The sequence below is a fragment of the Marinobacter manganoxydans MnI7-9 genome (genome assembly GCF_000235625.1).
Classification (GTDB): domain Bacteria; phylum Pseudomonadota; class Gammaproteobacteria; order Pseudomonadales; family Oleiphilaceae; genus Marinobacter; species Marinobacter manganoxydans.
Genome location: NZ_AGTR01000034.1, coordinates 115,343 through 161,054 on the forward strand (window position 1 = coordinate 115,343; position 45,712 = coordinate 161,054).

38 protein-coding genes (1 of these 38 only partly in view) are annotated in these 45,712 nt (G+C 59.4%); 6 read left to right on the top strand and 32 right to left on the bottom strand.

The window, feature by feature from the left end; genetic code table 11:
• Window positions 1-586: the 5' end (the start) of a succinylglutamate desuccinylase/aspartoacylase family protein gene (locus tag KYE_RS09410; RefSeq protein ID WP_008172714.1), read on the bottom strand. 818 nt of this gene lie to the left of the window's left edge; only the first 586 of its 1,404 coding nucleotides appear in the window; the start codon lies at window positions 584-586; its stop codon lies off the left edge, out of view.
• Between the two features lie 191 nt (window positions 587-777).
• Entirely contained in the window at window positions 778-2,415 is a 1,638-nt protein-coding gene (locus KYE_RS09415; protein WP_008172715.1) for an MBL fold metallo-hydrolase, read from the bottom strand.
• Between the two features lie 292 nt (window positions 2,416-2,707).
• On the opposite strand from KYE_RS09415, the gene KYE_RS09420 reads away from it, so the two are divergent.
• On the top strand, window positions 2,708-3,133 hold the full coding sequence (locus KYE_RS09420; RefSeq protein ID WP_008172718.1) for a thioesterase family protein: 426 nt from the start codon (window positions 2,708-2,710) through the stop codon (window positions 3,131-3,133).
• On the opposite strand, the gene KYE_RS09425 is transcribed toward KYE_RS09420, so the two are convergent.
• The 5 genes from KYE_RS09425 to KYE_RS09445 all read right to left on the bottom strand — a co-directional run bounded on the left by KYE_RS09425 (window position 3,119) and on the right by KYE_RS09445 (window position 9,054).
• A complete protein-coding gene (locus KYE_RS09425) occupies window positions 3,119-4,456 on the bottom strand; it encodes an MATE family efflux transporter (protein ID WP_039881972.1) in 1,338 nt (445 codons plus the stop codon). The genes KYE_RS09420 and KYE_RS09425 overlap by 15 nt on opposite strands.
• A 228-nt stretch (window positions 4,457-4,684) precedes the next feature.
• Window positions 4,685-5,182 (bottom strand): thiol peroxidase, encoded by a 498-nt coding sequence (tpx, locus tag KYE_RS09430; RefSeq protein WP_008172722.1) that lies wholly within the window; start codon window positions 5,180-5,182, stop codon window positions 4,685-4,687.
• Between the two features lie 239 nt (window positions 5,183-5,421).
• Window positions 5,422-6,642, bottom strand: a complete 1,221-nt coding sequence (locus KYE_RS09435; RefSeq protein ID WP_008172725.1) for a Bcr/CflA family multidrug efflux MFS transporter — start codon at window positions 6,640-6,642, stop codon at window positions 5,422-5,424.
• A gap of 243 nt (window positions 6,643-6,885) precedes the next feature.
• Window positions 6,886-7,797, bottom strand: a complete 912-nt coding sequence (locus tag KYE_RS09440; protein ID WP_008172727.1) for a LysR family transcriptional regulator — start codon at window positions 7,795-7,797, stop codon at window positions 6,886-6,888.
• 33 nt (window positions 7,798-7,830) lie between these two features.
• On the bottom strand, window positions 7,831-9,054 hold the full coding sequence (locus KYE_RS09445) for an alpha/beta hydrolase (RefSeq protein WP_008172730.1): 1,224 nt from the start codon (window positions 9,052-9,054) through the stop codon (window positions 7,831-7,833).
• A 133-nt stretch (window positions 9,055-9,187) separates the two neighbouring features.
• Here KYE_RS09445 and KYE_RS09450 point away from each other — a divergent pair, with 133 nt between their 5' ends.
• Window positions 9,188-9,859, top strand: a complete 672-nt coding sequence (locus tag KYE_RS09450) for a haloacid dehalogenase type II (protein WP_008172732.1) — start codon at window positions 9,188-9,190, stop codon at window positions 9,857-9,859.
• Window positions 9,860-10,007: 148 nt separating this feature from the next.
• Here the strand turns inward: KYE_RS09450 and KYE_RS09455 are convergent, their stop codons facing one another.
• A complete protein-coding gene (locus KYE_RS09455; RefSeq protein ID WP_039881962.1) occupies window positions 10,008-11,159 on the bottom strand; it encodes an alpha/beta fold hydrolase in 1,152 nt (383 codons plus the stop codon).
• Window positions 11,160-11,384: 225 nt separating this feature from the next.
• Between KYE_RS09455 and KYE_RS09460 the strand changes: the two genes are divergently transcribed.
• Entirely contained in the window at window positions 11,385-12,278 is an 894-nt protein-coding gene (locus KYE_RS09460; protein WP_039881963.1) for an acyltransferase, read from the top strand.
• Between the two features lie 10 nt (window positions 12,279-12,288).
• On the opposite strand, the gene KYE_RS09465 is transcribed toward KYE_RS09460, so the two are convergent.
• From KYE_RS09465 to folE, 12 genes are all read right to left on the bottom strand, one after another.
• Window positions 12,289-12,492, bottom strand: a complete 204-nt coding sequence (locus KYE_RS09465; protein ID WP_008172739.1) for a hypothetical protein — start codon at window positions 12,490-12,492, stop codon at window positions 12,289-12,291.
• Between the two features lie 61 nt (window positions 12,493-12,553).
• A complete protein-coding gene (locus KYE_RS09470) occupies window positions 12,554-14,539 on the bottom strand; it encodes a ribonuclease R family protein (protein ID WP_008172740.1) in 1,986 nt (661 codons plus the stop codon).
• Between the two features lie 73 nt (window positions 14,540-14,612).
• Window positions 14,613-16,331, bottom strand: coding sequence for a diguanylate cyclase (locus KYE_RS09475; RefSeq protein WP_008172742.1), 1,719 nt, complete (start codon window positions 16,329-16,331; stop codon window positions 14,613-14,615).
• Window positions 16,332-16,487: 156 nt separating this feature from the next.
• A complete protein-coding gene (locus KYE_RS09480; protein WP_008172744.1) occupies window positions 16,488-16,937 on the bottom strand; it encodes a DUF411 domain-containing protein in 450 nt (149 codons plus the stop codon).
• A gap of 126 nt (window positions 16,938-17,063) precedes the next feature.
• Window positions 17,064-19,685 (bottom strand): heavy metal translocating P-type ATPase, encoded by a 2,622-nt coding sequence (locus KYE_RS09485; RefSeq protein WP_008172750.1) that lies wholly within the window; start codon window positions 19,683-19,685, stop codon window positions 17,064-17,066.
• 6 nt (window positions 19,686-19,691) lie between these two features.
• Entirely contained in the window at window positions 19,692-20,096 is a 405-nt protein-coding gene (locus tag KYE_RS09490) for a MerR family transcriptional regulator (RefSeq protein ID WP_008172751.1), read from the bottom strand.
• A gap of 101 nt (window positions 20,097-20,197) precedes the next feature.
• The gene (locus KYE_RS09495) at window positions 20,198-20,509 is read right to left on the bottom strand and encodes a hypothetical protein (RefSeq protein WP_008172753.1); all 312 of its coding nucleotides are present in this window, start codon (window positions 20,507-20,509) and stop codon (window positions 20,198-20,200) included.
• 50 nt (window positions 20,510-20,559) lie between these two features.
• A complete protein-coding gene (locus KYE_RS09500) occupies window positions 20,560-22,827 on the bottom strand; it encodes an EAL domain-containing protein (protein ID WP_008172754.1) in 2,268 nt (755 codons plus the stop codon).
• A gap of 55 nt (window positions 22,828-22,882) precedes the next feature.
• Window positions 22,883-24,199 (bottom strand): HD-GYP domain-containing protein, encoded by a 1,317-nt coding sequence (locus KYE_RS09505; protein ID WP_050898293.1) that lies wholly within the window; start codon window positions 24,197-24,199, stop codon window positions 22,883-22,885.
• Window positions 24,200-24,305: 106 nt separating this feature from the next.
• On the bottom strand, window positions 24,306-24,743 hold the full coding sequence (locus KYE_RS09510; protein WP_008172756.1) for a CoA-binding protein: 438 nt from the start codon (window positions 24,741-24,743) through the stop codon (window positions 24,306-24,308).
• A 23-nt stretch (window positions 24,744-24,766) separates the two neighbouring features.
• A complete protein-coding gene (folX, locus tag KYE_RS09515; RefSeq protein WP_008172757.1) occupies window positions 24,767-25,141 on the bottom strand; it encodes a dihydroneopterin triphosphate 2'-epimerase in 375 nt (124 codons plus the stop codon).
• A 24-nt stretch (window positions 25,142-25,165) separates the two neighbouring features.
• On the bottom strand, window positions 25,166-25,735 hold the full coding sequence (folE, locus tag KYE_RS09520; protein ID WP_008172758.1) for a GTP cyclohydrolase I FolE: 570 nt from the start codon (window positions 25,733-25,735) through the stop codon (window positions 25,166-25,168).
• Window positions 25,736-25,931: 196 nt separating this feature from the next.
• Between folE and KYE_RS09525 the strand changes: the two genes are divergently transcribed.
• On the top strand, window positions 25,932-26,852 hold the full coding sequence (locus tag KYE_RS09525; RefSeq protein WP_008172759.1) for an alpha/beta fold hydrolase: 921 nt from the start codon (window positions 25,932-25,934) through the stop codon (window positions 26,850-26,852).
• Window positions 26,853-26,871: 19 nt separating this feature from the next.
• Here KYE_RS09525 and KYE_RS09530 read toward each other — a convergent pair whose 3' ends face one another.
• On the bottom strand, window positions 26,872-27,939 hold the full coding sequence (locus KYE_RS09530; protein WP_008172761.1) for a GGDEF domain-containing protein: 1,068 nt from the start codon (window positions 27,937-27,939) through the stop codon (window positions 26,872-26,874).
• Window positions 27,940-28,134: 195 nt separating this feature from the next.
• Here KYE_RS09530 and KYE_RS09535 point away from each other — a divergent pair, with 195 nt between their 5' ends.
• On the top strand, window positions 28,135-29,217 hold the full coding sequence (locus tag KYE_RS09535) for a patatin-like phospholipase family protein (RefSeq protein WP_008172762.1): 1,083 nt from the start codon (window positions 28,135-28,137) through the stop codon (window positions 29,215-29,217).
• 63 nt (window positions 29,218-29,280) lie between these two features.
• Window positions 29,281-29,529 carry a CDGSH iron-sulfur domain-containing protein gene (locus KYE_RS09540; protein WP_008172764.1) on the top strand — a complete coding sequence of 83 codons (249 nt, stop codon included), beginning with the start codon at window positions 29,281-29,283 and terminating at the stop codon, window positions 29,527-29,529.
• Here the strand turns inward: KYE_RS09540 and KYE_RS09545 are convergent.
• The 11 genes from KYE_RS09545 to KYE_RS09595 all read right to left on the bottom strand — a co-directional run.
• Window positions 29,511-30,533 carry a PAS domain-containing protein gene (locus KYE_RS09545; protein ID WP_008172765.1) on the bottom strand — a complete coding sequence of 341 codons (1,023 nt, stop codon included), beginning with the start codon at window positions 30,531-30,533 and terminating at the stop codon, window positions 29,511-29,513. The genes KYE_RS09540 and KYE_RS09545 overlap by 19 nt on opposite strands.
• Before the next feature lie 91 nt (window positions 30,534-30,624).
• The gene (gene znuB / locus KYE_RS09550; protein WP_008172766.1) at window positions 30,625-31,437 is read right to left on the bottom strand and encodes a zinc ABC transporter permease subunit ZnuB; all 813 of its coding nucleotides are present in this window, start codon (window positions 31,435-31,437) and stop codon (window positions 30,625-30,627) included.
• Window positions 31,424-32,191: a zinc ABC transporter ATP-binding protein ZnuC gene (gene znuC, locus KYE_RS09555; protein ID WP_008172767.1), complete on the bottom strand. Its 768-nt coding sequence runs from the start codon at window positions 32,189-32,191 to the stop codon at window positions 31,424-31,426. Before znuC ends, znuB begins: the two co-directional genes overlap by 14 nt.
• Window positions 32,184-32,675, bottom strand: a complete 492-nt coding sequence (locus KYE_RS09560) for a Fur family transcriptional regulator (RefSeq protein WP_008172768.1) — start codon at window positions 32,673-32,675, stop codon at window positions 32,184-32,186. The genes znuC and KYE_RS09560 overlap by 8 nt, the downstream gene beginning before the upstream one ends.
• Before the next feature lie 73 nt (window positions 32,676-32,748).
• Window positions 32,749-33,210: a chemotaxis protein CheW gene (locus KYE_RS09565; protein ID WP_008172769.1), complete on the bottom strand. Its 462-nt coding sequence runs from the start codon at window positions 33,208-33,210 to the stop codon at window positions 32,749-32,751.
• Window positions 33,211-33,221: 11 nt separating this feature from the next.
• Window positions 33,222-34,274, bottom strand: coding sequence for a chemotaxis protein CheB (locus tag KYE_RS09570; protein ID WP_008172770.1), 1,053 nt, complete (start codon window positions 34,272-34,274; stop codon window positions 33,222-33,224).
• Window positions 34,274-41,809 carry an Hpt domain-containing protein gene (locus tag KYE_RS09575; RefSeq protein WP_008172772.1) on the bottom strand — a complete coding sequence of 2,512 codons (7,536 nt, stop codon included), beginning with the start codon at window positions 41,807-41,809 and terminating at the stop codon, window positions 34,274-34,276. The genes KYE_RS09570 and KYE_RS09575 overlap by 1 nt, the downstream gene beginning before the upstream one ends.
• Before the next feature lie 11 nt (window positions 41,810-41,820).
• Window positions 41,821-42,720, bottom strand: a complete 900-nt coding sequence (locus KYE_RS09580) for a CheR family methyltransferase (RefSeq protein ID WP_039881965.1) — start codon at window positions 42,718-42,720, stop codon at window positions 41,821-41,823.
• Between the two features lie 27 nt (window positions 42,721-42,747).
• Window positions 42,748-44,823: a methyl-accepting chemotaxis protein gene (locus KYE_RS09585; RefSeq protein WP_039881966.1), complete on the bottom strand. Its 2,076-nt coding sequence runs from the start codon at window positions 44,821-44,823 to the stop codon at window positions 42,748-42,750.
• A gap of 91 nt (window positions 44,824-44,914) precedes the next feature.
• On the bottom strand, window positions 44,915-45,460 hold the full coding sequence (locus KYE_RS09590) for a chemotaxis protein CheW (protein ID WP_008172777.1): 546 nt from the start codon (window positions 45,458-45,460) through the stop codon (window positions 44,915-44,917).
• 20 nt (window positions 45,461-45,480) lie between these two features.
• Window positions 45,481-45,712: response regulator (locus KYE_RS09595; RefSeq protein WP_008172778.1), on the bottom strand; the 232-nt coding region annotated here is incomplete at its 5' end.

Genomic DNA, 45,712 nt, shown 5'->3' on the forward strand with positions numbered 1-45,712 from the left:
GCGTCGGGCCGGCGTTGATGCCGTTGACCACCAGAACCGGGGTTGTCTGGGACAGCCCGGCAATCTGAATGCCGGGGGTCCAGGCCAGGCGGGTAGACGTGCCGGGCAGGACATCATTGTCCAGCAGCGTGAAGACCTCGCCTTCGCGAATCTCGGGCTCCGGCTCCGGCTCCGGCTCCGGCTCGGGTTCGGCCACCGCTTCGGTTGCCATGACCTCGGATTCTGCGGCATCTGCATCGGTATCTCCGGGCGCTGAAACCTGTGCCTCCGGTGGCGGCGCAACCTGCTTGAGATCGATGTTCGGGGCTACCTTGCGGGAACCGGCCGAGGGCGTATCGATACCGGCTCCGCCCTGTGGGACTGCCGGCTGACGGGCTGTATTGTTCTTCCCTTTGGTCTGCAGAGGGGCCGAATGCTCAACGTCCTCGACGCTCTCGTCCTCGGCCAGTTCCGCGATCAGCACTTCGGATTTTTTGCTGGCCTTTGCCGAATCGGTTTCGGCCAGAACAGGTGCCGACAGCCAGGGTATGACCAGGCCAATCAGCAGGATCCGGGGGGACGGTTTTTGAAGCCGCTCAAACAGCATATTTCCTCACGGTTCGTCAGTGTGCGCTCAAGGATAGAGTGCCTCTGGCGGTCATGAATACTGCTGTGACAAAGGTTTAATGCCACTTTCATGAAATCCGGGCAAGTTATAACGAAAACAGTTATACGCCGGAAAAGTGATTAAAAATATGGGTGTTTTGCGAAATCCCGTGTGCTTTCGTTACTCCCGCGTTAGCTGTCGTGTACGACATGCCACAGATCGTCCTCCCGGAACGCCCTGTGCTCCGCCTCCAGCTTCAGTAAATGCGCCAGGGCTGACCGTGCCGCAAGGCCGTGGATGGCGGCCGGAACATCGTCATAGGCTTTTGCGGTAAGAGCTTTCAGGTCTACAGGAGCCAGGGCTTCCAGCGCGCGGGCCACCTTGTGCTCACGGGACAGACGGTGGGTGATCAGGAAATCGATCACCGCTTCGGGATGCCCCATCAGAAAGCCGTGTGCTGGCGCAATGTAGCGAATGGATTCGGCCAGCAACTCGTAGAGCGACTCGATGTAGGCCTTCATGTCGCCGTCCGGCGGATTAATGACCACCGTTGAGCCCTGCATGATGTGGTCACCGGAAAACAGCAGCTTCTGGTCGACCAGCAGAAAACACAGATGGTTCGAGGCATGACCCGGGGTATGAAGCACCTTCAGGAGCCCGGCTTCGGTCACAATCAGATCACCGTGCTCCGGTTCATCATCGGCCCGGAAGGTCTGGTCCTGGCCGGCACCCGGGGGCGCCGGCCAACCGAACACCCGGCAACCGGTGCGCTCTTTCAGGGCCGCAACCGCCGGCGAATGATCCTGGTGCGTGTGGGTAACCACAACCTGATCAATCACCCCACCGGTCACCTCCAGAATTCGCTCGATATGGGACTCGTTGGCGGGGCCGGGGTCGATCACCGTGAAGCGTTCATGGCCCAGAATGTAAGTGTTGGTCCCTGGCCCGGTCATCATCCCCGGGTTGGGCGCCGTCAGCCGGGTGACACGGGCCGCGACCTCAACCGCCTCTCCGGGATTAATCTCCGCCCGGGTCGAGCCTTCACCTTCCGGATCCAGCTTCGCGGCCTCATCATAGGCCGGCGCTCCCGGCTCCAGCGTCACCGGCTTACCCTTTTTGACCGCCGGCCAGGGCTGGTTGGGGTAGGGCTCGGGCGGGTTGGCGTGGGCATAGCGCATCAGCGCATCGGTGGTCTCGAACCCGTTCAGCACCCGCAACGTCCGAATCGTTGGCAACCCCAGCAACCGCTGGCCGTTCCGATGATCCTCAAGGGCCTGTTCCGGGCGGATCCAGACATGATCGATGGTTTCGATACCGTCGTGCCCGGCCAATTGACCTTCCGGAGCGGGCGTCACGAAAAACCGTGTATCGAAACGCCTCGGCGGCCCCGGCGGCGTAATCCAGTGGCCGAGATAGGCAAGCCTGTCCAGCGGAAGCGCCAAGCCGTGCTTTTTGCACAGACTGGCCAGAGACAGATCGCCGTCGAACACCGACCTCCGATCCGCATGGGCCGGATGATCCCCGGATATCGGGTTGCCCTGTTTATCCACCGCAACCAGAACCCCGGACTCCTCAAAACACTCCCGAACCGCCGCCAACATATAGTCCGCGCCGCCTTCATCGACACTCATGGTCTGACTGATCTCGGCGTCTCCGGGCCCGATAATATGGTCCTGCCCGTGAGTTTCGTTTTCCTCGACTCGCCCGCCAGGGAATACAAAATAGCCGGGCATAAACACGGCGTCCCAGGTGCGTTGCAGCAGCAGGACTTCAAGGCCTTCGGCTGTATCTCGAACCAGAACCAAGGTGGCAGCAGGGCGAATATCCATAAAACTCCATCTTCAAATATTTATTGTCAGTGCGCGGGAGTGATACGAACGATGGCAGGGAAGGGCTTTCCAAAACTGTCTGTCGCCAGGGATGGCGACAGTCAAGCGTCACATGGACGTGCCGCAAGGAGCGTGTTTTGGAAAGCCCTTCCCTGCCGTCGCTCCACCAAAACCATCGGCGCGGAGGTCTCATAGCAAGATAACCGATTTGGGACTGGGCGTCTTGAGATGAACACTAAAGTCGAACAGCGTATGATTTGCCCCAAGATACCCAGTGAAAACAGGAACCCCCGTGGCCCGAATCAAACTCTCCTTCCCGGACGACGTCTTCTGCTTCGAAACCAGAATGCCCGTCAGAATCACCGACATCAACGGCGCCAACCACCTCGGCAACGACGCCCTGATCTCGATGCTCTCCGAAGCCCGGGCCCAGTTCCTGGTCAGTTACGGTATCCAGGAAGCGAGCAAAGACGGCACCGGCATTATCGTTACCGACCTGGCCACCATGTACCAGTCGGAATCCTTCTTCCCGGAAATGCTGCGTTTTGAAGTGGGTCTGATGGACTTCAACAAGTATGGCGGGGATTTCGTGTTCCGGGTCACCAAGGCCGAGAGCGGCCAGCCGGTGGCACTGGCCAAATACGGATTCGTCTTCTTCAACTACCACCGCAAGGAAGTGGTGCCGGTACCCGAGAGCTTCCGCTCACGCTTTGCCTGAGGCGAGCTCCGCCTTCAAACGCGTCATGCCGGCCCGGTAGAAGCTGTAAGCCATGGCGCCGGCGAACAGATTGCCCACCAGCGCACCACTCATAAGGCCATAGACCCCGTTGATCTGGCTACCGATCCAGAGCAGGGGCAGGAAACACAGGAACAGGCGCAGGGTGGAGACCAGCAGGGCCCGCATCGCCAGGCCGAGGGCATTGCACACCGACACCATCAGCATGCATACGCCCAGACCGCTGTAGCTGAGCGGTACCCGCACCAGATAGCCGGCCAGAACCTCCTGCACATCACTGTCGCTGGAGAACAGCTCAGACACCAACCCGGAAGCGACCACCCAGGTCAGGCCAATGGCCAGTTGCCAGACCACCACAAACCGGACCGCAAGACGTACCAGTTTACGAATCTGCTCGATATCGCCGGCACCCAGCATGCGGCCAATCATCGGCGGCATCGACATGGTCAGGGCCAACACCACCACAATGGAGAAAAATTCCAGGCGGGTACCCAGACCCCAGGCGGCGACGGCGGCGGAGCCAAAGCCGGCCACGAGGGCCGTCGCCAGCATGGCCGAGACAGCCGGCATCAGCTGGCTCACCATGGCGGGGGCCATAATGCCGTTGAGCTGTTTCAGGGCGTTCCACAGGGCAAGCTCGCGCAGGTCGAACCGGATCCAGCGGCGTTTGAGAAGTTTCGGATAGATCACCAGACAGCCGATTCCGAACGAGGTAATGGTCGCCCAGGCGGCGCCGGGTAGTCCCCAGCCGAAAACAAAGATGTAGAGCGGGTCCAGGGCGATGTTGGTCAGACTCGTGGCCACCATCATGTACCCGGGCAATTTGGTATCGCCGTGGGAGCGGCACACGCTGTAGCCGAAGTACAGGAAGGCTCCGGTCCAGGCGGCCATCAGCCAGGGAACCCAGTACTGCCGGATCAGCGGCAGAAGTGAGTCTTCCGCGCCAAGGGCGGTCATGATGGGCCCCTGCAGAAACCAAAGCGCCACGCAGATGACAAAAACGAGGCTGCCGCCAACGGTAATGATCAGGCCGCCCAGCCGGAAGGCGCGCAGTTCATCGCCGGCACCCAGGGTGCGGGATACGATCGCTGTGGTGGCGATCCCCAGACCCACCTGAAGGCCGATGATCAGTTGCTGCATCGGCAAGGTGAAACCCAGGGCTGCCAGCGGATCACGACCCAGCTGACCCACGAAGGCACTGTCGGCCAGCTGGAAGGTCATCAGGGACAGCACCCCGAAGAGCATGGGCCAGGTCATGCTGTAGAGCTGGCGGGCCAGGGATGGGTTTTGGGTGGTGGTCTGCACGGGGTGTTGTGGGCCTTCGGTTAGGATTCGGGCTTTGGGCGGGGATTCTAACAGGTTCTGGTTTTGGAGCATGCAGTCGGCTGGGGGCGGGCTTCTGAAACACGCTGTGAATACATCCCTGTACGCTCGGCTCCGCCATCCATGGCTCCGCACGGTTTCAGAAGCCCGCCCCCATCCAACTGCCCCGAAAACCGGTGATATGTCCGGCGCTCAGGGCGATAAGAAGCGTTACAGCACCTTCAGCGCCGCATCGTAATCCGGCTCATCCTTGATCTCATCAACCAGCTGGCTGTGGATGACCTTGTCGTTCTCATCCAGTACGACCACCGCCCTGGCGCAGAGACCGGCGAGGGGGCCATCCTGAATGGCAACGCCGTAGTCCTGCTGGAAGCTGTAGTTCCGGAAGGTGGAGAGGGTTTCGACGTTTTTCAGGCCTTCGGCGCCGCAGAACCGGGCGGCGGCGAAAGGCAGGTCGGCGGAGACGACCAGGACCACGGTGTTGTCCAGGCTGCCAGCCTTTTCGTTGAATTTCCGGGTGGAGGCGGCGCAGACGCCGGTGTCGATGCTGGGGATGATGTTCAGGATTTTGCGTTTGCCGGCCCAGTTGTCGAGTTTGACTTCTTCCAGCCCGCTGTTGGTGAGGGTAAAGGGAGGCGCGTTGTCGCCTGTCTCGGGAAATTTGCCGCTCAGTTCAATGGGATTGCCGTCCAGATTAACGCTGCTCATGGTATTTGCTCCTCGGTGTCTGGTTTAGAGTCTTACGTACTCTGTGTAGACCACTTTGGATGATTTTGCCTGTTCGCTTTGGCGGTTGGGCTGATGCGGGAGGGCTTTTCAAAACACGCTCCTTGCGGCACGTCCCTGTGACGCTTGGCTGTCGCCATCCATGGCGACAGACAGTTTTGGAAAGCCCTCCCGCATCAGCCTCCTAGCATCAGAGTCTTTTCCCCTGAGGCCATTAGACTTCAATTACTGGTTATTGATTGTGGTTCGAAACCTTTCGCAGGATAACGTTGAACCAGCACCAGATAACAGGCCATCGCGAGTGCTGCGCAGGCGGCAATGATCAAGGCCATGACCAGTGAGGTGCCATCGTGCAGGTGGCCGACCAGCATGCCGGCAATAGCGGCGACGGCCATCTGGGTGAAGCCGAACAGGGCCGAGGCGGAGCCGGCCATGGTGGGGAAGTTCGCCAGGGCGCCGGCCATGGTCTGGGGCAGGACCATCCCGGTGCCGATCATGAACAGGGCCTGAGGCAAAATGACGGCCCAGACGTTGAACACTTCACTCAGTGCCAGCACGGCCATCAGGCTGCCGCCAGCCACGGCAATGATCAGGCCGCGTACAAGGATCTGGTCCGGCACCAGGCGACGGCCGAGACGGACGGCGGTCAGGTTGCCAACAATGTAGCCGGCCACCATGCAGGCAAAGTACAGACCGAACTGTTCTGTCGGCACTTCCAGGAAATCAATCAGCACGAACGAAGAGCCCGACAGGAAGGCGAACAGGCCGGAGAAAATCAGGGCATTGGTCAGGGTGTAGCCCAGGAAGCTGATGTCTTTCGCAATTGTGCGGTAGTTCCGCAGCAGGCTGCCGATTTTCAGGGACTGGCGATGCTCCGGACGCATGGGCTCGGGAATACCAAAGGCAACCACCACGGCCATCACCAGGGCGTAGCCACCCAGAGCCAGGAATACCGAAGCCCAACCCAGGCTGGCCGTCAACAGGCCACCGATGGTCGGCGCGACCGCCGGAGCCAGGGCCATGATACTGGCCAGGATAGCCAGGATTTTGGCGGCTTCGCGGGGCGTATAGATATCCCGAATGGCCGCCCGACCCAGAACCGGCCCGGCAGAACCGCCAAGGGCCTGCAGGAAACGGAACAGAATCAGTGTTTCGATGTTCGTCGCCAGTGCGCAGCCAATACTGGCAATGGCAAAAAGCACGAAACCACCAATCATGATCGGTTTGCGACCAAAACGGTCCGCCAACGGACCGCAAACCAGCTGAGCAATGGCAAAGCCGACCATATACAGACTCAGCGTCAGCTGAACCTGATCGGTACCGGTGCCAAAGTCTGAACCAATCTGAGGCAGTGCCGGCAGATACATGTCCGTTGCCAGCGGCCCAAGGGCCACAGCGGCGGCAAGAAGTATCGTTGTCCAGACACTGGTCAAAGTCAGCATGTGTTTCCTAATGCGTTTTCAGAGAGTTACCGAAAGAGTAACGACAGGTCAGGTTGGGAAAGGCTTTCCAAAACTGTAGAGGGCCAAGGATGGCCCGAAACAAGCGCACATGGATGTGCTCGTAGCGTGTTTTGGAAAGCCTTTCCCAACCTGGCCGACCGCCGAGTAATGGCAGTCTAGGTGAGAGGAGGTAAGAAGATAACGCCAGCAAAGCTCATACAACCTATGAGCAAAACTAATTGATTAACTTTTAAGACCGTTGAGGGTAGCGGCAACGGCATTCACCTGGTTGCGCAGCCACTTGTGGGCGGGATCGTTCTGATTGCGGCGGTGCCACAGCATTAGCAGGGTAAAGGGTTTGAAATCAAAAGGTAGCGGAACCCAGGCGAAGTCCCGGAGTAAGTGTTTGCTCATGCCCTCCGGGGCCGTAGCAAGCATATCTGTTCCGCGGAGGAACTCCGGTAGGCCGGAGAAGTTGGAGACCGTCACCACATTGCGACGAACCAGACCACGGGTGTCCATGGCGGTTTCCACAGTCGGTTTTTCGCCGGTGGCGAACAACAGGGCAATGTGGTCTGCCTTAAGGTATTCCGGCAGATCCGCTGGCGGTTTCCGGTGTTCAGGATCATAGAACACCACCATGCGATCGGCCATCAGGCCCCGCTGCATAATGTCCGTCGCCTCCGGCGCGTGGGGAGAAATCACCAGATCACAGACATCCTTCCGCAAAAGGTCTGCCCGAGGAATGCCAGATGGAATCACCTGAAGGCTGATGCCCGGAGCTTCCTGCCGCAACGTTCGCACCAGGCCCGGCAAAAGCAGGTCCCGCTGGTAGTCATTGGCAGCAATCGTGAAGGTGAACTCTGCCGTGGCGGGACTGAACGGCGGGCCCGAGGACAGCGACTGCAGGTCATCCAAAATCTGGCGGATATGGGGCCCGGCCTGAAGTGCGTAGCGGGTTGGCACAATGCCGCGCCCGGACTTCACGAACAGGGGGTCGCCCAGGGCCTGGCGCAGACGTTCCAGCGTGTGACTCACCGCAGACTGGGTAACGCCCAGCCTGACTGCCGCGCGGGACACGCTGCCTTCATCAAGCACCGCCAGAAAGGTGCTGAGGGCCCGGAAATCCAGGTTGAATGTATCAATCGGGTTCATGAATGGCAGTGTAACCCGATGCCTGCGGTGGCGCTACGGCGCCTCGCCTGATTCGTTTGCCTGAATGAATGTTCCAACAGCCTCTGCCAGATCGTCGAACCAGGGGTTGTAAGTCAGCCGGCTGGTATACACCGGACGCTCCGTGTCGTGCCAGGCACTGAACCAGAGATCTTCCTCCGGCAACTGCCGGCAACCCTCCAGAGAGATGTTATTCGGTTCCAGGCATCGCTGCAGTGGCGCGCCCAGGCCGTAGAGTTCGTTGTCTGGCGCAATCAGCAGGGACTGATGAGAGAATTCCAGGATATTGGCATCAGGCAGATAACTGCTCAGGAAACGGATGCGCTCATCGGCCTGAGCGACCGGCCAGGGTTTACGGGTATCCCGAAAGATCATCATGGCATTCCCGGGATTGCTAAACCGCTCCCGGAATTGCGTGACCAGATACTCGAGATTGATCACCGAGTCGGCCTCCGTGGCGGCCAGGAACAAAGGCATATCGAGGCTTTCCTTCTGGATTATCCGGCTTTGCGCCGCCGATATAACGTCGCCGATCTGACTGCCGGCGTTGAAGGAAAACGACTCGTACTTCACCGGATTAAGTTCGGGCTCCTTCTCTACAAAATCAGCAAACACGTCGGCGATGGGCGCCAGCCAGAGGTAGTCCCGCAAACCGTTAAGCTGCCAGGCCGGTGCAACCGCAATCAGACCCGCCGGTCGAGGACCGGTCTCTGAAAGCGCGTAATCTGTGGCCAGTGCCCCGCCCAGAGAAAAACCGCCAATAAACGCCCGATCCACGTCCTGCGACAGGGCAATGAAGTGATTGCGCACCTGATCGCGCCAGACGTCGGCGCTGGCCGTCACCATATCCCCGGGCCGGGTGCCGTGCCCCTGCAGCAACAGGGTCCGGACTTCAACGCACTGATCCGCCAGGTAACGGGCCAGATCCCGGAACACAAAGGGCGAATCGCTCAGACCGTGAACCAATAGGATCCCGGCACGATCCCCGGAGCTGCAACCTGCCGCCGGTGCCAGCCGGTACGGCAGGTTCCACTGCACCTGCTGTTCCCGCTCAAACCCGTCCACCGGCACCAGATTGGTATCGACATAGGCTTCGACAGATTCCAGGTAGCGGTCGAAGTCGGTCACCGGTTCGGCGCCCAGGGTTGATGGCCCGGGCCTGTAGAGTTGAGTGCTGGTGGCGCAGGCGGCAGTGGCGGCCAGCACCAGTAAAACAATCAAAGTCCTGAGGATAGTCATAGCCGGCGTGTGGGTTTCGCTCCTTTGGTCATTACTGTCGTCATCGCTGACTGTGTTGAGTGATCGTTCAAATCTCGATACTGTGACTGCAGTATACGACCCCGAACCCCCTTCCGGATGAGGAGCCCCACCGATGACCATGACCCTCGCTTTCGACGTTTACGGAACCCTGGTTGACCCCATGGGCATGTCCCGCCTGCTGGCGGAAGACGCTGGTGACAGGGCAGAGGGCGTAGCCGCGTTGTGGCGGGAGAAACAGCTGGAATTCTCGTTCCGCAAGGGCCTGATGAAAGTCTACGAAGATTTCGGTGTCTGCACCCGCCAAGCTCTGCGCTACGCCATGGCAACCCACAAACTGACCCTGTCCGAAGAACGCGAAAACGCCCTGATGGCGGCTTACCTGTCTTTGCCCGCGTTCGAGGACGCGTTGCCGGCGTTAAAGAGTCTCAGAGGCGAGTACCCGCTGTTCGCATTCTCCAATGGTGGTTATCCAGCACTGGAGAAAGTGCTCGGGCACAACGACTTGCTCGACCAATTTGAAGGCCTGGTATCGGTAGACGATATCAAGAGTTTCAAACCTGATCCTGCCGTTTACACCTATGCCCGGCGCGCAACCGGTTCCTGGGAAAAACCCCTGTGTCTTGTGTCCAGTAACGCCTGGGATGTGATTGGTGCACGAGCTGCAGGATTACTCGCAATCTGGGTACAGAGGGATCCGAACAAGGTATTTGAAGACTGGGGGATTCAACCCTCAGCAGTGATCAACAGCCTTTCAGAACTGCAGGAAACACTGAAAAACCTCTGAAGTAAGAGGAGGCAGGTGTCGGGGAGGGCTTTCCAAAACTGTCTGTCGCCATGGATGGCGACAGTCAAGCGTCACATGGACGTGCCGCAAGGAGCGTGTTTTGGAAAGCCCTCCCCGACACCTGCCGGCAAACTCCAAACTCAAAAACTCAGTCCGACCGAAAAGCGAGCCAATCCGCCAACTCCAGCCAACTCTGACGAGGCGCCTTACTCCCCGCAAGAATGCCCATATGACCACCCGGCACAACCCGGAACGTCTTGTCCGTAGAGCTCACATGATCCATCACCCGCTTGGCCGCACCCGGCGTCACCAGCGTATCGTCGCCCCCGGCGATGGCCAGTAAGTTGGCACTCACATTATCCAGCCTGGCAACATCTTCACCGATCTGGATCTCACCTTTTGACAGCTGATTGTCGATCCAGACCCTCACCACCGTGTCCTGAATGATCCCGCCGGGGTAGGCCACCATACGGTCCAGAAACGCCGACGTGGTGGCGTGGTTGGTGACAAACTCCCGGTCACCCAGACGGATGATCAGTTCCCAGTAACTCATCACGCTGGCAATCGGATTGGTCAGCTTGAACCCGATGGTATTGGCCCAGCCGGGGGTATGAAACCAGTGAGGTTTCACATCGTGAAGGCGGAACCCGGTGCGTTTCCGCACAAACCCGGCCACATCCGCCATGCGCTGATTCACAAGCCCCAGGATCCCCGACGCATGACTGTCGATCGGCGAGCCCAGCACAATGGCGTTGCGCACGTGCTGATCGTTGCTGAGCGCGGAATAGAACAGCGTGAACATGCCACCCATACTCCAGCCATGCAGCGACAACTCCTGTTCACCGCTATGCTCCCGAACCCGGTTCAGGTAGGCCGGCAGCAACTCGGCCACATAGGTATGCAGGTTGTAGTGACTGTGTTCCCGCGTGGGCATGCCCCAGTCGATCAGATACACCTCAAATCCCTTGGCACGCAGAAACCGAACCAGACTGCGCTGGGGAAACAGATCGTAGATCAGCATATTCACCGCCAGGGGCGGCACGATCACAATCGGTGTCTTATGGGCCGTGCGCTCAACCGCAATGGTCTCGCCTTCCAGCTCGATGAAATCCTCGGCCAGTGGTGGGTAGTAACGCAGGCTGACCAGACCATCGGTATACAGGGTTTCAAACGGCGTCTGCCCGGCCTGCACCAGACTGGCGGCCCGGAACACCCGGTCGAAAGCGTTGCCGGCATAAAGGGCCGTTTGCCGGGTAACGCCTGCCGCCCGGTCAGCGGCGGATTTGAAGAGATTGGGCATGGGAATGTCCATGGAGAATTTGACGCTCACTATACGGATTACCGAACTTCTACTGTCCCGTCTCGCAGGCCAGACATCGAGATTATCCATGGTGAGGCGCAAATCACCATGGCAGAAGTGTCCAAACCGGTGGGCAAACCGGTCACTTCAGGCCACTGCCCAATGCGGTCTGTGGTTGCTATCATTAGCCCCTATTTGGAAACAATAACCAGAAACAGGACCGCCATGCTCAGCTTTCTCCCTGCCCCCGTCATCGGTGTACTCAATTCTATCCTGTTGGGAATCAACACCCTGTTCTGGTGCATCCTGCTCTACATCCCGGCCATTCTCAAACTCATCATCCCCATCCAGGGCTTCCGGGTCCTGTGTACTCGGGTCATCATCTGGATCGCGGAAGCCTGGGTTGCCTGCAACACCGGCTGGATGAAGCTGACCCATGGTACAAAATGGGATGTGAAAGGCGCCGAAAACCTCCAGCGGGAAAGCTGGTACCTGGTGCTGGCCAATCACCAGAGCTGGGTGGATATCTTCGCCATGCAGCGGGTGTTCAACCATCGGGCGCCGTTCCTCAAGTTCTTCCTAAAGCAGCAGCTGATCTGGGTGCCGGTGATCGGCCTCGCGTGGTGGGGCCTGGATTTCCCGTTTATGAAGCGCTACACCCGGGAATACCTGATCAAACATCCGGAGAAGCGGGGCGAGGATCTTCGGTCAACCCGCAGGGCCTGTGAGAAGTTCCGGTACACCCCGGTGAGTGTGATGAACTTTGTCGAAGGCACCCGGTTTACCCAGGCCAAACACGACAAACAGAAGTCGGCCTACAAGCACCTGCTGACGCCCAAGGCTGGCGGTGCCGCCTTCGTGCTCGACGCCATGGGCGATTCGATCCAGACCCTGGTGGACGTGACCATCGCCTATCCGGACGGAGCACCCACCTTCTGGGAGTTTATCTGTGGCCGGGTCAAGGAAGTCAAAATGGAAATCCACACCGTTGATATCCCGGAGCATCTGAAAGGCCGGGACTACTCAACGGATGCAGAGCACCGCCGGAACGTGAAAAACTGGCTGGGGGATCAGTGGCAGGCGAAGGATGAACGGCTGGAGCGGATGCTGGCCCGGTAATTACCGGGCATCAGCTGTCGGAGTCGTCTTCCACTTCATCCGGGTGTTCCTGCTTGTAGCGCTCCCACTCTTCCCAGTCGTGGGGCGTCCCCGCATGGGGCCGGCGCAGGTGCTTGGCGTGCTCCATGGCGTTGTGGCGCAGGCTGTGGTCCCGCTCTTCCTCTTCCTTGTCAAAACCGTACTTTTTCAGAAATTCGTCAGGGCTGATGGGCATGGCGCACCTCCATCAAAGGAATATGTCCTTGTAAGTACGATGCGCCTGCCCGTGTGGTTTTTCAACCGTCGTCGGAGCCGGTCCCGGTCGGGATCTCCTGTGCTTCCACCAGCTTGAAATTGATCTGCCTGCGCTCTTCGTCCACGCCTGCAAAGCTTACCGTTACCGGCTGCTCCAGCTGGAAGATTCGGCCGTTCTTGTTGTGGATCAGGCGAAGAGTAACGGGGTCAAAGCTGTATTTGCCATCCAGATCCTTGCAGCTGACGAACCCTTCCAATCCGTTGGCATCCAGCCGTACAAAGAAACCGGCGGGCACCGTGCGGCTGATCACACCGCTCATGGGTTCTTCGCCGAGTGTTTTGGCAAAGTCACTCTTGAGCCAGGCTTCCAGACTGTTTGCCGCCTGGCGGGCACGGATCTGGGCTGCTTGCAGAGCCTCCAGCTGATCCTCGCTCAAGGCCTTCATGGGGGTATCCCACAGTGCCGATTTGATCAGCCGGTGGACATAGAAGTCCGAGAACTTGCGCAGTGGCGAAGTAAACGTGGTGTAGGCGTCCAGGCCCATACCCTGGTGAGGCGCGGGCTTGAAGCTCAGCTCGGCCCGGGCCAGCTGGCGGGACAGTATGGCTTTTACCGGTACTTCGGCTTCCAGGGCGTCGGTTTCCTTCATCAGCTTGCGGAAACCTTCGGCCTGATGGGCATCAACCCCCGACAGATGCGGTGCGTGGCTGTCGATCAGTGCCCGGATGTTGTCGGCGCGATCATCCCGTAGCCCGGGGTGCTGGATAAACAACCCTGCAGTCTGGTTGGCGAGGAAGTCTGCGGCGCAGCGGTTGGCGGCGACCATGCACTCTTCCACCAGCCGATGGGCTTCATTCTGGACGGACGGTTCAATCAGCCGGATGCGTTTGTTTTCATCGAGCCGGAGGCGGAATTCCGGCCGGTCGCCGCTCAGCAGCGCATGTTCACTGCGCCATTTCCTGAGTGCTGTCGCTGCCTGGTGCAACTGGTCCAGGCTGTTGGCAACGTCGTCCGGAAGTGCCTTGATCTCATCGTCCTCCCGACCTTCGATCAGGTTTGAGACGAGCTCGTAGCTGAGCTTGCCCTTGGACTGGATAACCGCCTGGTGAAAGCTGTAGTCGCCCAGGCTGCCATCGTTGTTAACCTGAAGATCACATACCAGAGCCAGCCGCTTCACGTCTGGCATCAGAGAGCACAGGCGGGTGCTGATGCTGTCAGGCAGCATGGGCAGGGGTTCGCCCGGGAAGTAAATGGCGGTGGCGCGATTGAACGCCTCCTGCTCCGCGGGGCTGTCGGTTTCGATCACAGCGGTCGGGTCGGCAATGGCAATCGACAGGGTCCAGCCGGTGGCGTTGGGCTCGGCCAGCAGGGCATCGTCCATGTCCTGGGTGCCCGGGCTGTCGATGGTCACATACGGGCGGTCCGTGCGGTCTTCCCGCCCGGCTTCCCGGGATTCGATATCACTCTCACTGAGGCTGTCGGCCTGTGTACGCACCGCGTCCGGCCAGGTGTCCGCCAGATCAAAGGTAGCCAGGGTGAAGGAGCGTTCAATACCGGGTTCTCCCGCCTTGCCGATTACCCGCAGTACCTTGGCCTGGCCCTTGCCATCCTTGATCGGATGCTTGTGAATCTGACAGTAGAGGTAATCGTCCTGCTGGGCGTTCATTCGCTCTTTGGGGGGAATGAAGATCCAGCGGTTGATGCCCGGGGTTTCGGGCACCACGAAATGGCCTTTGCCTTTCACCAGGTAACGGCCCACAAAGGTGTTCAGGCGGGTTTCCAGCAGTTCGTCCACAACACCCTGGGTTTTGCCTTTCTCAACCTCCTGCTCGGTGACATTCACCCGGTCCCCGGGCAGCACCTTCTGCATTTCCTCGGGTGGCAGGAAGACATCCCGGCCTTCGTCGAGCGCAACAAATCCGAAGCGGCCATTGGTGGCTTTGACTGTTCCGGGAAAAACCACCTTGTTGTCCTTGATATCCGATTTCAGCTGGCGCAACTGGCTGAGGGCGTCGGCATTGAGCATGAAGTAACCTGGCTGGTAAAAAAATGAATGATGGGGCGGAGTATAACGGTTATGGCGGTATGAGTCAGACCCGTTACGCGGGGTTAATCTCCGGGTCTTCCGAGGTGGTAATACAGACCCGGTTGCGCCCCTCATCCTTGGCCTGATAAAGCGCCCGATCCGCTTGACGAAGAATGGTATCGGTGCTGTCACCCGGCAGAGCAAAGTAGCCACCAACACTGACGGTGACCTGGGTGCCGGTTTTGCGGCTCTCCTGTTCCACGGATTCCCGGATGCGGAGGGCGATACGGTGTAGTGTCTCTGGATCGCAGGGCGACAACAGGACCACGAACTCGTCCCCACCCCAGCGTCCCGGATGGTCGTAGGGGCGCACGCCGGCTTTCAGCCACAGGGCAACCCGGCACAGGATCTGATCGCCGGCCTGATGGCCCAGGTTGTCATTGATGCTCTTGAAATGGTCAATGTCCAGCCAGATCACGCCAAAGCCGGTCTCCTGGCGGCGGGCCCGCTGGATTTCCTCATCCAGCACTTCGTCCAGGCCGCGACGGTTTTTCAGGCCGGTCAGGGGATCGACGCGGGCCAGTCGGTTCAACTCATCCGTTCTTTGAGCGACTTTTTCTTCGAGTTCCCGGGTAGAGTGGCCGAGGCTCTGGGTCATTTTCTCGAAATGATCCGCCAGCCAGCCGATCTCATTATCCGGTTTATCCAGCCGCGGCAGATCGAAGCTGCCCTCCCGGACTTTTTCCACGGCGTGTTCCAGGCTCATGATGGGCTTGAGAATCCGGGACTGGATAATCAGGTGGAACAGCACCAGTGTGACCAGCAGTGTGCCCAGGAATACCGCCACCAGCGGCCACAGATAGCTGGTTGGCAAGAGTGTATTGAGGTCAAGCAGGGTGATCTCAAACCAGCCAATCGCCGGCAGGAAGGCAACCCCGGCCAGATGCTTGCGGCCATCCACCGTCACGAAGCCGCTTTCCACCTGGCCGGCCTGGTCGCCCGGCTTCTTGAGAAGCTGCAACATACCGAGAATCTGCTGCTTGTCCTGGGGATCATCGAACAGCAGGTCGATGGTGTTCTTCTGGCCTTCGGGTTTGATGATGCTGGCGAAGTCGATGTAGTTCCGGTCGCGATAGAGCTGGATGGCGCCATTGTAATCCACGAACAGGGTGGTGATGCCCTCCTGACCGATGTCGACAATATCCTGCAGAAAAGCATCCAGACTCAGACCGGTTCCGACCATACCGACAATTTCGCCGGCCTCATCGCGCATCAGCACATCAATCCAGAGTTTGGTAACACCCAGCTCGGTATCCGGATTTACGTTGAGGTGGAAGTCGCGACCTTCTTCTATGAGCTGGAAAAACCAGGCGTCATCCGGCTTGTCTTTATCCAGCACATATCGGAACTGGTTACCGGCGTATTCGTTTTCCTCGTTGTTGTAGTAATAGTGGGCATTGTTGACGAGGGCAACGAAGTAGTTGTTGTCCCGGAAATTGGAACGAAAACTCTCCATCTGGCGGATGGCTTCAGCTTGGAGTGCGGTGTCATCCGGATTAGCGGCCCAGTTGATCAGGGCGGAGGAACTGGCCATCTGTTTGGCCAACCCGATTTCCCGCTCCAGGGACTGCAGCAGGCGGGCGCTGTCGTAGCGAACCTGTATTTCCGCGACCTGTTGGCCCCAGCGTTCGATGATGCTCTCGGACAGCTCCCGGTAGGCCAGCCACGAAGCCACGGAAGCCACGATGATGAGACTGGCGGCCAGGCCAAGGATGCGGGTTTTAAGGCTCAACGAGTATCCCTCTCGGATTTTTCTGGGTTTCTGGGCGCCAATGATAGAACACTGGTTAACCAGAGTGTAGAAAAAACAGACAGGGACTGGCAGGAAGCGGGAGGAAAAGGAGGCCGCAAGGGCCGATAAATACCGGCCCTTGCCTGGTTATTGGCGTTAATTGTGCTCGGAAAAGATCCGGGTCTGTCCCGCCTCGTTAAACAGGATGACCTTGTAATGATCTTTCCGGTCGCCCATTTCCATGCCGGGTGACCCCATGGGCATCCCGGGCACGCTGAGGCCGGTGGCCTGGGGTGCTTCGCTGATCAGGCGCTTGATGTCCTCGGCTGGCACATGGCCCTCGATGACGTAGTCACCCACGAATGCGGTATGGCAACTGCCAAGACCGGCAATCAGGCCTGCGTCGGCCTTGATCCTGCCCATATCGTTGGTGTTGGTCGCCTCCACCTCGAAGCCATTTTCTTTCAGGTGATCTATCCAGTCATCACAGCAGCCGCAGGTCGGGGATTTGTAAACGTGGATGCTCTGGGCTGCGCCGGCTGCCAGCGCCGTGGTGCTGAATCCCAGGGCTGCCATCAGGCCAAAAGCCAGGGTGTGTTTTTTCATGGCAAGTACCTCAGTGGTGATGTTGATGTTTACTTGAGCCTGTGTCGTCAGAACCGGAAAGCCAGAACCACCAGACGATGGCTGCCATCAGGGCAAGACCTCCGACGTTGACCAGCATTGTTTCCATCAGTTCCGCTCCTGTTGCTGTTTCGGATCACTGTTGCTGTCGTTCTGTTCCGGACGGTGACTGGTTCGGAACAACCTCAGACGGTTGGCGTTCGAAACCACCGTCACCGAAGACAGGGACATGGCAGCGCCGGCCAGTATCGGACTCATCAGTATTCCCCAGACAGGGTAGAGCAGGCCGGCGGCCACCGGAATACCCATTGTGTTGTATACGAACGCGCCAAACAGGTTCTGGTGAATATTTTTCACCGTGGCCCGGGAGATCTCGATGGCATCGGGCACGCCGTGGAGCGAGCCTCGCATCAGCGTGATGCCGGCGCTCTCAATGGCCACATCCGTGCCGGTGCCGATGGCAAAACCGACGTCCGCCGCCGCCAGGGCCGGAGCATCGTTGATGCCGTCGCCGACCATGGCGACTGTGTGGCCCTTGCCGCGCATTTCACTGACCACCTCGGCCTTGTCTTCAGGCAGCACTTCCGCGCGATAGTCATCGATGCCGGCTTTTTTCGCGATGGCCTTTGCGGTGGCGTCGACATCGCCTGTGACCATCATCACCTTGATGCCAGCCTTGTGAAGGCGCTGGATGGCAGCCTTGGAGTCCGGTTTGATGGCATCGGCAACGCCAATGACCCCCAGAGCTTCGGTGCCCAATGCCAGAAACAGGGGCGTGCCGGCTTCTTGGGTAATCGAGTGGGCGGCATCGTCCAGATCGCCCAGCGTAACGCCCTGGTCTTCCAGCCAGCGGCGGTTGCCCAGACGCACGGGCTTGCCGTCGAGTTCACCTTGCACGCCTTTACCATTCAGGGCCTCGAAACCGGTCAGCTTCTCCAGCTGAACGCTTTTTTCTTTGGCCTTCGCCAGAATCGCCTCGGCCAAAGGGTGTTCGGAGTGTTGTTCCAGCCCCGCCGCGAGCGCCAGCAGGCGTTGCTCGTCACCGTCGCTGGCATGAACCCGGGTAACTGCCGGATGACCTTCGGTGATGGTGCCGGTTTTATCGAGTATCACCAGGTCCAGCTTACCGGCGGTCTGCAGCGCATCGCCCTGGCGGATCAGGGCGCCGTATTCCGCCGCCTTGCCAACGCCAACCATTACCGACATGGGCGTGGCCAGGCCCAGGGCGCAGGGGCAGGCGATGATCAGCACCGTGGTGGCGGCCACCATCATATGAACCACTGCCGGTTCCGGCCCGACGTTGTACCAGACCAGCGCCGCCACGACGGCAATCAGCATCACGGTGGGCACGAACACCGACGAAATCTTGTCCGCAAGCCGTCCAATGGCAGGCTTCGAGCCCTGGGCTTTTTTCACCAGCTTGATGATTTGAGCCAGCGCGGTGTCACTGCCAACCCGGGTGGCCTCGTAGACAATCGAACCATGGGTGTTGAGGGTGCCGGCAGACACCTCATCGCCTTCCGATTTGCTCACCGGCATGGGCTCACCGGTGAGCATGCTCTCATCAATGCGAGTAGAGCCTTCGGCAATCACGCCATCGACCGGCAGTTTCTCACCGGGTCTTACCCGGATGTGGTCGCCCTTGAGAACCTCCTCTACCGGAATGTCCTGCTCTTCACCATCCCGAATCACCCGCGCGGTTTTCGCCCGCAGGTCCAGCAACCGGCGCACCGCCTCCGATGTCTTGCCTTTGGCCCGAAGCTCCAGGGCCTGACCCAGGTTGATCAGGCCGATGATCATCGCCGAGGCCTCAAAGTAGACATGGCGAGCCATCTCCGGCAACGCGCCGGGAATACTGGTGACGACAATGGAATAAAGCCAGGCGGTGCCGGTACCCAGGGCAATCAGGGTGTCCATGTTGGCGTTATGGTGCCGGAATGCCTTCCAAGCACCAGTGTAGAAGTGTCGTCCGGTAGCGATCATTACCCCAAGAGTGAGAATGCCCAGGTTCAGCCAGGTGAGCTGATTGGCATCCGTCACCATCATGGTGTCGAAACCCATGCCGTAGACCATCAGCCCAAGACCCAGGCTCAGACTCACGGCCATCTTTATCAGCAGTGTCTTGTACTGCTTCCGGTCTTCCTCTTGCTTACGTGCGTCCGCTTCGTCCTCGTCCTCAATTACGCTGGCGCCATAACCGGCACTTTCTATTGCCTTCACCAGCGCCTCGGGATCGGCATCACCCGTGGCCGTGGCGGTATTGTCCGCCAGGTTCATATGGGAATGGCTGATACCGGAGACCGACATCAGGGCCTTCTCAATGGTGTTTACACAGGAAGAACAGGTAGCACCGGTCACTGCCAGATGAATCTGCCCGTCCGCACCGGATGCTGCCCCAGAACCCGTCGAAGCAGAATCTGCCTCGGTTGCCTGATCTTCAGAGTCGTCGGCGGTATCGGCCTCATCCTCATTCCCTGAAGAACAGCAACTGGCCGGCTCGGCGTCTTCCTGGAAAGGCTCGGCCGGGTAGCCGGTCTCGGTAACGATCCGAGCCGCCTCATCAGCATCCACGCCCTCCGGCAGGTCCACGGTCTGTTTTTCCAGATCGACCTCAACCAGCTCAGCATCGCCTGTCAACGGCTCCAGGGCGCTGCGAATCTTCTTCACACAGCCCTGGCAGGAAGCCCCGGAAATGCTGAGAGTGGTTTGTAAAACAGGTGTGTCAGTCATCCAGAATCACTCCTCGTTCTGTTCAGTTGCCCCGCAACAGGGCGCCGGATCATCCCAGTGTTCGATCAACCGGCAAATGGTATGGCCATCGTGCGTACCATCCGGCATGTCCTGCCAGGCGGCCAGCGCAACGGTCATCCGCTTGCGCAATTGCTGCAGCTCCCGAATCTCCCGCTCAACCTCCGCCAACCGGTGCTGAAACACATCCCGAACCATCGGACAGGGCGAATGATGATTGTCCGCCTGATCCAGGATCTGTCTTATCTCAGGCAACGAAAATCCCAGCTGCCGCGCCTTACGGGCAAACCGAAGCCGTCGAAGATCCTCGGCATCGAACTGCTGGTAGTTGTTGTCCGGGTTACGGGTCGGTTTGAGCAGGTTCTCGCGGGTGTAAAACCGGACCGTACCCACCTCAGCACGGCAAACTCCAAACCAATTAAGAATAGAGTAAAACCTGTGAGCAACTCACAGGTCAAAGGTTTTCTTGAGGAGGGAAAATCGAAGGACGGCTATCAATCCCGCGAGCGAAGAAACGTACCGCAGGTCTTGCACTGATCCGGCGCCATCAGCTTCGCCTGCCAGCCAATCTTGTGGCCACAGGCCGGACACGCCAGCTTCAGCTGCAGAACAATAATAGGCGTGATCAGCGCAGCGATCAGAACACCCAGGGGGCCCCAGCTTTCACCGCTGGACAACCCCAGTTGACTGCTGAAAACCAGAATGACGGTCAGCGCCACAAACGCGAAAATGAAATAGTTCCGGTTCCAGCGTTCCCACTGGCGAATTTTATCGTCCTGCTCCGGAGTCAGGTATTGCGCGGCCATAGAATCTCACCTGAAGGATTTACCCGTATCTTGGGGACGGGCCGCGGCAATTACAATCCGGAATCGGCCGTAATGCCCGCCACCAGAACACCGGAAGCCAGGGCCTTCTCAAGGTCGGAAACCGGAATCGGCCGGCTGATCAGATAACCCTGGGCAAAGTTACATCGATGATTCTTCAGGAAACTCAGCTGCTCCTCGGTTTCCACACCCTCGGCCACCACCTCAATACCCAGGTTGTGAGCCAGGTTGATCACCGCCCGGGTAATCACCGCGTCGTCATGGCGTTCCGTGACTTCCGTGATAAACGAGCGGTCGATTTTCAGCAGGTCAACGGGGAAATCCCGAAGGTAACCGAGCGACGAATAACCCACCCCGAAGTCATCAATGGCAAGGTGAACACCCAACTGGTGCAGACGCGAAAGCTGATTCAGGTTGTGCTCGATGTTCTGGATGAAGATTTCCTCGGTGAGCTCGACCTCCAGGCGATTCGCCGGCACATTCTCCGCCGCCAGGGCTTCCCGAATGTGGTCCACCAGATCCTCGTCGTCCAGCTCCCGGCCCGAGAGATTGACCGCAATGCGCAGGCCCTCATGGGGAGTGCCTTTCCATGCGGCCAACTGCCGACAGGCCGCCATGACCACCCAGCGCCCGATATCAGTGATCCGACCGCTCTCTTCCGCCAGCGGGATAAACTCCACCGGCGGCAGAAGACCGCGGCGGGGATGGCGCCAGCGGATCAGCGCCTCGACGCTCTGGATTTCACCGGTGTTCAGGTTCAGCTGGGGTTGATAGAAGAGCACGAATTCGTTGTTGGCCAGGGCCTGGCTCAGATCCTTGTCCAGTTCAAGACGCATGACTTCCCGTTGCTGCATGCCCTCGGTATAGAACTGATAGGTATTCCGGCCCTGTTCCTTGGCCCGGTAGAGGGCAATGTCGGCATTGCGCAACAGCGTATCCGCATCCAGACCGCTCTGCGGGTACACCGCTACACCCATTGTGGCGGTAATGCTGTGGGACTGTCCCTGAACATCGAAGGGCTGGTCGAAGCACTGTTTGATCTGGCCCAGCAGGTGAATGATGTCGTCAATGTCGTCCACCTGTTGCTGGCAGAACATGAACTCATCGCCCCCGGAGTAGGCCACCAGCAGGCGTTCATTGCTGAGGCGGTTCAGCCGCTCGGACACCTTGATCAGCAGTTCATCCCCGAACTGGTGGCCGAGGGAGTCGTTGAGGGTCTGGAAACGGTCCAGGTCCAGCATCACCAGGGCAACCTGGCGCATCTGGCGATCGGCAATGTTCAGGGTGTGGGACAGGTCTTCCATGAAGAACCGACGGTTCGCCAGGCCGGTGAGGGTGTCGGTGGATTCCAGTCGCGCCAGATCTTTCTGAATGGCGGTGCGCTGCGCGATTTCCTGATCCAGTTCCCGGCGGGTCTTCAGCAGCGCGCGGTTGCGCTTGAGAATGAGCTGTACCAGCAGCGTGGTCAGACTGGTCAGCAGACCCATCAGCAAAAGGGTTGCAAAGGTCATCCCCGGCCAATAGCTGTACTGGCTTTCCACCCATTCAGTGGAAGGGCGCAGGGTCAATGTCCAGTCCAGGGTCGGCAAATTAACGTCCTGGGTCTGGGCAAAGTCGCGACTAACCGGCTGGGACACGTTCAGTTCATAGCTCACCTCGCCGGCCTCGCGAATCTCGACCCGGAAGGATTCCAGAACCCGCTCGGTGAGAAGCTGGCGCGCCAGCACTTCCATTCTGAACACGCCCGCTATAAAGCCATTATTCTCGGGGCCGGCACCCACCGGTGCATAGATCACCATGCCCTTGCCGCCCTGGCGCAAATTAATGATACCGGAAAGATCCCAGCTGCCGGACTGTTTCGCCCGTTCCAGTGCCTGGCGCCGTTCCTCGTTGAAGGCGACGTTGTAGCCGATGACCTCTTCGTTGTCGGTAATCGGCTCCAGCCAGCGGATAATGAAATCGGAGTCAATCCACTCAATGGCCTGGTAAACGCCGAAGTCGTCGAGGTAGTTGCGGGCATCCCGCCGCCACTCCTGTTTGGTTTTGGCAGGGTCTGCCTCCAGGCGTTTGGCCATGCGCCGGATGGCTTCGGCGTGGATCAGAAATTCCCGCTCCAGGTGGTTGGCCATGGCCCGGGCTTCGTTGGTCAGGTTTGCTTCTATCTGACGTTTGTCCTGCTGTACCAGCCCGTAGCGCAGGCCGGCTGCCAGACCCAGGAAAACCAGAAAGATCACCACCGGAAACAGCGGGCTCAGCAGGCCCGAGACAACAGGTTTGGGAGGTGATACAGGTTGTTCCACAGGTTACTCCGTGACTTTAAACGGTGGTACCGGGCAGTCGGCAGCGCCAGCGCAATTATGAAGCATTTCTACCGGCCACCGCCATCAGTTGCTTGATTCGGTTCCGAAGCGAGACTCCAAAGGCGCCGTCGGACAGTGGCCGTGCAATTTCCGGAGAACCCTCGTCAGGTTCGGAACCCGTGCCTCCCAGGTCGATGATACGCGGGGTGACTGGCTGCTTGTCGCCATTGAGCAGCACCTCCACCTTTGGTTTCAGCTTGCGCCGGGGGTGGGTCGCCAGGACGATGGCCACTTCGCCCGTCGACAGCTCGACCAGGCTGCCGGGCGGATACACGCCAATCATCCGTATGAAGGCTTCCACCATGGAAGCGTCGAACTGTTGGCCGCGGTTACGGAACAGGATGCGAATGGCTTCGGAGGCCGGTAGCCCATCCCGGTAACACCGGTCGCTGGTAATGGCATCGAAGGCGTCGACGATGGAAACCAGACGGGCGAAACGGCTGATCTGCCACTCCGCCAGCTGTTCAGGATAGCCGCGACCATCCATGCGTTCATGGTGGTGACGGGAGACATCGCTGATAATCGGATCCAGATTGACATCAGCACAAAGCAATTCGTAACCCAGCGTTGTGTGCTGTCGCATGATGCTGTGCTCTTCTGGCGTCAACGGGCCGGGTTTATTGAGGATCTCGTCGGGAACCCTGAGTTTGCCAAGGTCGTGCAGCAGACCGCACATGCCCACGGTCTCCAGGTCTTCGTCCGGCATGCCCAGGAAGCGGGCAAAGGCGACACAGAATATAGCCACCCTGAGGCAATGCTCTGCGGTGTAGGCATCCCGGGACTTTATCCTGCTCATCCAGAACATGGCGCTTGCGTTGGCTTTCACGCTGTCGACGCACTCCCGGATGATGGGGCGGGCGCTCTGGAGGTTGAGGTCATTGCCGGCTTCAATCTGTCGGGTGACTTCTTCCACAAAGGCCTGGGTCCGGCTCCAGGTTGCGTGTGCCCTTGGGAGTTCCTGCTGGAGAGAGCAGGTTTCCGGCAGCGGTTCGCTGGTGCGACGCTTGAGTAGCGAGATCTGATCGAGCACCGGGTTCAGGCGTGATTCTTCATCCTCCACCAGAACCCACTCACAGTACTGCCGCAGAATCTGCGCCTGGTTGTCATCAGTCAGGGTGAAGCCCTGAAACAGAACCGGCACCTGGGTCCAGGGCCGGTCCAGGCTCACGACGCGCATGCCGGGCTGGAGAAGGTCCACCGGTAAGCGCACCCGCTGGAGAGTCGAAACAGGGGAGTCCGAATGAGTTGCGAGCGCCGACGGCGCCGAGACGGAATGTCGGTGCTGTTTGCTGGATTTACGTCGGAACCACATGGCTCTACCAGTCTTCTGTTTTATGTCCGGTGATTATGTCAGACCTGACAGACCGGTTACAGAAGAGTGCTGGAAGTGTGACGCAGTTCCTGATGCAGATCGGGTATCAGGCGTTTCCGGAAACTCTGGCAATCCCCAGCCGGGGAATTTCCTGCTTGGGGCAACGGTCCATCACCGCGGTCAGCCCCGAGGCTTCCGCTCGCGCCGCCCCTTCATGGTTGATGACGCCAATCTGGAGCCAGACCACGGGGATTTTCAGATCGATGGCCTGGTCGATAATCGCATCGGTGCGCTCCGGCGCCAGGAACAGGTCAACCATGTCCACCGGTTCGGGAAGGCTTCGGAGGTCGGCGTATACCGTTTCACCGAGCACGGTCTGACCTGCCAGGCGGGGATTGACCGGTAGGATTCGGTAGCCCTGGGACTGCAGGTACTCCATGACCTCATGGGAAGGCCGGCTGGTCTTTTCACTCGCGCCGACAAGGGCGATGGTCCTGACAGTGGTCAGGATGTCACGCAACTGTTCCGGGCTGGTACTGGGCATGATGCTGGCGAAACCTCGCTGGATTAACGGTGTGCCTGCAGACAGACAGACACGGACTCCGCGTAGCGTAGCGCGTGGGGCTTGTCGATTTCCACCTCGGCCCACTGGACCGCCTCGTGTTCCATGACAATGGTCAGGACCTCGTGGGTCAGGCGTTCCAGCAGGGCGAAGCGATTGCCATCCACGTGGTGAATGATCTGCTTCGTGATGGTTCGATAGTTGAGGGCGGCAGAGATTTCATTCTGGTTTACGGCTTCCGTCGCATCATAAGTCAGCGCAACGTTGATCAACACGTCCTGCTGATTATTGATTTCTTCTTCCTTGATGCCGATGTAGGCCCTGAGAAGAAGATCCTTGATGCGGACTTTTGCCAGGTGATTCCCGTTGACGTCTGTCATGCGCCCTCCCTCGGGTCAGATAGTTCAGCGATTGTTACTGATCAGCGTCAGAAACTCTGTGCGGGTCGCCTGGGATTTGCGGAACTGCCCCAGCATCATCGAGGTTTTCATGCGGGAATTCTGTTTCTCCACGCCCCGCATCATCATGCACATGTGCTGGGCTTCGATGACAACGGCCACGCCCTTGGCGCCCGTGACGCTCTCAACAGCTTCGGCAATCTGTCGGGTCAGGTTTTCCTGGATCTGCAGACGGCGGGCGTACATGTCGACGATGCGGGCAAACTTGGACAGGCCCAGTACCTTGCCAGCGGGCAGGTAGGCAATGTGGCACTTGCCGATGAACGGCAGCATATGGTGCTCACACATGCTGTAGAGTTCGATATCCTGAACCACGACCATTTCATCCATGGCCGATTCGAATACCGCATTGTTCACCAGGTCGCCAAGGTCCTGCTGGTACCCGCACGTGAGGAACTGCATGGCCTTGGCCGCGCGCATTGGAGTGTCTTGCAGACCCTCGCGATCCGGGTCTTCGCCCAGGCCATCGATGATGGCACGGAAGTGCCCTGAGAGGTCGTCAAGGAGTTTACTCATAGTCTTTTCCGGTTAGCAGTGTCTTACGAGGGCCAAAGCTTAAGGCAATTTGCCCGCCATCTCTACGCTTTACGCAGGCATCGTCGGAAAAGACCACTTTGGCCGCCACGCCCAATGGTATGGGCGGTGGGGCTATGGCAGTGGCGGCCGGTTTGTTCTACAGTTTCAGGCTATCAATGTTCGTCGGGGACAATGCATGGATGAGGTGATGCCGACCGTTGGTGGGGTTTCCGCCGCGGGGCGCGAGGAAGGCACCCTAGAAGGGTGGCAACATGGAGGTAAGTGGTTCAGTTTCGAGGGACATGCCATCTTCAGCCGGATGGCAGGCTCGGGAGAACCGCTGGTGCTGATCCATGGATTTCCCACTGCCAGCTGGGACTGGAATCGACTCTGGCCGATGCTGATTCAGCAGCACAACGTGCTGGCCCTGGACATGCTGGGCTTTGGCTTTTCCGATAAACCCGCCGATTACGATTACAGCATTGAAGACCAGGCGGATCTGTTTCAGGGCTGGATTGAGGGTCTGGGTCTGCCGTCCGTGCACCTTCTGGTTCATGACTACGGGTGCAGTGTTGCCCAGGAGCTTCTGGCGAGGGAGCAAGAGGACCTGCTGCCATTCCGGATTGCGAGTGTCTGTTTCCTCAACGGCGCCCTTTTCCCCGAGGTCCACAATCCCCTGCTTATTCAGAAGCTGCTGGGGAGCCCCTTTGGCGGGCTGATCAGCCGAGGCCTGACCCGACGCAGTTTCGAGCGAAACTTCCGCCGGTTATTCGGAAGCCAGAATCCGCCTGATCGACAGGATATGGAGGATTTCTGGCACCTGCTGACCTACAACAACGGCCGGGGCATCCTGCATCATCTGATCCAGTTCATGGAAGAACGACGCTGTCACCGCAACCGGTGGGTTGGCGCGCTGCAGAAGGCAACGCAGCCGATGCGATTGATTTCGGGTACCGCCGATCCGGTCTCGGGTGCCGGCATGGTCAGACGCTACAGGGAACTGATGCCCGATGGTGATGTGGTCACCCTCAGGAATATCGGGCACTACCCCCATCTGGAGTGCCCCTGGGAAGTTTTCAGTGCCTATCGGGAGTTTCGCAAGCGCTGCGAGGGATAACCCCCGGGGCGGGCTTTCCTTAGCCCGATGCGGAATCGGGCATATCCTCGGCACCCCGGCCTACAACCGGTAGCGGCCGGGCCGCGTTGACGACCTGGTTGCGACCCCGGGATTTTGCTTCGTAAAGCGCCTGGTCCGCCCGGTTCAGCCAGACTGACCAGGTCTCACCCTTGCTGACCTCGGCGACACTGGCACTGGCGGTTACCTTGATATCTTCCTGGAATGGCCGTGCGCTGATGCTGGTCAAAAGCTGATTCGCCAGCACATCGGCATCTTTCTGGCGGGTTTCCGGCAGAACGATCATGAACTCCTCACCACCAATCCGGAACAGCTGATCGCTCTCGCGCAGGCGGGATCTCAGGCGCAGTGCCATTTCCGTGAGCACCTTGTCGCCGGCCAGATGACCCCACTGATCGTTGATCGTCTTGAAGTAGTCAAGGTCCAGCAGAATCAGGCTGGAGACCCGCTCATACCGCTCCCGCATCTGAATCTGACCGTTGAGGATGTCAGCCAGTTGCGAACGGTTCAGACAGCCGGTCAGGGGATCGGTGGTTGCCAGTCGCGTGAGTTCCTGCTGAAGCTTGCCCACCAGCCAGGCGAAAATCATGGCAAACAGGCACGTGAGGCCCAGCGAAAAGGTTATCCGCCAGAAGTCGGCCTCGGGAAATCGTAAAAAGGACACGACGGCCATAACGACAACGAAAACAATGTTACTTCCAATCGCCTCCCTGAGCGGTAACAGGAAAAACAGGGCCGTGGCGGCAGGATAGGCCCAGTAGAGGCCGGCGTGGCCATTGATGTGTGTCGAATACGCGGCACAAACTACAGCGAACAGGGGAAACAGACGGCCTTTCAGAAAATAAGTGCCGCGGAACCTCAGAAAAGCGATGACCAGAAGGGCATTGGCGCCAAAGAGAACCAACAGTGCAGACAGCAGATAATGGGATTGCTGCCACTGCACCATTACAAGGGGCGCTACCGCGATGAACGCCCAGAAATGCAGGTGATAGACCAACTGGCGCTTGAACCCCAGCACCGCGAGTGTCGGGTTGGTGGCAAGGGTGGAGGGTGGTACCGAAAAATTCACAGCATACTCCTGCTGTCTGAGTCCTATCCGCCCGCGTCCGGTGCCGGGACAGTCTTGAAGTCTAGCATGGCCGTTCATTTAATGAAGCAGACAGCGCCGTTTATGACCACCATTAGTTTTGTTCAGTTGGCCGCGCCTTGTCCACTTCGTTAAACTCCGCGGGACTGATTCAGGGACACGCCCAGGGACCATCCTATGACTGCTATTCACATCCGAGAACCGGCTCTGACGATCCGGGCAGGCCGGCGCGCGATGCAGCGCCTCAGGGAAAAACCGCTTTCACCGGAAGATGTGCACGTGATTCCGGGTGCTGCCGGTGGCCCCAAGGCTCTGGGAATAAGTGGCCTGGATAAAGCCATTTTCGGTGACTGGTTGCCAAGGGTTCCGCAGGAGCGATCATTGATCGGCTCGTCGATCGGCAGCTGGCGTTTTGCCGCGGTGGCTTCCTCCGATGACCCGAAAGCCCCGCTCGGCCGGCTGGCTGAACTCTATACCGCCCAGCGGTTTGCCAAAGGTGTCAGCGCTGCGGAAGTGAGCCGCAAGAGCGTGCTGTTTCTGGAAGAGCTGCTCGGTGGGCGGGAAGACGCCATTCTGAACCACCCATGGTACCGACTGAACGTTGTGGTCGTTCGCAGCCTTGGCATGCTGGCGGAAGACGCCCGGGGCCGGCTGGGGCTCGGCCTTATGGGCGCGATCAGCGCCAACATGGTCAGTCGTCGTCATCTGGGCAGGTTCATGGAGCGGGGGATCATCCATGACGCCCGCCTGAAAGCGCCTGTGTCCAAACTGGTGGATTTTCCCAGCCACGAGGTTGCGTTTAACCGCGATAACCTGTTGCCTGCTCTCCTGGCCTCCGCATCTATCCCCCTGGTGATGTCCGGTGTCCGCAATATCCCCGGCGCGCCCGAGGGTGTCTATCGAGACGGTGGTTTGCTGGACTACCACCTGGATCTGCCTTACCAGCAGCCTGGCGTGGTGCTCTACCCGCATTTCACCGATAAGGTGGTTCCCGGCTGGTTCGACAAGTCCCTGCCCTGGCGGCGGGGCGACGCCTCCCGGTTGCAGGACGTGCTGCTGGTTGCGCCATCAAGAAGCTATCTGGAGTCCCTGCCTGACCGCAAGCTCCCGGACCGGAAGGATTTCGAGCGCTATGCCGGTGACGATGCCGGCCGGGAACGGGCCTGGCGTTCGGCGATTGCCGAGAGTGATCGCCTTGGCGATGAGTTTATGGAACTCACGGAAACCCGGCGCCTGCCCGATGTCATCAGGCCGCTCTGAACACAGGGCTTCCGAAAGAGTGACTATACTGGTGCAGTAAAGTCACGAATCGGGGAATACGTTATGTCGGATGAAAAACCGGTGGTCGCCAGCAAGACACCGTTCTCTGTGATGGTTGAGGCGGGCAAGAACTACTTCTGGTGTGCCTGTGGCCGCAGTGGTAGCCAGCCATTCTGTGACGGTTCCCACAAGGGGACCGGGATAACCCCGATCAAATACGAGGCGGAGAAGAAAGAGTGGGTGTGGTTCTGCGGGTGCAAGCAAACCGGTAACGCCCCTCTCTGCGATGGCAGTCACAAAGCGCTCGAGTAGAGCGCCATTCGCTGCAGGGTGCTTACCCTGAAGCCCGAGAGGCCGTGAACCGGGTCTTTCAGTGCCCGAACCCTGAGTACTACTGGAATCTCCGTCTCCTGGTCACGATGGACCAGGGAAAGGTCAACGCGTTCAATGGAACTGTCACTGCGGGCGGCCGCGAGAGCTCGCCGGAAATTGTCCCGGGACGCCGGTGCAACAAGTTCCTCCAGGGGCTGGTTGACCAGGTCAGCGGGTGCCTGGTCCAGAAGTTCGGCGATTTGCGGTGAAACAAAACCGATCCTGCCTCTTTCGTCCAGTTCCCATATGACCGCACCGGACAGGGCCACCAGATCCCGGCTCCGTTGCTCACTATCGTTCAGTGCCCGCCGAAGTATCGATTTTTCGACCTGAAAGTTGGCGATCTGATGGTCAGCACCAATTTCTCTCTGTTCCAGACCACGAATGTGAAGTGTTTGCCGGTGTAGCCGTCGGTTCAGCACCAGGGTGAGGGCGGCCGCGAACACCGACAGGGCTGCACCGGCGATCCAGACGGTTCGTCGGGAGGCTTGGGCGACCGCTTCAAGTCCCTCTGGCGACGGTACGGTCGTGAGTATCCAGTTCTGATCCATTGGCGAAACTTCGGTACGCAGCGCCCGTGTCGGGTCCACCGAACCGTTGGTGCCCAGTTCCAACAGCGGCATCTTGGTATGTCGTTCGAGGGTGTCGATGCGCAGTCCGAGAGAATCCGGCAGGGTGTCACTGAACAAGGCCTGGAGCCAGGCAGACACGGGTTGGTTGTGGTCGCCCACCATAGACTGGTCCGGAACGTTGGCCAGCAGATGATTCACCAGGGCCTGATGCTGGGCGTGATATCGCGCTTCGGCAAGCGCCATGGCCCGACGCGCTTCAATGTTTGCAGTAATTCCGGTTACCAGCAGGCCGGCGGCGACCAGAAGCAGGGGAATCCAGATTCCTGGCCATAAGACCGGTCTGCGGAAACGGGCTGGAGTCGAGCTTTCCATGCCGGGCGTCCTTTGCGGCTGGGTCTGTACCCTCAGAACAGACCGACGTTACTCCTATACTCTAGTCCAGCTCGTGAAGAGAGGGAAATGCTCAGGTCCGGACTTTGCCAGCTGCGCCGTAGACCAGCAGGAATACGGCAAAAGCCGTAACAACAACGGAAGGGCCGGCCGGTGTGTCCAGGTGCCAGGACAGACTCAGACCGCCGCTCACCGCGACAAACCCGAATCCGACGGCCATGGCCGCCATGATCTCCGGATTGTGGGCCAGGCGCCTGGCGGTTGCCGCAGGAATGATCAGCAGTGCGGTAATCAGCAGCACGCCGACGATTTTCATGGCTACCGCGATGACCAGTGAGAACATCAGCATCAGAACCAGGCGAAGCCGCTCTACGGCAACACCCTCCACCCGGGCCAGTTCTTCGTGAATCGTGCTCATCAGCAACCCCTGCCAGAGCACGGCAAGGAGGATAATGATCAGTGCCGCGCCGCCGTAGATCCACAGCAGGTCTTCACGGCTCATGGCCAGCAGATCCCCGAACAGAAGGCCAGTCAGATCGACGCGGACATCCGGCATGAAGCTCAGGGTTACCAGCCCTATGGCCAGGGCGCTGTGGGCCAGTATGCCCAGCAGGGTATCGGTTGCCAGAGTCCGGGTCCGTGACAGGAGTACCAGTGCCATGGCCAGCACCACACAGGTGATGATCACACCAAGGTTCAGCGGTACGCTGATCAGGAAGCTCAGGGCGATGCCGAGCAAGGCCGAGTGTGCCAGGGTATCGCCAAAATAGGCCATTCGTCGCCAGACCACGAAACAGCCCAATGGCCCGGCTACCAGGGCCACGCCGAGTCCGCCGATCAGGGCGCGCCAGAAGAAATCGTCCAGAATTGCGTCAATGATGGGCATGGTCACATTCCGTGTGTCTGCCCTCGACAACATCCCCGTGCAGATCGTGGCTGTGGTTGTGGTGATGATGATAGACCGCGAGGGACTCTGCCACGGGGCGACCGAATGTCTCGATGAAAGCCGGGTCGTGGGAGATGTCCTCGGGATAACCGCTGCAGCAGACATGCTGGTTCAGGCAGATAACCTTGTCGGTTGCTGCCATGACGAGGTGCAGGTCGTGGGAGATCATGATAACACCGCAGTTCAGGTCATCCCTTAGCTGGCGTATCAGATCATACAATGACGCCTGGCCATTGATGTCGACGCCCTGGGCGGGCTCATCAAGGACCAGAAGGTCCGGTTTGCGGGCCAGGGCCCGGGCCAGCAACAGCCTCTGCTTCTCTCCCCCGGAGAGGTGGTGCACGGAGGCATGCAGCAGGTGTCCGACGCCGGTGCGGGCAAGGGCAGACTCACATTCCGCGAGGGACTGGCCGCTGAGCAGCATGAACCGCTTGACGCTCAGAGGCAGTGTGGCCTCCAGCGTCAGATGCTGCGGGACGTACCCGATCACCAGGTTCTTTTTCAGGGACACCTGACCCTCAGACACTTTCTGGATGCCGAGTACGGCCTTGATCAGTGTCGTCTTGCCTGCCCCGTTTGGACCAATGATGGTGATGATATCGCCACGGTGAATCTTCAGGTTGACCTGATCAACCACGGGGCGTTCGTCAAACCGGACAGTGAGGTTCTCCAGGTTGACCAGAGGATCAGTCATGGCCGGGCTCCGACTGGCATCGGGGGCAAAGGCCGGCAATTTCAAGCGTCGTGGTCTCGGGCCGGAAGCCTTCGCCGGATGCGGCTTTACGAACCTCTGTTGACACCTCTGGAGCGGTCAGTTCGAGCACATTGCCGCAGGCGCGACAGATCAGAAACATACCGGTGTGGCTTTCACCCGCGTGGGTACAGCCGATAAAGGCGTTGAGCGACGCGATGCGGTGCACCAGCCCATGCTGCTGAAGGAAATCCAGTGCGCGGTAAACGGTGGGCGGCGCAGCGTTATGACCATCGGACGACAGCTCCGCCAGCACGTCGTAGGCGCCCAGCGGCTTGTGGGATTGCCAGATCAGCTCCAGAACCCGTTCCCGGATGGGCGTCAGTCGGGCATTCTGCCGCTGGCAAATGGTCCGGGCGTCAGTCAGGGCCTGACTGACACAGGCATCGTGGTTGTGAGGCCGGTAGGGAATAGCACGGGCAGACATGGTCGCAATCCTGCAAAATTTGAAACATTATAACATTTGCAGGGCTGTCTGCCATGTCCGGCAGTGGCACGGGTCAGTGTCGGGACTTTACAACCAGGGATTCCAGAAATTCCAGATTCGGGATCCAGGCATGCTCACCTTCAACCTCGACCTGCATCAGATCCGCCGGCCCCGGTTCACCCTCCAGCTTCCTGACCTGGTCTTCCGCCAAACGGGCCTGGCTGGGAATGCCCTGGGTAACCAGTGCCATAAACGGGACTTCCTTGTGGTGATCGCCGATGGTATTAAGGACCACGATGCGGCCCCGATTATCGCCCGGAACGGTGAGGGCTCCGCCGTTAGCCGCGTCGTATGAAATCACCGGAAGTTGCAGGCCCCGCCAGTCAAGGTAGCCAACCAGCCATTCCGGCGTGTTCGCGCCGGCATCAGCGCTGGCATAGTCGACCACTTCCGCAATCGAGACGTTGGGCAGCAACAGTTGCCGTCCGCTCATGGGAATCATGACGCAGGAGAGGGATTGGCTGTTGTCATTCATTGCGTGTTACCTCAGGCGGAGTCCCGTTTCTGCCGGCTCTTGAGCAGGCAGGATTCTTCGATGGTTTTTACCAGTTCCCGTGCCAGCTGCTCCGGGGTGCCACAGAAACCGCTGCAACCGGTGGCGGCGACGGATTCGGGCATAGAGCTGTTGCCGCAGCTTGTGCTCTCCTGGACCCAGATCCGGCTACCGTAGGCTTTCAGTAAAGGCGCTGCAATAGCGCCATCATTACCCATGCCGGAAAAAAGAATAGCATGGCAGCGCTGGCCGTAATGATCCGCGACGTTAAGCAGGACCTGATCAATGGAAGGGCCATAGGGCCCCGGCCAGGCATTGCTGGTTTCGGTGAGGGCTCCGTGCTCTTTCAGCTTCCATTCGTGCTCCACCGGCATCAGCACCACATCACCATTCTTGACCCGATAACCTTCCTCGGCTCGCTTGAGGTGGTAATGGGCGTGGCGACCCAGTACCCGCGTAAGAACCTCTGTGAAGTTACCATCTATGTGCTGGGCGTAGATGAAGCCCACGGGCAGATTCGGCGGCAGGTGGTCCAGAAACGTCTTAACCGCCGCCGGCCCTCCCAGTGAAGCGCCCAGAATCCAGACTTCCTCGGCCACCGAACCGGGTACGGCAGGCGTTATCCAGTGAGGAAGTCCCGGCGATGGTGCTGGTGCCGGCGTTTCCTGCTCCAGTTCTGTCAGAGTGGCTTCTGAGTCCAGCTCTTCCAGATGTCCCAGTTGCTGCTCAAGTTTGCCCAGTAAACGTCGTTCCCAGCGAAAATACTCGGTACTTCCCGGCTTGGGTGCTTCATCCAATCCGAACAGTACCGGTGCGTCGGTATTTTCAAGCAGGTGATCGAACAGTAACGGGTGATCTGCCTCGTCTTCGAGGGTAACCAGCCAGAGGCTGGCATCCGGGAACTCCGGGTAGCCCAGCAAACGCTCGGGATCCCCGGAAAAACGCACCTCCAGACCGAACTTTGATGTCGCGGCCTGCAGTCGGTGTCGCTGCAGAACCACATCCGAGACGATCCCGACCCTTGGCCGGCCAGTCTGGCCGGCCATCACTGACGTCCGGTCAGCCGCTCAATAGTCTCAAGCAACTCGGTTTCCTGGAACGGCTTGCCGAGATACTCGTTCACACCAATAGCCAGCGCGCGTTCTCGGTGTTTCTCGCCGGTCCGTGAGGTGATCATGCAGATCGGAATTTCCCGCAGGCTGTCGTCGTGGCGCACGAAGCTGGCAACCTCGAAACCATCCATCCTCGGCATTTCGATATCCAGCAGGATGATGTCCGGTTTGTGATCCTGCAATTGTGCGACCGCGTCCAGGCCGTCTTTGGCAGTGATGACTTCCATGCCGTTGCGCTCCAGCAGTCGTGAGGTAACCTTCCGTACGGTAACCGAGTCGTCCACCACCATGACCACGGTAGCCTGCTCCTCGTACCGTGCAGACTCCCGGGCTTTCTCGAGATTGGCCAGGCGCTGGCGCTCGGACAGGATGTCGGAACGGATCATCGCAGGCAGGTCGAGAATCACCACCACGTTCCCGTCACCCAGGATGGTGGCACCGGACACACCGCGCACCGAACTGAACTGCGGGCCAAGGGATTTAACAACGATCTCCCGGCTGCCCATCAGGTTGTCCACCTGCAGGGCCATGGGCTGCTCAGCGCCGCGCACCAGAATCACCGGCAGCGGCAGGGCCTGCCCCTGCAGCTTCGGATGGTGATCGCTGTTCAGCAGGCTGCCCAAATATTGGAGCCGGTATTCCTGGCCGGCGTATTCGTACATCGGCGCGTCCGGCTTGTAGTATTCCTCAAGCTCGTAGGTGCTGACCCGGACAATACCCTCGATGGTGTTCAGCGGGATCGCGTAGAAATCCTCGCCGGTGGACACCATCAGCGCCCGGTTGACGGAAACCGTGAACGGCAGGCGAACCGTAAAGGTGGTTCCGCGGCCAACGGCGGAATCGATGTCGAGGCTGCCGCCAAGCTGTTTGATCTCGCTGGCAACGACGTCCATGCCCACGCCGCGGCCGGAAATCTGGGTCACTTGTTGGGCGGTGGAGAAGCCGGGTTGCAGGATAAACTGCAGGATTTCCCGCTCGGACAGATCCTCGTCTTCCCGCAGCATGCCCTGACGGATCGCCTTGTCGCGAATGATCGAAGAGGGAATGCCGGCGCCATCGTCGATCATCCTCAGGACAACGTCGCCACCTTCGCGGGTCAGTGACAGTGTGACTTCGCCGGTCTCCGGCTTACCGGCTTGCTTACGGTCCGCCGGGCTTTCGATGCCGTGGTCCAGGGCGTTCCGGAGCATGTGTTCCAGGGGTGCGATCATGCGCTCCAGGATGCTCCTGTCCATTTCGCCTTCGGCGTTGCGGACATCAAAGTCGACTTTCTTGCCCAGTTCGCCGCTGATCTGGCGAACGATGCGCCGCAGACGCGGCACCATGGAGGCGAACGGAATCATCCGGGTCTTCATCAGACCCTCCTGGAGTTCCGTGTTGATCCGGGACTGCTGCACAAGCAGGGTTTCGGTGTCCCGTACCCGGTCAGACAGGGTTTCCCGCAGGTCTGCAAGGTCCGAGGAGGACTCGGTCAGAGCCCGGGACAGCTGCTGGATGGAGGAGTAGCGGTCCATCTCCAGCGGGTCGAAGTCGTCGCCGTAATCCGGTCCGTGTTCTTTCTCGGCACTGAACAGGATCTGGGCTTCGGTCTCGATTTCCATCCGGCGTAGCTGCTCACGCAGACGCTCGATGGTTGCGGCCATTTCGTCCAGGGTATGGCCAAAATCGCTGGTCTGCTGCTCAAGCCGGCCACGGGTAATACTGGTTTCACCCGCCAGGTTGACCAGCTCATCCAAAAGCGGTGCGGACACCCGAATGGTCTCCTGGGCCGCCCGCTGTGCCTCGGCCGCCTGTTTGCGAACCTTGGCCGGCGATTTCCCGGGCTTCGGTGCCGGTGCTACCGGTTTTTCTGCCTGGGCGGGAGGCGTTGGCTCTTCAGGCTTTTTCGGTTCCGGCGCGGCCGGGGCTGGCGCAGGCTGTTCGGCCTTTGCCGAAGGCACACCCATGCCGGACTCATAGCCCTTACGGATGTCGGCAACCAGGGCGATGATGGCGTCGTGATCTTCGGTGATGGCCTGCCACTGGGACTCATCCGGGGCATTGCCGCCAAGGTCGATCAGACGTGTCTCAAAGGCGTGGGCGCTGTCCCCAAGCTGAGTCAGTTGGGAGAGGCGAGCGCCGCCTTTCAACGTATGCAATGCACGCTGGGCTTCCTGGTTGAAGGTGTGGTTTGCCGGCTCCTTGCGCCAGTCATCGAGCAGCTGCTCCAGCTGATCCATGATTTCACCGGCTTCCTCCAGGAAGATTTCCAGTACTTCCGGATCGATTGCTTCCTGTTGGGACTCTTCTCGGGGAGCAGCGGTCTCTTCGGCGGCCACTTCGTGGGCCACCCGGAAGTCCTCGATCAGGTCCGCATCCGGCTCGGGCTTGCTGCCCTGTTCCAGGCTGTTGAGCATGGTCTTCAGGCTGCCCAATGCCCGGTCGCTGAGCTTCAGCAACGTCTTCTGGTTATTGGACCCGGAGATGAGGGGATCCAGAGCGTCGGACCAGGCTTCTGCCAGGTTGGCAATCGGATCGACGTCAGAAAGTCGTGCACCACCCTTGAGGGTTTGCAGTTCCTGCTGCAGCTGGGTCAGTCCGGTCAGTTCCTCCGGTTCCTCGCGCCACTGGTCAAGACACTCACTGATGGCGTCGTAGATTTCCAGGCCTTCGTCCAGGAAGATGCCGATCAGGTCATCATCGCTGGCCTGTGTCAGAGTCTCGCTGAGGTCGGGGGCCTCTGCTGACTCCTCGGACGGCGCCGACTCGCCCCGAAGGATGGACTGGACGCGAGCGACCAGCTCCTCCGCCGGTGGGCAAGGCTTCTGCGTCGCCACCTGCTCAACCATTTGCGCCAGCCGGTCATGGCAGGCGAACAAGAGGTCGTTCATGGCGTCGCTGGCTTCCAGCTGGCCCTCTGCAACCTTTTCGAACAGGTCTTCGAGAACGTGGGTCAGGTCGCCAATGGCCTCAACGCCAGCCATCCGGGCGCCACCCTTGAGCGTGTGGACATCCCGTTGCAGTTCCGCGGCAATGCTCCGGTCCGACGGGTCTTCGGTCCAGGTGTGCAGGGCGCTGCCGGTAGAGTTGATCAGGTCGTAGGCTTCTTCCAGGAAAATGCCGACCAGCTCCGGATCCAGGTGCGAGAGATCGGCAACGCCGTCTTCCGCCTCGCCGGTTTCCGCGGTTTCTGAATCGGAATCGACGGGTTCCTCGACTTCCGGGAGCGGGGCCTGCTCTTCGTCGTTGAAATCCGGTTCTGCTTCTTCTTCAGGGCTCGCAACATTGGTGACCGGGCGTGTTCCGGTGGCGCTGTCGATGTACGCCTGGATTTCGCCAATCAGATCCGGCGCAGGGCGCGGTGGCTCCTTGGCTTCAAGGTTCTCGACCATGCCCGCAAGCCGATCGTGGCAGCGGAACAGCAGATCTGAGAGCTCATCATTGATCGATAGCCGCTGCTCGGTCAGTCCCTCAAACAGGTTTTCCAACTCGTGGGAAAGATCGCCTACGGCAGGAATGTCGGCCAGGCGTGCACCACCCTTAAGGGTATGCAGATCCCGCTGCAGCAACCGAAGGATATCCAGGTTTCCGGTATTTTCGCTCCAGCTCTGCAGCGCTTCGGCGGTGCTGTCGATGAGGTCGCGGGCCTCTTCCAGGAAGATCTCCGCAAGCTCTTCGTCCATGTCATCATCGGATTCCGACATTTCCGGGAGCGGCGGTTGTTCGGCCGCCGCTGGTTCTTCATTTGCCGGTACTTCGGTTTCATCCATCTCAAAGCTGAGATCGATTTCCTCGAGTTCACCGGTGAATTCCTGCTCGAAGGCGTCGGGTTCCTGGTTTTCTGTGCTCGGGGCCCGTTTCAGGTTTTCGAGCGCGGTAACCATGTCGTCGCTGGATTCCGTGGCAAGCCCGGCAGCCACTTGATCCATCATGTTGATCAGCTGTTCGTGAGCTGCCCGAACGGTCTCGAAAAAGGTTTCGTCCGGCGCTTCATCGTGTCTGGCGGCCTCGTCGTAGGTGTCTTTCAACGCGCTTGAGAGCGCGGCGACGTCGCCGAGCCCTGCTTCGGAGGCGCCGGAGGTCAACTGCTCCAGCTCGGAACGCAACGGGTTCAACGACTCCATCTCGCCGGGGTTGTCCGCCCAGTGGTCGAGAATCCGGTCAGCATCCAGAACAATGTCGAGGCCTTCGTTCAGGAACAGCTGAACCAGCCGTGACGGAGCCTGCTGCGGATGCTGGCGCGGAGCTTCCTCGCTGTGGCCGCGGAGTGTCTCTTCGGTCAGTTGGTCCAGCTTCTCGAGGAAGGCTTCGGTGCCAGGCAGCGAGGCCTGTGGATTTTCACGGATCTGGGCCAGGCCCTGGGTCAGGAAATCGCAGGCGGATTCGATCAGCGAGAGCACGTCGCGGTTGGCCCGCTTGTTCTGTGCCCGGGATTCCTTGACGAAGCGTTCCAGTGGTGTGATTACAGCAGCAATGGGTGCGATGCCGGCGGTATGGGCGCTGCCTTTGAGTGTATGCAGGGCCCGGGAAAGATCATCGGTGTAGGTAACCGTGGTCTTGTCTCCGGCTGCTGACAGGAAATCCTTCAGCGTCTGCAGATGGGTCTCGGTTTCACTTTCAAAAATATCCAGCAATACCGGGTCGACCGCATCCTCTTCAGTCGTCTCGATCTCTGCGCCTGCAGCGGTGATCTCATCTTCCGCTACGGTTTCGGAGCCGTCCGATTCGGCCGCCGGCATCATGCTGGCATCGGGAATCTCACCGCTGGCCAGGGCGTTGGCGCGGGCTTCGAGGTTGGCGGTATCGAAGGAAGCCGCACGGCGCTTCTCGAAATCGTCGACCAGGGCCGGCAGGCTGGCAGTGACATCCTCCAGAAGACTGGCGATGTCATCGTTCATGAAGATGCTGCCGTCGATAACGCGGTTCAGCATGTTTTCCACGGACCAGGCCAATTCGCCAACAACCAGCGCGCCGACCATACGGCCACTGCCTTTCAGCGTGTGGAAGGCACGGCGAACTTCTGACAGAGCGCTGCGGTCATCGTGCTGGCGCAAAAGCATTGGCAGGTATTCGCGAATGGTGTCCAGCACCTCACCGGCTTCTTCGACGAATATTTCAAGTATTTCATCGTCAATCAGGTCATCGTCATCGGCGGACTCATCCGACACGGCCTCAACGGTGGCTTCTTCAACGATGGATTCCGGGGTTTCCTGCTCTTCTTCTCCCGAGTCGGCGACGGTGTCTTCGACCTCGGGAATGTCCTGCGCCGTCACGGCATCGTCGTCGGTGCGACGGGTGGTTGCCATGGCCTCGGCCCGGTTGATGAGCTCCTCCACGTCGCCTGCGGTCTGGCCGTCCTTGAATTCACGGATCAGTGACGGAATGCGGGCATTGACCTCGTCCACCAGGGTGAACATGTCTTCGGTGGGGCGAATGGTCTGATCGATCACCCGATTCAGCAGGTTTTCCACAGACCATGCCAGCTCGCCGATACTGGTCGCGCCCACAAGTCGTCCGCTGCCCTTGAGCGTATGGAAAGCACGACGAACTTCGGTCAGAGCCTCACGGTCGTCGTGATTCTGGCGCAGACGGGGATAGAATTCATGAATGGTCTCGAGAACCTCTTCGGCTTCCTCAACGAAAATGCCAAGAATTTCGTCGTCCAGGAGCTCCGAATCCGAGCTTTTGGCCTCTTCCGGGGCGGTCGAAACGCTGGCTTCGTCCTGCTCGTAAGACGGTTCAGCGACGGTCTCTTCATGGGCCGTGGTTTCAGTCCAGGTGGGCTCAGCCCCGACCGGGAAGCCGAGGGAAGCGAGACTGTCCTCGGCCACCCGCAGAATCGAATCGTTTTCACCAATCCCCTCAGCGAGGCGCTCCAGGTAATACTCGATGCTGGTAACCGCATCGGCCAGGATGTCGAGCTGCTTCCAGTCAGGAACCTGCTTGCCGTCCAGCAGCACATCGCTGATGTAGCGCTCTGCCGAGGCCAGCATGCTTGCAACCCGGTCCAGCGGAATCAGGCTGAGGCCGCCGCGAATGCTGTGCAGCAGGCCGGGGACATGCTCGATTTCCCGGGTATCCCATTGCGAGGCAATGAAATTGACGATGGCGGATTTCACCTGCTCCAGAGTGTTCCGTGATTCTCGCAGCAACGCGCCGCTGGCCTCGCCCAGTTCCCGGGAGCCAAGGTTAATCGGTGTATCGGAGGTTTCGTCAGCGGACGACTCCTGCTGACCTTCGCTGTCCAGGCCGGCGAGACTGGCTTCGACGTAAAGCAGTGCGCCGGCGATATCCATCAGCGTGCCATCGTCAACCAGCTCGGCCTGGGCGCTGAGTTTCTCAACCAGTTCGACCTGCTCGGTGATCACTTTCCGCGGTATGCCCAGACCCAGTACAGCCAGGGTATTGGCCACTTGGCGCAGACCCGGCAACAGGTCGTCAAGCTCACTGTTCTGGCGGAGCTCTGAGCGGACAAACAGATCCAGCTGATCCTTCAGTTTCGCCAGCTCTTCATTGAGCGCGCCGACAACCGAATGAATGGCATCCCGACCCGGGCCGGAGACACGGGTTCGGGCGGCATCAACGTCGTCTTCCGAAGGCAGTGCCTGGTTCAGCTGGTAGGCATCCCGCAAGGCACTTACCTGGGGCGAATCCAGATCCCGGGCACGGGCGACATAGTAAAGCAGGTGTTTGAGCAGCGCTTCCGGCGCTGGTTGCTGAAGGATATCCGCATGCTCATCGGTCAGTCGGCGGATTTCACTGTCCAGTTCCCGAAGCAGGGATTTCACCGCCGCATTCACCGGATTGACGTGTGCCTGCAGTGTTTCCACGAACGCACTGGCTGCTTTCCAGAGCTCGCCCCGGGGCGTCTTCTGGCACAAGCGGATCAGTCGCTGGATCACCTTCTGCATGTACTCGAAATGGGCATCGAGATCCGCTTCCCGGATAACACCGGCCAGCGCAAACTGGTACATCTGACGCAGCTTGCGGATGTGGCCCAGGACTGTGGGGTCCTGCAGGCGCTGGGAGACCTTGCCGGTCACGCTGATTCGCGAGGGGGCCAGGTCCGGTTTGAACAACGAGGTATCAGACAGCAGGGATTCGCCACGGGCGGCCCGGAGGTCGTTAAGCAGTGGCAGCAGCACCATCGGGAAATCGTCCTGGCTGCTGGCCAGATGCTCGAGGTACTGGGGCAACTGCAGGATGGCCTGCATCAGGACTTCAACGGCTTCGTCGGTATTGGCAACGGTTTCGTTGAGTACGGCCTGGGTGAGCTTTTCCATCTCCTCGGTGAGCAGGGCTGCACCGTAGAGCTCGACCATTTGCAGGGTGCCATGTACCTGATGGAGATAATTCAGGCAGAAGCGCAGGCGCGCGGTGTCGTCACGATTCTCGACATACGCTTCCAGTGCATGCTGACCCTGGGTCAGCGTGTCCTGTATCTCTCCCCGAACCCAGTCGAGGGCGATGCTGTCATGGTGATTGCCCATAACCACTCCGGTTATTCTTCGTCAGTCTGGCGTTTGATCCACGCCAGCACATGTTCCGAGGGGACTCTCTGTAACCCTGGAGGCTGCCAGTCGGTCAGCTCTCCCTGGCCCAGTACCAGCAACCCCCCGGGCGCCAGCCGCTCTGCAAGTCGCTTGACAATTTCCCGCCGGCGCCAGCGACGGAAATAAATCAGCAGATTCTGGCAGAAGATAATGTTCATCCCGTGCATGGGTGCTTTATCCAGGTCCAGAACATTCAGTCTGGTAAAGCACACCCTGTCGCGGATGCTGTTCACGATTTCTACGGTGTTCCGCTCGGCCGGGCGGAAATACCGTGCTTTCATTTCCTCGTCCATTCCCAGCAGTTTGCGGGGATTGAACTGACCGTTCCGGGCCTTCTCGATCACCGGCTTGCTGATATCAGAGCCGGTGACACCGAACAGAGGCTGCAATGCCAGTTGCTCCATGCATTCATTCAGCACCATGGCCAGGGTGTAGGGCTCTTCCCCGGTGGAACATCCGACACTCCAGGCCTCCAGGGGGCGCTTTTTCAGCTGTTCCCGCGGCCGTGTCAGGACATAGTCGGATACCAGCCGGAAAGCGTCGGGATCCCGGAAGAACCGGGTTTCCTGGACAGTGAGCCGGTCCACCAGCGTTGACCATTCCCTGATTGCATCCGGCCCGGATACGATCTTTTCGTAATAGGCCTGATAGCTGCTGCAGCCGATTTCCCGCATCCGGATGCCAAGGTTCGTTTCCAGAAACGAACGGCGCTCGGAAGACAGGGTGATCCCGGTTCGGTGTTCCAGCAGGGTTTGCCACTGGCTGAACTGCGCCTCGTCCATATCCGGGAGTCGACGCAGTGACCAGATGCCCTCGGCAGGTGACAGGTTGTTATGCATTTGCGCCATAAACCGTCAACAGCCCTGGAACGGAAATCAGCCCACCACCGGAACGTCGCTGTCTTCCTCTTCCTCGTAATCAGCCACGTCTTCTTCCGGCAGAGTGAAGCCGGCAACGGAGGACCGAAGCTCGGACGCCATTTCTGCCAGGTTACCGATAGACTTCGCAGTCGCGTTGGTACCGGAAGACGTCTGGGACGTGATTTCCTGGATAACGTTCATGGTGTTGGAAATGTGCGCCGCCGAAGAAGACTGCTGACGTGCGGCGTTGGAGATGTTCTGGATCAGTTCCGCCAGAGACATGGATACGTTCTCGATTTCCTCGAGGGCGATACCCGCGTCCTGAGCCAGACGTGCACCACGGACCACCTCGGCGGTGGTGTGTTCCATGGAGATAACGGCTTCGTTGGTATCCGACTGGATCGTCTTGACCAGCGCTTCAATCTGCTTGGTCGCTGCAGAGGAGCGTTCCGCCAGTCGCTGTACTTCGTCGGCAACAACCGCGAAGCCCCGGCCAGCGTCACCGGCCATGGAGGCCTGGATCGCCGCGTTCAGGGACAGGATGTTGGTCTGGTCGGCGATGTCGTTGATCAGGGATACGATGTCACCGATTTCCTGGGAAGATTCACCCAGACGCTTGATCCGTTTGGAGGTTTCCTGAATCTGCTCACGGATGTTGTCCATGCCGCGGATGGTATTCTGTACCACTTCCGCGCCTTTCTTGGCGATCGCAACCGACCGCTCCGCAACCGCGGAGGACTCGGCAGCGTTCGAGGATACCTGGTCGATGGACACGGCCATCTCGTTCACCGCGGCGGAGGCGCCGGCGATTTCCTGGGCCTGGTGCTCGGAAGCATCGGCAAGATGCATCGCAGTGGCCTGGGTTTCCTGGGCCGCTGACGCTACCCGTACGGCAGTACCACGAATCGCCTGTACCAGTCCGCGCATCTGGTCGATCGCGTAGTTGATGGAGTCGGCGATGGCACCGGTGAAGTCTTCGGTTACCGTGGCCTCGGTGGTCAAGTCACCATCAGCCAGGTCGGCCAGCTCGTCCAGCAGTCGCAGGATCGCGTTCTGGTTCTGTTCGTTCTGCTCTTGCGTAGTAGCCAGTCGGGCCTGGGCTTCGCGGTACAGGGCCAGACCGATAAACACAACAATGGCAACCATGGCGGCGAGGATCGCGAAGGCCAGGGTCGGGCTGACCAGGCGCGAGCCGGACTGGGTCCGGAAGTTCTCGGCCAGTACAGAGAGTTCGGAGAGCAGGATCTCGGAATTCTGGAAGATGTCGCTGGCAGCAGTACGAACCTTGAAGAGGTCGGGAGAGGCTTCAAGGATTGCGTCTACGTTCTGGGAGACGAACTGGAACAGCTCATCGACAGCTTCGAGACCGTAGATGGCGTCTTCGTCATTTACCTGAGAGATCCCCATGGCAGGGTTGCCGTTCAGCTGGCCTTCGAGCACTCGGCCGAACAAGCTTGCGTCACGACCGAAACGGTCTGCGGCAATAACCGCGTCTTCGTCACCGGAGAGTACGTTATTAACCGAGCGAACAATCCGCTCCGCCAGGAGTGACTGACGCTGCGCCAATGCGATCTGTTCGGCGGGTGCGTCGTTGTCGAGCAGGATCTGTACGATATCGTCGTACTCAACCTGCAGCTGCGGAATGGTTTCGTTCAGAGTCCGGGCAACCTCGTGGAGACCGAGCACCGCATCCTGGGTGGAGAGGATGCTGTCGGCGTTTTCCCGCACGGTATTCCAGTTTTCCTGAACGCCACTCTGCTGGGCCAGTTCACTCGGCGGCAGACCGGTTTCCGGGTTACCCTCGGTTACGTTGGTCCAGAGCTGCTGGAATTCGTCACGGGAGCGGCGCAGCTGGTTGAAGGCCTCGGCGGTACCGCCGGCAGCCTCGGTCGCGTTCTTCGCAATCTCCTGAGAGAGCACTCTCAGTTCGGCGGTGTTGGCGATGTATTCCTGATCGTTCTGGCTGTCTGCATTGATAACGAACAGCACCACAACGAGCAGGATAGTGAGTGCGATCAGCGCGGCGATCAGGCCGGCAACCAGCTTGTTGCCTCCCTGTCCCATACTGAGTCTTCCGGCTCTGTTCTTCATTTTCTGGCTCCCGGCCTCTTCAAGAAATTGGCAAGTTTGTTTTTTCGGGTTTCAGGCGGTCAGGGTGATGTTCCTGCCATTGTCACCACCCTTACCACTGTGCGACGTCAAGAAATCGTTCGTCCTCGAGCAGATCGACGGCCGAAAACACTTTCCAGACTTCTTCGTTGCGTTCATAACCGCCTGAGACAAACGGTCGAACGTTTTCAGGCACGCCCTCGGGCGAATCCTTGAAACTGTCAGTTGCGAAATACTGCATGCCCAGCACACTATCGACTACCAGCCCGCTGAAAATGTCACCCTGCTCTACCACCAGCACGCGCCGTTCCCGCTGGCTACGGGAAGAGCGGGGAATATCGAAAAAGCCGGCAAGATCAACCAGGGGCAGGAGGCGGCCGCGAACATTGGCCGCGCCAAGCAAAAACGGGCGAACCCCCGGTATATGGGTAAACCGGGGGACGTGGAGGATTTCAGTGACTTCGCCCATGGGGGCAACGTACCGTTCGCCTGCGAGAACGAAGCCGATGCCGTTCCACAGTTCAACGGCTTGCTGTTGTTCCGGCAGGCCGGCAGCCAGCGACCGGCTGCGCGCGGCGATATCCGTCAGAACGGCAAAAGGGGCGGCCTGGGCGGACATGCTTACTCCACGGTTGGGGATCAGGCAATCAGACTGTTGATTGTTTTGATCAGGTCGTCTTCGTTAACCGGCTTGACCAGGTAACCCTTGGCGCCCTGTCGGGTGCCCCAAACTCGGTCAGTTTCCTGGTCCTTGGTGGTTACGATGACGACCGGGATGGATGCGGTTTCCGGGGCGCGGGTCAGTTGGCGGGTTGCCTGAAAGCCGTTCAGGCCCGGCATAACCACATCCATCAGAACCAGGTCCGGGGTC

Coding starts and splice junctions, on each gene's coding strand:
- KYE_RS09415 (WP_008172715.1), bottom strand. CDS start 2,415: ATGGATATTCGCCCTGCTGCCACCTTGGTTCTGGTTCGAGATACAGCC.
- tpx (WP_008172722.1), bottom strand. CDS start 5,182: ATGAGCAGCGTTAATCTGGACGGCAATCCCATTGAACTGAGCGGCAAA.
- KYE_RS09435 (WP_008172725.1), bottom strand. CDS start 6,642: ATGCTGACTTTGACCAGTGTCTGGACAACGATACTTCTTGCCGCCGCT.
- KYE_RS09440 (WP_008172727.1), bottom strand. CDS start 7,797: ATGAACCCGATTGATACATTCAACCTGGATTTCCGGGCCCTCAGCACC.
- KYE_RS09445 (WP_008172730.1), bottom strand. CDS start 9,054: ATGACTATCCTCAGGACTTTGATTGTTTTACTGGTGCTGGCCGCCACT.
- KYE_RS09450 (WP_008172732.1), top strand. CDS start 9,188: ATGACCATGACCCTCGCTTTCGACGTTTACGGAACCCTGGTTGACCCC.
- KYE_RS09455 (WP_039881962.1), bottom strand. CDS start 11,159: ATGCCCAATCTCTTCAAATCCGCCGCTGACCGGGCGGCAGGCGTTACC.
- KYE_RS09460 (WP_039881963.1), top strand. CDS start 11,385: ATGCTCAGCTTTCTCCCTGCCCCCGTCATCGGTGTACTCAATTCTATC.
- KYE_RS09465 (WP_008172739.1), bottom strand. CDS start 12,492: ATGCCCATCAGCCCTGACGAATTTCTGAAAAAGTACGGTTTTGACAAG.
- KYE_RS09470 (WP_008172740.1), bottom strand. CDS start 14,539: ATGCTCAATGCCGACGCCCTCAGCCAGTTGCGCCAGCTGAAATCGGAT.
- KYE_RS09480 (WP_008172744.1), bottom strand. CDS start 16,937: ATGAAAAAACACACCCTGGCTTTTGGCCTGATGGCAGCCCTGGGATTC.
- KYE_RS09485 (WP_008172750.1), bottom strand. CDS start 19,685: ATGACTGACACACCTGTTTTACAAACCACTCTCAGCATTTCCGGGGCT.
- KYE_RS09495 (WP_008172753.1), bottom strand. CDS start 20,509: ATGGCCGCGCAATACCTGACTCCGGAGCAGGACGATAAAATTCGCCAG.
- KYE_RS09505 (WP_050898293.1), bottom strand. CDS start 24,199: ATGTGGTTCCGACGTAAATCCAGCAAACAGCACCGACATTCCGTCTCG.
- KYE_RS09510 (WP_008172756.1), bottom strand. CDS start 24,743: ATGCCCAGTACCAGCCCGGAACAGTTGCGTGACATCCTGACCACTGTC.
- folX (WP_008172757.1), bottom strand. CDS start 25,141: ATGACAGACGTCAACGGGAATCACCTGGCAAAAGTCCGCATCAAGGAT.
- folE (WP_008172758.1), bottom strand. CDS start 25,735: ATGAGTAAACTCCTTGACGACCTCTCAGGGCACTTCCGTGCCATCATC.
- KYE_RS09525 (WP_008172759.1), top strand. CDS start 25,932: ATGGATGAGGTGATGCCGACCGTTGGTGGGGTTTCCGCCGCGGGGCGC.
- KYE_RS09535 (WP_008172762.1), top strand. CDS start 28,135: ATGACTGCTATTCACATCCGAGAACCGGCTCTGACGATCCGGGCAGGC.
- KYE_RS09540 (WP_008172764.1), top strand. CDS start 29,281: ATGTCGGATGAAAAACCGGTGGTCGCCAGCAAGACACCGTTCTCTGTG.
- KYE_RS09545 (WP_008172765.1), bottom strand. CDS start 30,533: ATGGAAAGCTCGACTCCAGCCCGTTTCCGCAGACCGGTCTTATGGCCA.
- znuB (WP_008172766.1), bottom strand. CDS start 31,437: ATGCCCATCATTGACGCAATTCTGGACGATTTCTTCTGGCGCGCCCTG.
- znuC (WP_008172767.1), bottom strand. CDS start 32,191: ATGACTGATCCTCTGGTCAACCTGGAGAACCTCACTGTCCGGTTTGAC.
- KYE_RS09560 (WP_008172768.1), bottom strand. CDS start 32,675: ATGTCTGCCCGTGCTATTCCCTACCGGCCTCACAACCACGATGCCTGT.
- KYE_RS09565 (WP_008172769.1), bottom strand. CDS start 33,210: ATGAATGACAACAGCCAATCCCTCTCCTGCGTCATGATTCCCATGAGC.
- KYE_RS09570 (WP_008172770.1), bottom strand. CDS start 34,274: ATGGCCGGCCAGACTGGCCGGCCAAGGGTCGGGATCGTCTCGGATGTG.
- KYE_RS09575 (WP_008172772.1), bottom strand. CDS start 41,809: ATGGGCAATCACCATGACAGCATCGCCCTCGACTGGGTTCGGGGAGAG.
- KYE_RS09580 (WP_039881965.1), bottom strand. CDS start 42,720: ATGGCGCAAATGCATAACAACCTGTCACCTGCCGAGGGCATCTGGTCA.
- KYE_RS09585 (WP_039881966.1), bottom strand. CDS start 44,823: ATGAAGAACAGAGCCGGAAGACTCAGTATGGGACAGGGAGGCAACAAG.
- KYE_RS09590 (WP_008172777.1), bottom strand. CDS start 45,460: ATGTCCGCCCAGGCCGCCCCTTTTGCCGTTCTGACGGATATCGCCGCG.